This is a genomic window from Serratia sp. TMDUHS_CL, assembly GCF_037137105.1.
Lineage (GTDB): Bacteria > Pseudomonadota > Gammaproteobacteria > Enterobacterales > Enterobacteriaceae > Serratia > Serratia nevei.
Genome location: NZ_JBBBDV010000001.1, coordinates 56,857 through 114,093 on the forward strand (window position 1 = coordinate 56,857; position 57,237 = coordinate 114,093).

Annotated in this window: 51 protein-coding genes and 1 pseudogene (1 of these 52 only partly in view); 9 read left to right on the plus strand and 43 right to left on the minus strand. The window is 59.6% G+C overall.

Annotation, left to right across the window (positions count from 1 at the left end; genetic code table 11):
- On the minus strand, window positions 1-1,090 hold the 5' portion of the coding sequence (locus WCL58_RS00305) for a hypothetical protein (RefSeq protein WP_336850281.1). The gene continues 47 nt to the left of window position 1, outside the view; only the first 1,090 of its 1,137 coding nucleotides appear in the window; the start codon lies at window positions 1,088-1,090; the stop codon falls past the left edge of the window.
- Window positions 1,091-1,365: 275 nt separating this feature from the next.
- Entirely contained in the window at window positions 1,366-1,980 is a 615-nt protein-coding gene (locus WCL58_RS00310) for a hypothetical protein (RefSeq protein ID WP_336850282.1), read from the minus strand.
- A 646-nt stretch (window positions 1,981-2,626) separates the two neighbouring features.
- Between WCL58_RS00310 and WCL58_RS25345 the strand changes: the two genes are divergently transcribed.
- Window positions 2,627-2,713: a transposase domain-containing protein gene (locus tag WCL58_RS25345; RefSeq protein ID WP_443004956.1), complete on the plus strand. Its 87-nt coding sequence runs from the start codon at window positions 2,627-2,629 to the stop codon at window positions 2,711-2,713.
- Between the two features lie 627 nt (window positions 2,714-3,340).
- Window positions 3,341-4,450 (plus strand): annotated as a pseudogene (gene umuC, locus WCL58_RS00315) (translesion error-prone DNA polymerase V subunit UmuC); the annotation flags it as partial.
- Here umuC and WCL58_RS00320 read toward each other — a convergent pair.
- Both WCL58_RS00320 and WCL58_RS00325 read right to left on the minus strand, forming a co-directional pair.
- Entirely contained in the window at window positions 4,387-5,370 is a 984-nt protein-coding gene (locus WCL58_RS00320; RefSeq protein ID WP_060452567.1) for a GlxA family transcriptional regulator, read from the minus strand. The pseudogene umuC and the gene WCL58_RS00320 overlap by 64 nt on opposite strands.
- A 52-nt stretch (window positions 5,371-5,422) precedes the next feature.
- Window positions 5,423-6,136: a cysteine hydrolase family protein gene (locus WCL58_RS00325; RefSeq protein ID WP_060452568.1), complete on the minus strand. Its 714-nt coding sequence runs from the start codon at window positions 6,134-6,136 to the stop codon at window positions 5,423-5,425.
- 375 nt (window positions 6,137-6,511) lie between these two features.
- Between WCL58_RS00325 and WCL58_RS00330 the strand changes: the two genes are divergently transcribed.
- Entirely contained in the window at window positions 6,512-7,855 is a 1,344-nt protein-coding gene (locus tag WCL58_RS00330; protein WP_033653600.1) for a colicin-like pore-forming protein, read from the plus strand.
- A gap of 51 nt (window positions 7,856-7,906) precedes the next feature.
- On the opposite strand, the gene WCL58_RS00335 is transcribed toward WCL58_RS00330, so the two are convergent.
- The 5 genes from WCL58_RS00335 to WCL58_RS00355 form a co-directional block, all read right to left on the minus strand.
- Complete coding sequence (locus WCL58_RS00335) at window positions 7,907-8,323, minus strand: RbsD/FucU domain-containing protein (RefSeq protein WP_141959577.1); 417 nt, start codon at window positions 8,321-8,323, stop codon at window positions 7,907-7,909.
- Between the two features lie 49 nt (window positions 8,324-8,372).
- The gene (locus WCL58_RS00340; RefSeq protein ID WP_060420684.1) at window positions 8,373-9,134 is read right to left on the minus strand and encodes an SDR family NAD(P)-dependent oxidoreductase; all 762 of its coding nucleotides are present in this window, start codon (window positions 9,132-9,134) and stop codon (window positions 8,373-8,375) included.
- A gap of 20 nt (window positions 9,135-9,154) precedes the next feature.
- Complete coding sequence (locus tag WCL58_RS00345) at window positions 9,155-10,390, minus strand: MFS transporter (protein WP_170310536.1); 1,236 nt, start codon at window positions 10,388-10,390, stop codon at window positions 9,155-9,157.
- A gap of 270 nt (window positions 10,391-10,660) precedes the next feature.
- The gene (locus WCL58_RS00350) at window positions 10,661-11,698 is read right to left on the minus strand and encodes a LacI family DNA-binding transcriptional regulator (RefSeq protein ID WP_084827623.1); all 1,038 of its coding nucleotides are present in this window, start codon (window positions 11,696-11,698) and stop codon (window positions 10,661-10,663) included.
- Window positions 11,699-11,857: 159 nt separating this feature from the next.
- Window positions 11,858-12,733 carry a cupin domain-containing protein gene (locus WCL58_RS00355; RefSeq protein WP_060439696.1) on the minus strand — a complete coding sequence of 292 codons (876 nt, stop codon included), beginning with the start codon at window positions 12,731-12,733 and terminating at the stop codon, window positions 11,858-11,860.
- Window positions 12,734-12,870: 137 nt separating this feature from the next.
- Here WCL58_RS00355 and rclC point away from each other — a divergent pair, with 137 nt between their 5' ends.
- The 5 genes from rclC (at window position 12,871) to sbmC (ending at window position 16,751) form a co-directional block, all read left to right on the plus strand.
- Window positions 12,871-13,443: a reactive chlorine resistance membrane protein RclC gene (rclC, locus tag WCL58_RS00360; protein WP_089186115.1), complete on the plus strand. Its 573-nt coding sequence runs from the start codon at window positions 12,871-12,873 to the stop codon at window positions 13,441-13,443.
- Between the two features lie 68 nt (window positions 13,444-13,511).
- A complete protein-coding gene (locus WCL58_RS00365; protein ID WP_443004957.1) occupies window positions 13,512-13,895 on the plus strand; it encodes a DUF302 domain-containing protein in 384 nt (127 codons plus the stop codon).
- 37 nt (window positions 13,896-13,932) lie between these two features.
- Window positions 13,933-15,270, plus strand: a complete 1,338-nt coding sequence (rclA, locus tag WCL58_RS00370; protein WP_102984473.1) for a reactive chlorine resistance oxidoreductase RclA — start codon at window positions 13,933-13,935, stop codon at window positions 15,268-15,270.
- Window positions 15,271-15,417: 147 nt separating this feature from the next.
- Entirely contained in the window at window positions 15,418-16,260 is an 843-nt protein-coding gene (gene kynA, locus WCL58_RS00375; RefSeq protein ID WP_025303311.1) for a tryptophan 2,3-dioxygenase, read from the plus strand.
- A gap of 23 nt (window positions 16,261-16,283) precedes the next feature.
- Window positions 16,284-16,751, plus strand: a complete 468-nt coding sequence (gene sbmC, locus WCL58_RS00380) for a DNA gyrase inhibitor SbmC (protein WP_041035676.1) — start codon at window positions 16,284-16,286, stop codon at window positions 16,749-16,751.
- A gap of 197 nt (window positions 16,752-16,948) precedes the next feature.
- On the opposite strand, the gene WCL58_RS00385 is transcribed toward sbmC, so the two are convergent.
- The 32 genes from WCL58_RS00385 to WCL58_RS00540 all read right to left on the minus strand — a co-directional run bounded on the left by WCL58_RS00385 (window position 16,949) and on the right by WCL58_RS00540 (window position 54,792).
- The gene (locus tag WCL58_RS00385) at window positions 16,949-18,877 is read right to left on the minus strand and encodes a type VI secretion system Vgr family protein (RefSeq protein ID WP_060439699.1); all 1,929 of its coding nucleotides are present in this window, start codon (window positions 18,875-18,877) and stop codon (window positions 16,949-16,951) included.
- A gap of 143 nt (window positions 18,878-19,020) precedes the next feature.
- The gene (locus tag WCL58_RS00390; protein ID WP_336850285.1) at window positions 19,021-20,466 is read right to left on the minus strand and encodes a serine/threonine protein kinase; all 1,446 of its coding nucleotides are present in this window, start codon (window positions 20,464-20,466) and stop codon (window positions 19,021-19,023) included.
- A gap of 49 nt (window positions 20,467-20,515) precedes the next feature.
- Window positions 20,516-23,170, minus strand: coding sequence for a type VI secretion system ATPase TssH (tssH, locus tag WCL58_RS00395; protein ID WP_336850287.1), 2,655 nt, complete (start codon window positions 23,168-23,170; stop codon window positions 20,516-20,518).
- Window positions 23,171-23,226: 56 nt separating this feature from the next.
- Window positions 23,227-24,297, minus strand: a complete 1,071-nt coding sequence (tssG, locus tag WCL58_RS00400; RefSeq protein ID WP_048234377.1) for a type VI secretion system baseplate subunit TssG — start codon at window positions 24,295-24,297, stop codon at window positions 23,227-23,229.
- Window positions 24,294-26,180, minus strand: coding sequence for a type VI secretion system baseplate subunit TssF (gene tssF / locus WCL58_RS00405; protein ID WP_038876747.1), 1,887 nt, complete (start codon window positions 26,178-26,180; stop codon window positions 24,294-24,296). Before tssF ends, tssG begins: the two co-directional genes overlap by 4 nt.
- Before the next feature lie 4 nt (window positions 26,181-26,184).
- A complete protein-coding gene (locus WCL58_RS00410; protein WP_038876749.1) occupies window positions 26,185-26,760 on the minus strand; it encodes a type VI secretion system baseplate subunit TssE in 576 nt (191 codons plus the stop codon).
- A 2-nt stretch (window positions 26,761-26,762) separates the two neighbouring features.
- Window positions 26,763-27,584, minus strand: coding sequence for a type VI secretion system accessory protein TagJ (locus tag WCL58_RS00415; RefSeq protein WP_336850289.1), 822 nt, complete (start codon window positions 27,582-27,584; stop codon window positions 26,763-26,765).
- Between the two features lie 15 nt (window positions 27,585-27,599).
- Window positions 27,600-28,586, minus strand: a complete 987-nt coding sequence (locus WCL58_RS00420; RefSeq protein ID WP_070914628.1) for a type VI secretion system-associated protein — start codon at window positions 28,584-28,586, stop codon at window positions 27,600-27,602.
- 28 nt (window positions 28,587-28,614) lie between these two features.
- A complete protein-coding gene (locus WCL58_RS00425; RefSeq protein ID WP_015378289.1) occupies window positions 28,615-29,388 on the minus strand; it encodes a PP2C family protein-serine/threonine phosphatase in 774 nt (257 codons plus the stop codon).
- Entirely contained in the window at window positions 29,388-31,091 is a 1,704-nt protein-coding gene (tagH, locus tag WCL58_RS00430; protein ID WP_336850290.1) for a type VI secretion system-associated FHA domain protein TagH, read from the minus strand. The genes WCL58_RS00425 and tagH overlap by 1 nt, the downstream gene beginning before the upstream one ends.
- A gap of 243 nt (window positions 31,092-31,334) precedes the next feature.
- Window positions 31,335-31,673, minus strand: a complete 339-nt coding sequence (locus WCL58_RS00435; RefSeq protein WP_260439759.1) for a type VI secretion system amidase immunity protein Tai4 — start codon at window positions 31,671-31,673, stop codon at window positions 31,335-31,337.
- A 20-nt stretch (window positions 31,674-31,693) separates the two neighbouring features.
- Complete coding sequence (locus WCL58_RS00440; RefSeq protein WP_141959549.1) at window positions 31,694-32,173, minus strand: type VI secretion system amidase effector protein Tae4; 480 nt, start codon at window positions 32,171-32,173, stop codon at window positions 31,694-31,696.
- 51 nt (window positions 32,174-32,224) lie between these two features.
- Window positions 32,225-32,707: an Hcp family type VI secretion system effector gene (locus WCL58_RS00445; protein WP_038876771.1), complete on the minus strand. Its 483-nt coding sequence runs from the start codon at window positions 32,705-32,707 to the stop codon at window positions 32,225-32,227.
- A 195-nt stretch (window positions 32,708-32,902) separates the two neighbouring features.
- Window positions 32,903-33,331 carry a T6SS amidase immunity protein Tai4 family protein gene (locus tag WCL58_RS00450; RefSeq protein ID WP_443004958.1) on the minus strand — a complete coding sequence of 143 codons (429 nt, stop codon included), beginning with the start codon at window positions 33,329-33,331 and terminating at the stop codon, window positions 32,903-32,905.
- 26 nt (window positions 33,332-33,357) lie between these two features.
- Window positions 33,358-33,849 carry a T6SS effector amidase Tae4 family protein gene (locus WCL58_RS00455; protein WP_060420731.1) on the minus strand — a complete coding sequence of 164 codons (492 nt, stop codon included), beginning with the start codon at window positions 33,847-33,849 and terminating at the stop codon, window positions 33,358-33,360.
- The gene (locus tag WCL58_RS00460) at window positions 33,846-34,229 is read right to left on the minus strand and encodes a Rap1a/Tai family immunity protein (RefSeq protein ID WP_025303292.1); all 384 of its coding nucleotides are present in this window, start codon (window positions 34,227-34,229) and stop codon (window positions 33,846-33,848) included. Before WCL58_RS00460 ends, WCL58_RS00455 begins: the two co-directional genes overlap by 4 nt.
- Window positions 34,230-34,296: 67 nt before the next feature.
- Window positions 34,297-35,802 carry a type VI secretion system contractile sheath large subunit gene (gene tssC, locus WCL58_RS00465; RefSeq protein ID WP_019452990.1) on the minus strand — a complete coding sequence of 502 codons (1,506 nt, stop codon included), beginning with the start codon at window positions 35,800-35,802 and terminating at the stop codon, window positions 34,297-34,299.
- Between the two features lie 3 nt (window positions 35,803-35,805).
- The gene (gene tssB / locus WCL58_RS00470; protein WP_047730442.1) at window positions 35,806-36,342 is read right to left on the minus strand and encodes a type VI secretion system contractile sheath small subunit; all 537 of its coding nucleotides are present in this window, start codon (window positions 36,340-36,342) and stop codon (window positions 35,806-35,808) included.
- Between the two features lie 121 nt (window positions 36,343-36,463).
- On the minus strand, window positions 36,464-37,495 hold the full coding sequence (gene tssA, locus WCL58_RS00475; RefSeq protein WP_060420740.1) for a type VI secretion system protein TssA: 1,032 nt from the start codon (window positions 37,493-37,495) through the stop codon (window positions 36,464-36,466).
- A gap of 23 nt (window positions 37,496-37,518) precedes the next feature.
- On the minus strand, window positions 37,519-38,238 hold the full coding sequence (gene tagF, locus WCL58_RS00480) for a type VI secretion system-associated protein TagF (protein ID WP_060420743.1): 720 nt from the start codon (window positions 38,236-38,238) through the stop codon (window positions 37,519-37,521).
- 18 nt (window positions 38,239-38,256) lie between these two features.
- Entirely contained in the window at window positions 38,257-41,892 is a 3,636-nt protein-coding gene (gene tssM / locus WCL58_RS00485; RefSeq protein WP_336850293.1) for a type VI secretion system membrane subunit TssM, read from the minus strand.
- Window positions 41,892-43,094, minus strand: coding sequence for a DotU family type VI secretion system protein (locus WCL58_RS00490; protein WP_080480317.1), 1,203 nt, complete (start codon window positions 43,092-43,094; stop codon window positions 41,892-41,894). Before WCL58_RS00490 ends, tssM begins: the two co-directional genes overlap by 1 nt.
- Window positions 43,095-43,115: 21 nt before the next feature.
- The gene (tssK, locus tag WCL58_RS00495) at window positions 43,116-44,462 is read right to left on the minus strand and encodes a type VI secretion system baseplate subunit TssK (protein WP_033638522.1); all 1,347 of its coding nucleotides are present in this window, start codon (window positions 44,460-44,462) and stop codon (window positions 43,116-43,118) included.
- A gap of 40 nt (window positions 44,463-44,502) precedes the next feature.
- Window positions 44,503-45,033: a type VI secretion system lipoprotein TssJ gene (gene tssJ / locus WCL58_RS00500; RefSeq protein ID WP_087763084.1), complete on the minus strand. Its 531-nt coding sequence runs from the start codon at window positions 45,031-45,033 to the stop codon at window positions 44,503-44,505.
- 29 nt (window positions 45,034-45,062) lie between these two features.
- The gene (tagV, locus tag WCL58_RS00505) at window positions 45,063-45,563 is read right to left on the minus strand and encodes a type VI secretion system accessory protein TagV (protein ID WP_019452982.1); all 501 of its coding nucleotides are present in this window, start codon (window positions 45,561-45,563) and stop codon (window positions 45,063-45,065) included.
- 47 nt (window positions 45,564-45,610) lie between these two features.
- On the minus strand, window positions 45,611-46,003 hold the full coding sequence (locus WCL58_RS00510) for a DUF4150 domain-containing protein (protein ID WP_004934933.1): 393 nt from the start codon (window positions 46,001-46,003) through the stop codon (window positions 45,611-45,613).
- Between the two features lie 16 nt (window positions 46,004-46,019).
- Complete coding sequence (locus WCL58_RS00515; protein ID WP_336850295.1) at window positions 46,020-46,655, minus strand: DUF3540 domain-containing protein; 636 nt, start codon at window positions 46,653-46,655, stop codon at window positions 46,020-46,022.
- A 30-nt stretch (window positions 46,656-46,685) separates the two neighbouring features.
- Complete coding sequence (locus WCL58_RS00520; RefSeq protein ID WP_336850297.1) at window positions 46,686-47,753, minus strand: pentapeptide repeat-containing protein; 1,068 nt, start codon at window positions 47,751-47,753, stop codon at window positions 46,686-46,688.
- Complete coding sequence (locus tag WCL58_RS00525; RefSeq protein WP_336850298.1) at window positions 47,750-50,278, minus strand: DUF2169 domain-containing protein; 2,529 nt, start codon at window positions 50,276-50,278, stop codon at window positions 47,750-47,752. Before WCL58_RS00525 ends, WCL58_RS00520 begins: the two co-directional genes overlap by 4 nt.
- A 198-nt stretch (window positions 50,279-50,476) precedes the next feature.
- Window positions 50,477-50,962 (minus strand): hypothetical protein, encoded by a 486-nt coding sequence (locus tag WCL58_RS00530; RefSeq protein ID WP_060439708.1) that lies wholly within the window; start codon window positions 50,960-50,962, stop codon window positions 50,477-50,479.
- Window positions 50,963-50,974: 12 nt separating this feature from the next.
- Window positions 50,975-53,347 carry a type VI secretion system Vgr family protein gene (locus tag WCL58_RS00535; RefSeq protein WP_225528658.1) on the minus strand — a complete coding sequence of 791 codons (2,373 nt, stop codon included), beginning with the start codon at window positions 53,345-53,347 and terminating at the stop codon, window positions 50,975-50,977.
- A 512-nt stretch (window positions 53,348-53,859) separates the two neighbouring features.
- The gene (locus WCL58_RS00540) at window positions 53,860-54,792 is read right to left on the minus strand and encodes a LysR family transcriptional regulator (RefSeq protein ID WP_336850300.1); all 933 of its coding nucleotides are present in this window, start codon (window positions 54,790-54,792) and stop codon (window positions 53,860-53,862) included.
- A gap of 97 nt (window positions 54,793-54,889) precedes the next feature.
- Here WCL58_RS00540 and pcp point away from each other — a divergent pair, with 97 nt between their 5' ends.
- The gene (gene pcp / locus WCL58_RS00545; RefSeq protein WP_060420769.1) at window positions 54,890-55,537 is read left to right on the plus strand and encodes a pyroglutamyl-peptidase I; all 648 of its coding nucleotides are present in this window, start codon (window positions 54,890-54,892) and stop codon (window positions 55,535-55,537) included.
- Between the two features lie 34 nt (window positions 55,538-55,571).
- Here pcp and WCL58_RS00550 read toward each other — a convergent pair whose 3' ends face one another.
- Both WCL58_RS00550 and uspC read right to left on the minus strand, forming a co-directional pair.
- Complete coding sequence (locus WCL58_RS00550; RefSeq protein ID WP_070914635.1) at window positions 55,572-56,603, minus strand: NADP-dependent oxidoreductase; 1,032 nt, start codon at window positions 56,601-56,603, stop codon at window positions 55,572-55,574.
- Window positions 56,604-56,688: 85 nt separating this feature from the next.
- Window positions 56,689-57,108 (minus strand): universal stress protein UspC, encoded by a 420-nt coding sequence (gene uspC, locus WCL58_RS00555; protein WP_060420775.1) that lies wholly within the window; start codon window positions 57,106-57,108, stop codon window positions 56,689-56,691.
- Between the last annotated feature and the right edge of the window lie 129 nt (window positions 57,109-57,237).

Here is a 57,237-nt window from a genome sequence, read left to right on the forward strand (position 1 = left end):
TCAAGCCTGTTGAAGGTGAGAATCCCCCTCCATTAATTGAAGAGAAGTTAGCTCCTTTTTTTCCGTATGAAACCAATCGTTCGCCTTCATCTTTTTCAGTAAACAGCGTATAAGAATAACCATGCATTTTTTTATATAAATCCGCATGTTTTCTCATCGATTTATATAAAGCCAATAAACTACCATCATCTAAATCAAGAGTGTCACTTTGATTGACGCCCCATCTAGACAAGCAAACTTCAGCAAAATGACGAACTATCATTCCAGGCTCCGATAAATGTTTACCGCCACCACTACCTCCATTAAGAGATGCATTACCAACAAGCGTCGCATGTCTACCCGACATGGGGTAGATATGTACAGCTGTTGATTTTTCAGTTTCCGGAATCACGCATGAAAAACCTTTTGAACGTTCATCTCTAGCATAAAAAGCAACGTACTCTTTTACATTTTTACCTAATGAGACCTTATTTGACTGGAAGTTCAGTGGCCCTGGCACAGGGTCTATTGCAAAAATATTCACTGGTATGTATTTTAGAACCGGATCGGAAAGCATTGCATTAGCAAGCATATGACAACTGATACCACCACGGCTCCAGCCTATGAGGTTGACTTGTGTTGGTAGCACATCATCTTTGCGGAATATTTTTATAATTTGTTGCTGTAATTTTTGTTGCGTAACCTCTCGATTTCCGTAGTCATAATGGCGCCAAAAAAAAGACCCAGTTTTTTCAACATCCTGAATAGGAATTCCGTGCTTCTTAAGAAGGTGATATTGCTCTTTAGTTAACTTTTCACGTTGCCAGTCAAAATCCCCCTTCATAATATGAAGGGCATGCTTTACATTCTCTTCCCAACCGTAACCAAGAGAGATTCCAGTCAATTTATAATGCTCACCACTTTTAACCCACAACTCGTCATCCTGAAGGTTACCACTCCCAGGACCATCAATCTGGATCCATTCTGCAAATTCACGACCCAAATTGTTAGATGCAATGGTTGAAACAAGTTCGCCATTCCAGTAATCATCGTTTGTGTCATCGAATTTATTCGAACCTGTTCCACAAAAATATACAGTGAAAGTTGTCATAATAACCTCTACTTGTAATATTAGATAAAGGCGAAGCTCTATAAATATTGGTGCCAGATTAAATTACCGCTAGGCTAGTATTCATTACTTGACGACATAAACTTCAAACTTAGGACTAAATTTCACCTCACATAATTTTATAGCTATTGCATGTCAAATTAATTACTTAAATTTACGAATTTAATCTTTACATGCGTTATTTATAAATCCATCACCAAAAAAGAGTGATGGATTTAATATTAACTCACTCGATATAAGTCAATCGCTAACTTAACCTAAAACCAGAGAGAAACCCAAGTCTTGATGCCATTAAAGGTAGTAGTAATGCTATCCCAAGCATTCTTGATCCATTTAACTACATCTTGGACAATACCTACGATAAAGTCTACGATTTTATCGACCAACTCGTGGAATAAGTTGCCAACCTTTTCCACTATAAAAAGAATAGTGTTTTGTGCTTCGGGGTGTGCTTCACCGATTTCTGATGCAGCATTGAAGATTTTATCGATGTTGTTAAGTGCTTTTTTCTGGGCATCTTCCTTTAGCTTAGCTAATTTGGCTGAAAAATCGCTTTTTGCAGCAGTTGAAAGATTCGCATCTGTTAGCTTTTTCGTGGATTGTTCTAATCCATCTTCGATATGTGAAGCTTCTTCCTTGGCCAAAACCTTAGCATGCGTTTCAATATCCTGTAATCTATCCTGAATGTCTGTACTCAATGATGCACTGTTATCACTTACGAAAAAAGAAATCCCATCAGTTTCCGAATCAACAAGTTCAGAACTAAAGCTTACGCCATTGACTTTCGGAGAGTAACGTATAGCCTTACCAGTTTTAATATTGTTTTTAAAATGATCTCGCATATCATTCAAAACTGCAGCGAACTCACTCATGTGCATCTCCTATAACGTAGTTAAAAGTATTGTGATATATAAAAATATGCATGTCAGTCATTTTTCCACTAGAGACAACATGTTTTTAAGATCACATAAAGAATGTAGTTGTGGTAATGGTTATCTTCAAGTTTGCATTTGTGATATTGATTGTAAATTTAAGAATTGCATGTTCATTACGCGCATAATTAGTTTAAAAAACATTTCAAGTAAAATAATACTATGTGCAAATAAATTGCAATCATGCTATTGTTAATTCCATAAACCATTGCCAGTGAAATAATATTCACGATCATATTTATTATTGGTTATTAGCATATAAGTAATAAAACCATTAATAAATAACAGGTTACATGTAAAGCATGTATTCCTCTGAATTACTTGCTTATATTAAAATGGAGAAATGATATGTATGGATTCTACCATATAACTCCAGACGCATCGCCTAATGCCAAGCGTTTAAGGATCAATTGACCGATCCGGTCGTTGCTGTACAAAGGGGCCATGGTATTGTCATGGCCCCTTTAACATGGAACTTTCCCAGGCTCTTGGCATCATTAATTTCACCATGCTCGAACGGCCTCGCTCTCTTTCCGTCCGTATACCCGCTGAATTTATTCATTAAATTCTGACGGTTACCGACACAATCACTCTTCGTAAGCGAAAACTCCCTCTTGAATCGATGATTTGGCTCGTTGTGAGCATGCCGGTTTTCTGCAACAGTGCCGGATAACCCAGCAAACGCTGTACCGTCATATTTATCCGGATGGTCAACTGCGAGCCGACGGGATAAAGCTGCTCAACCGGGGATAATTTTTACGGACGGAAAAATCTGGGGTTCCGGCGTAGAACCCCAATAGCATTGTTTTTTATGTGGGTGATGTATGTTTATGATATTATTTCTTTTTTATGAACTTTAAAAGTTGAACCTGTGACTAAAACTAACAAAATATAACAGGAAAATGATAAGGAGCGTTGGCACATCGGGGACTGAATCGATATAATCAACGCCAACCCATTCTGAAGTGTGTTAGCGATGCTGCATAAGCGCAAAGCTTAAAAATAGCCACGATACTCCTTAGCGTGGCTACTATATAAAACCAGGCTGAAGTAGCACGGGAGCCATTCTATCTGAATTATCCCTGTGAGCAGCCTCACTATTCTTATCTTATCATGAGATTTTACGTACCACCTTACAGATACATTTGTTCGGGGATGAAAGAGGCAGCCCCATTAGCGTAGCCAATTCAGCAAAAATCACGCTGTCGCTTTACGCGCCAGAATCGCTCAGACAGCCCCATAATCTTTCATGCTTTCGTCTAGAACCATGGCATCACTTCCAAATATTGGACCTGATACACGCACAGGGGCAGTTTTTCTGAGTAATTCTATTGATTTTGCATTCCACATAAACGCCGACATGTCCCGCCGGGTGATGGACACGCTGGAAGAGATGGCGCCGGCGGTGGAGATCTACTCGCTGGACGAAGCCTTTCTGCGGCTGGACGGCGTGGCGCATTGCGAAGCGCTGGAGCCGTTCGGCCAGCGGGTGCGCGATCGCATCCGGCGCGAGCTGCATTTGACGGTTGGGGTCGGCATTGCGCCGAGCAAAACGCTGGCCAAACTGGCCAACTTCGCCGCCAAGAAATGGCGCGGCACCGGCGGCGTGGTGGATTTATCCGATCCGGCGCGCCAGCGCAGGCTGCTGGCGTTGATCCCGGTGGAAGAGGTGTGGGGCGTGGGCCGCCGCCTGACTCGCCAGCTGCAGGCGATGGGCATTCATACCGCGCTGCAGCTGGCGGACTGCGATACCCGGCTGGCGCGTAAAACCTTCAGCGTGGTGCTGGAGCGCACGATACGCGAGCTGCGCGGCGAATCGTGCCTGCGGTGGGAAGATGAGGCGGCCGCCAAAGAGCAGATCATCTGCTCCCGTTCGTTCGGCCAGCGGCTGACGCACTACCCGCACATGCGCGAGGCGATCTGCAGCTATGCCGAACGCGCCGCCGAAAAGCTGCGGCAGGAAAAGCGCTACTGCCGCAACGTGTCGGTGTTTATCAAAACCAGCCCGCATTCGGCGGGCGAGGGGTATTACAGCAATATGGGCACCGCCCGGCTGCAAACGCCGAGCAACGACAGCCGCGACATCATCGCCATGGCGGTGCGTGCGCTGGAAAGCATCTGGCAGGAAGGACGGCGTTACCTGAAGGGCGGCGTGGTGCTGGGGGATTTCAGCGCCGCCGCCATGGCGCAGATCGATCTGTTCGACGACTGCCCGCCGCGCCGCAACAGCGAGCGGCTGATGGCGACCCTCGATCGCCTGAATCAGGAAGGACGCGGGCGCGTGTGGTTCGCCGGGCAGGGGATCGTCAAGCCGTGGCAAATGAAGCGCGAAATGCTGTCGCCGGCCTACACCACCCGGCTGGCGGATATTCCGGTGGTGCGGCTGTCGCCGCGAAACTCGCGCCGGTAGCGCGAGGGCGAGGTGTTCAGTTGCTTAAGAAAGTGGCGCCGCAATGAGGTGGTAGAGGGAAAGCCGACCTTTTCCGCGATGGTTTCCACCGAGCAGTCGCTCTTTTCCAGCAAACGCTGTGCGGCGATGAGGCGCTGATTCAGCAGCCAAAGCGAAAAGCGGGTGCCGGTGGTTTGCTGAAACCGGCGGGTAAAGCTGCGGCGGCTCATGCAGGCTTTCTGCGCAAGGCTATCCAACGACAGCGTCTGATGCAGGTTTTCCATCGCCCAGGCCAGCGCCAAGGAAAAGTTGTCCCCCTGGCGGGTATTTTGCACCGGTAGCGCGACATACTGCGATTGTCCACCTTGCCGGTGAGGGGGCACCACCAGGTGGCGCGCCGCCTGCGCCGCCATGTCAGCCCCCCAGCGTTTTCTCACCAGGTGCAGGCAGCAATCGATGCCGGCGGCGGTGCCGGCCGACGTCACGACATCCCCTTCATCGAGATACAGCACGTCATTTTCGACGAGCACCGCCGGATAACGTTGCTGAAAGTCCGGCAGCCAGCGCCAGTGGGTAGTGGCCCGGCGATGATTCAGCAGGCCCGCCGCCGCCAGCACGAATGCGCCCATGCAAAGGCCGACGACGGTGGCGCCGGCAGCATGGGCATGGCACAGCGCATCCAGCAGTGCGGGTTCCGGCTGGCGGGCCGGATTGTCCCAACTGGGCACGATCACCATGTCCATGCCGCTCAGCGCGCCGAGCCCAAGGTTGACCACAATGGAAAAACCGGCATTGGTTTTCAGCTCGCCAGGCTCGGCGGCGCACAGGGTCAGTTCGCACAGTGGTGCGCCTGAAGGCGCCAGCACTTTTTCAAACACCGCAAAAGGCACCGAAAGGTGAAAGGGAATGATGCCGTCGAAAACCACAATGCCTATTTTCATCCGCGATAACGCCTCTTGCAGTGCGCGCCGCCGGGGAGCGGCGCGCTGAACCTTATTTGGTCACCGGCAGCGCCAGGATGCCCTCGGTAGTTTTGATTTCCGCAAACACGTCCGCCACCGCGGCCAGCGCCGCCCGCTGCAACACGCGGTGATCGACCACGCCACCCGTGCCGTCGTCCAGATCGCGCGTCGCCGTCGCGTCTTGCGGGATCAACACATCATAGCCGAGCGGCACCGCGTCGCGTGCGGTAGAAGAGATGCACATGTGCGTCATCAAACCGGCCACAATCAGCGTTTTGATGCCCTGCTTCTTCAGCTGCGCATCCAGATCGGTGCCGACGAACGCGCTCGGCGTCGCTTTGGTGATCACCGCATCCCCTTTAGCGGGTTGCAGCGCCTGATTGAATTCGGCGTAGACCGAGCCTTCGGCAAACAGCGGGCCGTTGGCCGGCCCCAGATGCCGCACGAAATAGACCGGCATGCCGTTTTTGCGGGCGAACTCAACCAGCTTTTTACTGTTATCCAACACTTTCTGGCCATCCGGGATCACCATTTTGCCGCGAAAGCCGCTGCCTGCGTAATATTCATTCTGGATATCCACCACGATTAGCGCCGTTTTGGCGGCGGCCAGGGCAGTGGTGGTGGGGGCGCCCGACATGGCTCTGATGGTTTTGGTATTCACGTTTACGGTCTCCTGAGCCAATGCATTGAAGGAAGCGGCGCCCATCATGGCGGCCAGCAAGGTGGCATGAACCAAAGCTTTCATTTGCACTCTCCTGTTAACGATAAGTTCGGGAGCCATTATTTGCCATCCGCTCATCGTGCAAGAGTAGGGCAGGTGACCACATTCGGTACTTTTGGGCCAACTTCGTGTGCGGCTGTTATCTGAATCGGGATCGGAAGCCGCAGCATATCCCCCCCTCCTGTAAGCGCCTTCTATTTATGACTATCAAGTTTTTCGGTCGTCATATTTCTGCCGTTAACGCCGTTTCTCTTTGTTTAATCTGCCACACAGCCACCATGCATTGTTCTTGTTGCTGTGAATTTCTATAACGGACGGGCAGTTAAAAATTGGTTTGCCGAGAATTACGTCGTGCGTATTTCTCGGCATGTTGATAATAAAGAAATAAGGATTAAGCATATGCCTGGATTTAATTATGGCGGTAAAGGGGATGGAACTAACTGGAGTTCTGAACGTGGTACGGGCCCAGAACCTGGGGGCGGTGATAAGGGCCATTCCGGCGATCGCGGTGGCGCCAGTGTTGGCAACAGCCCGGAACAGCAACAGATAGCGGCGATCCAAAACGATCCAGCGTTGCGCATGAAGCTGGCGGCGGTGATCAAGGCGGCGCGCAGAATCAACCCGGATGCACAATTGCGTATTGAAAGCGTCAGCCCGTCCGGCACGCTGAGCCTTTCTGCCACCGGTCTGACGGCCGATCAGGCTAAGCACATTGGCCTGGGTGGACTGGTGATGGGAGTCAACGCCAAGGGAGGAATGGTGGCGATCGGGGATATCGAAACCGGCCATGCGCGCAAGACCTCAACCCCCGGTAAAGGTGGTAATAATGGCCTGAACGCCGGGCAGATCGGCGCCTCCTCGTTAGGCAGTTTCGTGACAGACTCACACCGCGATCGGCCCGTCAACGGCTGGCATGGTAACGGCAAAAGCGGTGAGTTCTCGACGACCCGCACGACCGGGAGTTATTTCGGCTTTCATCATTTGAAGGTGGAAAAGCAAGCCGGAATGGCGACCTACAGTCTCTACTATAAGGCCAATAAGAACCGGCCCGCGTTTATCGCCGTGGTGAGAGGGGATAACCTGAATGGCATGGAGGTGAAATATGCCAACGGTAAGCCGGTGAAATCTCCAGGCTCGGTAAAAAATATCGTTAAGGAATTCGTCGAATATCAAAATGCGGAATTAAAAGCGATCAAGGATGGCGTCAGCCTGGCCGCCGGCATCAATAAAGATATCGCGGAAAAGCTCGGCGCGAAATACGCCAAGCTCGCCAAGGATTTGGAGGCAGGAATTCAAGGCAGATATATCCGCAATGTGCAGGATGCGGAAAAAACCTACGAGCAATTGACGAAGGGCTTAAACAAAAAGCTCAAGGCGCAGGATAAAGCGGCGATTGTCGCCTGGTTGAAAAAGATCGATGCGGAACAGTATGCCCGCAATGCGCGGGTATTGGGCAAGGCGTTTACCGGCGTGGATTGGGCGATTAAAGGGGCGGACCTGACAAACGCCGCGATCGAGGGTTTCTCTACCGGCAGTTGGAAAGCGTTCCGTAATCAGCTTGAGGCACTCGGGTTGTCCATCGGGGCAGGCTACACGCTCTCCGCTATCGCCGCGTTTTTCGCGCCGACGCTGGTGTCGTCGACGGTGGGCATTTTTGCATTCGCTTATCTGTTTGGCTGGGCTACCAGCTATATCGATGCGGCTCTTGCAGGAGAACTGGAAAAACTGATTGTGGATCTGTAACCGCAAGAGGGGGGGAGCCCCCTCTTTTTATCCTATCGACAAGTCCCTTTTTCACCCCCCCGGCGCCACCGTCAGCAGCAGGTTGGCGAAGCGGCGCTGCTCGCCGGAGGCGATCACCAGCAGCGTCCGATCCGATTTGACCGCGGCGTAGAACGCCTCGCGCGGCAGGTGTTCGACCGGGCACTGCGCCGGCAGCAGCTGTCGGTATTCGGCTTCGATGGTGTTGGTGAAGTCCGGCGGGCAGGCCATCAGCGTGGCGCTTTCCACGTTGATGCAGGCCAGCAGTTTTTCCAGGATTGGCGGGGCGGCGAGTGTGCCGGGCGCCAGGTTCAGATAGACCACGGTGGCGTCTTTCGGCGCGTGGGTCACGCAGGCGTAGTTGCCGTCGGCGATCAGCACCTGAGTTTTATGCCCGCATTGCGCCAGCGCGGCGAGCAGCGGCGGGTGGGTGATGGCGGATTTGATCATAAAGCGATTCCTGAATGAGAGGGCGGCAGCCGTGCCGCCCGCGGTTGAACTACATGCGGTAGATGCCGCCGTTGATGTCGAGGGTGGCGCCGGAGATGAAGCCGTCGTATTCCGCCGCTAGGAAGGCGATGGCACGCGCCACGTCGTCCGGCGTGCCTGCGCGGCCCAGCGGAATGGCGCGAACGGTTTCCTCCGCCGATGCTTGGGTGGTGTGGCGATTATGGAAGCGGGTGCCGAGGATCAGGCCGGGCGCCACCGCGTTCACCCGGATGCCGTATTCACCCAGCTCCGCTGCCAACGAGCGCGTCCAGGTGAGCACCGCACCCTTGGTGGCGGAATAGACCAGCGAGCCGGAGTGCCCGCCGGCGCGGCCGGCCTGCGAGGCCAGGTTGACGATACTGGCGCCGTTTGCCGCCTTCAGGAACGGCAGCGCGCTCTGGGTCACGTTCAGCATGGTGGTCATGTTCACGTCGATTACGGTTTGCCAAAAGGCGCGCTCGATCTCGCCCAACCATTTGCGCCCGACGATGCCGCCGACGTTATTGACCAGAATGTCGATGCCGCCGAGAAACTCGGCGCCGGCCGAGACGCAGCGCAGCGTTTCGTCGGTATCGATGAGATCGGCGTAGCCGTAAGCGGCCTTTTGCCCCAATGAATGGGCCAGCGCCACCAGCGCTTTGGGGCCGCTTTCGTCGCTGTGATAGTGAAAATAGATGTCGCAACCGGCCTTGATCAGCCGCTCTGCGGTGGCGCGGCCGATGCCCTGTTCCGCCCCGGTGATAAAGACCTTTTTGCCCGCAAGATCGCCCATGATTGACTCCTTATTGTTCGTTAAGCATTGATGACGCCTTCACGCTGTTTCGCGCAGTAGAAAATGCAGATCAACCCGGTGGCCAGCAGGCACGAGGCCAGGAAAAACAGCCCCGGCGCGCTACTGCCGGTCAGATCGTTCAATACGCCCACCGCATAAGGCGCGACGAAGCCGCCGATATTGCCGATGCAGCTGACCACCGCCAGCCCGGCGGCCGCGGCCGCGCCGGTGGAAATGTTGGCGGGCATGGATAAAAACGGTGGTACGGCGGTGTAGATGCCGATGGCGGCGATGCACAGGAACGACAGCGCGACGAGCGGATCGTATTTAAAAAATGTCACCGCCCCCATCAGGCCGATAGCGGCGACCACCATGCTGAGGCCGGCGAACACGCCAAGCTTTTTGGTTTTGCTGGCCCACAGGCTCCACGGGTACACCAGCAGCGCGGCCAGGCCGTAGGGAATGAGCGCCAGCAGGCTGACGCGGAAGATATCGCTGCCGGAAAGGGCGGTAATGATCGACGGCAGCCAGGTGCCGAAGCCATAAATGCCGCACACCATGCCGAAGTTGAGCAGCGCGTAGAGCAGGTATTTCTTGTTTTTAATCCCTTTCAGGAAGTCGCCCAGCGTGATTTTAGAGCCGGATTTGGAGCGGCCGGCGTTGCTCATCAGCCAGGCCTTTTCCTCCACGTTCAGATAGCCGACGTCCTTGGGCGAGTTCTTGATCAGGAACGGGATCAGCAGGCCGATGACGATCGGCGGCAGCCCTTCGAGGATAAACAGCAGCTGCCAGGGAGCGAACCCGAACCAATCATGCTGAATATTGAGAATAAAGCCGGAAATCGGCGAGCCGACGGCGTTGGACAGCGGCTGGACGATGATGAACATGCCGAGAATTTTGGTACGGTATTTTTCCGGGAAGAACACCGTGAAGTAATACACCACCGAGGGAAAGAATCCGGCTTCGCACACGCCCAGCATAAAACGGCAGATATACAGCTCCAGCGGCGTGCGTACGAAGCCGAGCAGGGTCGCGAAGATGCCCCAGGAAATTAATATTCTGGCGAACCAGATGCGCGGGCCGAATTTAATGGTGCCGGCGTTGCTGGGTATTTCAAACAGAAAATACCCGATAAAGAAAATCCCGGAGGCGAAGCCGAAGGCCGAGGCGGTCAGGCCCAGGTTATCTTCCAGCGCTTTGGCGGCGTAGGCCATGTTATTGCGATCGAGAAAGGCCAGGAAATACAATAAAATCATGAGGGGGACAATATGTAGCGTCAATTTCCTGATAGCGCTGCGTTCAATATCCTGCGGCTTGCTTATTTTCATTTTGATATTTCCAATGTGGTTAATCGGAATAATAGAGGCCCGGCCCATAACCCTGAGCTGAACGTTAAATAACGGCACGACGCTGATTCATTGAGGCGCGGGCATCCCTTAAGCGCGACGGCCTTTTCCTTTGTTTTTGGCTGACACCGATCCGGACGATGCCGCTACGCATCGCCTGGGAAGACGCTGTTATTTCAGTTAGCCGGCGGCTTTGACCGAGCGCCGGCTGATGACCGTCGGCGGGAAGAGAAACTCGCCGGGCGGTTGCGCATCATTGTTGATGCGGCCGATCAGGCGCTCGACCATCAGCTGCGCCATCTCCGCCAGCGGCGGCCTGACGGACGTCAGCCCCGGTTCGGCCAGGCCGGCCAGCGCGATATTATCGATGCCGATCACCGAGATGTCTGCGGGTACCTGGACGCCGGCGGCGCGCACCCCCACCATCAGCCCGATGCCCAGCGCATCGTTAATCGCCACGATACCGTCCGGGCGCGGCGTCAGCGCGAGCACGCGCGGCGCCAGCGTCAGCCCCAATTCAAACATTTCCGTGTCGCCGTAGGCGCTGTTGGCTTTGCCTTCGATCACCCGTTGGCGTTCGCTCAGGCTGTGCCCCAGCGCACTTAGAAAACCGTCGATTTTGTGGCTGCGCCCGACGGTGAGCGTCGCTTCGGTGGCGAACACGATGTGTCGGCAACCGCGTTCGAGCAGGTGCTGCGCGGCCAGGCGCCCGGCGGCGACATTGTCCATCGATACGCTGTCGAACAGCGGGGTATCGATGGCTGCCCGTTCGGGAAACGGATTGTCGTAGCTGACGATCTTCATGCCCCGCTCGGCGGCCCGAACAAAATGGGTCTGGCGAATGTCGCTCGCCGCCACGATGATGCCGTGCACGCCATGCAGGAACATATCGTCGATAAACGCGGCCTCTTCCTGTTCCTGGCGGTACGCGTTGCCGAGCAAGACGCGGTAGCGGTGAGCCCGCGCCGCGCCGTCGATCGCATGCGCCAGCGCCGAAAAGCTCGGGTTGACGATCGACGGCAGCAGCAGGCCGATGATCTTGGCCTGCGGTGCGGGCACCGCCGCCGCCCGGGCCGGCCGGTATCCCAGGGTCGCCATCGCTTGTTCGATGCGCTCACGGGTCTGCGCGCTCATCTGGTGGCTGCGGTTATTCAGCAGGTTCGACACGCTGCTGATGGACACGCCGGCCAACCGTGCGACATCACGAATATTTGCCATTTGCCGATACCTTGCTGCCTGCCGTTAGCCTGCAATCTATAAGGGAAGCCGGCCGCAGGCAAGCCACAACCGGGGCACCGCGCGCATGGGATCGCGCATTTGTGAGAATCGTCAGGCGGCGGCCACGTTGTTTACTAAACAGTAAGGCGGGGCGGGAGGTTATGCCGAGATGGGGCACATGTCCGGCGGTGTCTCGGCGGCCTGCTGGCGGAATTTTCCCGGCGTCAGGCCGAAGTGGCGGGTGAAGGCTTTATGCAGCGCCACCTCCGACGAGTAGCCGGCCTGTTCGGCGATACGGCTCAGCGGCAACGCCTGGCGCGCCAGCAGCCGGGCCGCCAGCTGCATGCGGATGGCGGTGAGGGCCTGCAGCGGCGTTTGCTGCGTGACCTGACGAAAGACGCGGGCGAAGTTGGCGCGCGACATATGGGCCCGTTCGCTCAGTTCCACCAGCGTCCAGGGGTGTTGCGGGCGGCGCAGCATCTGTTCAACCACGTTGCCCAACTGCGGATGCAGCAACGCGGCGACCAGATTGCCGCTCTGATTCGGCTGGGCCAGCCAGGCGCGGATCGCCAGCGCGAACAGCAGCGCCATGGTCTGGCTGACAATGGCGTTGTGCCCCTGGCCCTGTTGGCTGAACTCATCGCTCAGCAGCTGGCCGGTCGCCTGCAGCAGCGCCAGCTGCCCCTGTTGGCGGCTGTTGAACAGCAAACATTCCGGCAGGCTCGCCAGCAGCGGCGATGCGCTGTGCGGCAAGATTTGCACGCCGCACAGCAGGTGCGTGGCGCTGTCGGCCCCCTCCGGCAGCAGGCGATGGGCGGAGTTGTGCGGCAAGAACAGCAGGCTGCCTTGCTCCAGCGGTACCGGGCGGCCGCCGGGGATCTCCAGCCGACAGCTGCCCGCCAGCACCATGTGCCAGCGGATCTGACTCCACTCCCCGGCGGCATGCGGCGAGCGCCACTCGCCGCTGAAATGGCAATCACGCGCCACGTAACCGCGCATGTCGTTAAGCATCAACAGTTGGCTGAGCGGATCCATTTTGAGACTCCTGGCTAAGAAGCTGATTGTTTCGGCAATGGGCCGGCGTAATGCGAAGCACTAAGATCGGTTCGATAGTGCAGCGATGCGGAGGGCGCCGCTGCGATGCATGAGTTATCAATGACATGGAGCCGGTAATGAAAATACTATTCTTTCTGAGCAAGGGCGACAAGCTGGGATTAACGCTGATTCGCCTCAGCATCGCCATCGTCTTCTTATGGATTGGCCTGCTCAAATTCATCCCTTACGAAGCGGACAGCATCACGCCGTTCGTCGCCAACAGCCCGCTGATGTCGTTTTTCTATGACATGCCGCAGGACTATCAGGCGCACCTGACGCACGAAGGCGAACTGAACCTCGCCGCCCGCGCCTGGCAGCAGGCCAACAATACCTATGGCTTCTCCAACGGCCTGGGCGTGGTGGAGGTGGCGATCGCGCTGCTGGTGCTCGCCAACCCGTTCTCCAAATGGTTGGGGCTGTTGGGCGGCATGCTCTCCTTTTGCACGCCGCTGGTGACGCTGACCTTTTTGATCACCACCCCGGAGGCCTGGGTGCCCGCGCTGGGCGATGCGCATCACGGCTTCCCTTATCTCTCCGGCGCCGGGCGCCTGGTGCTGAAGGACACGCTGATGCTGGCGGGTGCGGTGATGATCATGGCGGATTCGGCGCGCAGTGTGCTCGAGAAACAGTGGCGGGGGAAGGTAGCATGAGCGTCATGAACCGGGCCGTGGCCGGCAGCCTGATGCTGCTGGCCTGTTCTGCAGTGGCGGAGGGGACAATGGGGCAAGAAACCCGAACGGTAGAGAGCGCCTACGCTTATCAGGAAACGCGTCAGCGCATTATCAGCACGGCCGAGCAGAAGGGCGTGACGCTGTTTGCCGAGTTCGATCACGCGAGAGCGGCGCGTGGGCATCATCTGACGATGCCGCCCACCACGGTGCTGGTGCTGGGCAACCCGCTGGCGGGCACGCCGCTGATGCTGGCGCGGCCGGCGTTGGCGCTGGATCTGCCGTTCAGGGTGCTGATTGCGCAAGACGAGCGGGGCAAAACGCAGGTCAGCTACCACCCGGCGGAAAGTCTGAAACGGAGCGCCGGGGCCGACGAACGACAGATCGCGGCGCTGAGGCCGCTGGAGCGGTTAGTTGAGGGCGCAATACGCTGATAGAACGGCGATAAACATCACGAGACGAGGCGACACAATGTACGATTATCAGGCGATTATCATCGGTTTTGGCAAGGCCGGCAAAACGCTGGCGGCCTTTCTGGCCGGGCAGGGATGGTGCGTGGCGATGGTGGAGGCGTCGGCGCAGATGTATGGCGGCACCTGCATCAACATCGGCTGCATCCCGACCAAAACGCTGGTGCACGATGCCGAGCTTCACGGGCCGGGCGAACAGGCGTTCAGCCAGGCGATGGCGCGCAAGCGGCAGGTGACCGGTCTGCTGCGGGAGAAAAACTACCAAAACCTGGCGGGGCTTGAACCGGTCACGGTGATCGACGGACGGGCGGAGTTTATCGATCCGCACCGCATCAGCGTGCAGGGTGCGGCGGGAACGCAGGTGCTGAGCGGCGAGCGCATCTTCATCAACACCGGGGCCGTCAGCCGCTGGCCGGCGATCGACGGGTTGGATCGTTCGCAGCGGAGTTACGACAGCACCGGCCTGCTGCAGTTGACGCAGCGGCCCGCGCGGTTGGGCATTATCGGCGGCGGCTATATCGGGCTGGAGTTCGCTTCGATGTTCGCGCAGTTCGGCAGCGCCGTAACGGTATTCGAAGAGGCGGGCGCGTTGCTCGGCCGGGAAGACCGCGATATGGCGCAGGCGATACAGCAAATCCTGAGCGACGCCGGGGTGAGCTTCACGTTTAACGCCGGCGTGAAGCAGGTGCGCGATGTGGAAGGGGGCGTTGAGGTGGTGCATCAGGGCGGCGTGCAGTCGTTCGATGCGCTGCTGGTGGCGGCCGGGCGCGTGCCGAACACCGCCGGTTTGCAGCTGGCGCGCGCCGGAGTTGAGACGGATGAGCGTGGGGCCGTGCGGGTGGATGCGCAGCTGCGCAGCAGCGTGCCGCATATCTGGGCGCTGGGGGACGTCAACGGCGGGCCGCAGTTTACCTATATCTCGCTGGACGATTTCCGCATTGTGCGCGACAGCCTGTTCGGCGCGGGTAAACGCAGCACGGCCGATCGCGGCGCAGTGCCTTACTCGGTGTTCATCACACCCAGCTTCTCGCGCATCGGCCTCAGCGAAGATCAGGCCCGGCAGCAGGGGCGCGACATTAAGGTCGCCACGCTGCCGGCGGCGGCGATCCCGCGCGCCCGCGTGTTGGGCGACACGCGCGGCCTGCTGAAGGCGGTGGTCGATGCGCAGACCGGCCAGATCCTCGGCGTGGCGCTGCTGTGCCGCGATGCCCACGAGATGATCAACATCGTCAAAACGGCGATGGACGCCGGGCTGCCCTATACCCGGCTGCGCGATCAGCTGTTTACCCATCCGACCATGAGCGAGTCGCTCAACGATCTGTTTGGGTTGATAGGGTAAAGCGGGGCGAGAGGGGCGGCGCAGATGAGTGAGATCTGCGAAGCACCTCTCGTTTATCGCCCTTCGGGGCGGCGGGTTCTGTACTATTGTTTTCTCTTTGCGGCACGTTCCAGGCCGATGGGGCGCTGGGCGCAACGGAGATCACAGATGAACAAACGGGAATTAGAAAGCGCGATTGTCACCGATTTTTCCAAACGCATGAGCTACGGCGACTACCTGTGCCTGGACTCGCTGCTGGACTGCCAGCACCCGCTCTCCAACCCGCCGCATCATGACGAAATGCTGTTCGTGATACAGCACCAAACCTCCGAACTGTGGATGAAGCTGATGCTGCACGAGCTGCAAGCGGCGGTGCGGCTGGTGCAGCAGGACAAACTCAGCCACTGTTTCAAAATCCTTGCGCGCGTCAAACAGATCCAACGGCTGCTGTTCGAACAGTGGGCGGTGCTGGAAACGCTGACGCCGTCGGAATACGTCGAGTTTCGCGACGTGCTGGGCAGCTCGTCGGGCTTCCAGTCGCATCAATACCGCTCGATCGAGTTCCTGCTCGGCAACAAGAATGCGGCGATGCTGGCGGTGTTCAGCAGCGATGCGGAAAAACACGCGGCGCTGAAGGCGATCCTCGAAGCGCCGAGCCTGTACGACGAATACTTGCTGTACCTGGCGCGCCACGGCCTGCCGATCCCGCAGGAGTGCCTCGAGCGCGACTGGACGCAGCCCTACCAGCGCAACCCGGATCTGCTGCCGGCGTTCAAAGTGATCTACGACAACCCGCAAACCTACTGGGAAGCCTATGAAATGGCGGAGAAGCTGGTGGATATCGAAGAGAGCTTCCACCTGTGGCGCTTCCGCCATATGAAAACGGTGGAGCGGATCATCGGCTTTAAGTCGGGCACCGGCGGTTCCAGCGGCGTCAGCTTCCTGAAAAAGGCGTTGGACCTGACCTTTTTCCCCGAGTTGCTGGACGTGCGCACCGAAATTGGCGCCTGAAATAACGTGGGAGGATAAGGGCGATGAGCGTGAGGATTATCGATAAGGCGGCGGAGAAGGTGGTGGGGGTCAGAGTCGTGGGGCCGTATCCACAGACGATCCCGCAGGGCTCGCAGCAACTGCTGGCATGGCGGCAGCGCCACGGCGTGCCGTTCGGCAAATGGCTGGTGCTGTATTGGGACGATCCGGCGGAAGTGGCGCCGGAAAAGCTGCGCGCCGACGTGGTGATGAGCGTCGCGGACGATTTTGCGCTGCCGGCGGGCAGCGAGGGCGTTACCGTGCAGACGCTGCCCGCCGGGCAGTATGCGGTTTACCACGTGCGCATCAGCGATGGCGACTTCGAGCGGGTGTGGGGCGAGTTCTATCAGAAGCTGCTGCCGGCCAGCGGCTACCAGCCGGTTGAGGGGGTGAGCTACGAACACTATCTCAACGACTGCGAAGCCGACGGCTATTTCGACCTCGATATTTACCAGACGGTGAAGAAGTGGTGAGGGTGGGTTAATGCGAAGGAAGGCTGAATCGATGAACGGTACAGATTCAGCCCGTTGTTTTGACTCAACGTCGGTGACTTTGCCGCCAGCTCATTCACCTCGTTGCCAAAAGGGGTTACAGCGGCAGCCGGTTTAGCCGGCGCCGCTGCCGCCGCCCGAGAGGCTGCGTTAACCGGCTTTCCCGGCGTACCACTTGGCTACTCTTTAGGGAACAGCTGATCGACGGCGCTCTGGATCGCCGCCTGATGGCCGCCGCCCGGTGCGGCGGTGCGCGCGGCGCCGCCGGGCTGGTTGAGATCCAGCTGGCCGCCGGTATTGATCTCTCCGTCCTCTTTCACCGTGATATTGAAGCTGGTGCCGGTGATGTTGATTTGGCCGTTCGCCAGCAGCTCGATCACGCTTTCGCCACACTCCAGCCGCAGCGATTCGCCGGAGCCGAGGGTAAAGGCGTTAACCACGGCGTCGCTGCGGGTTTTGCCGGTCAGCGCGGAGGCATCGCCTTTGACACCGGTGGCCTGATTGAGCACCACCCGTTTGATCTGGTTGCCGCCCACCAGGTGGGTGTGGTCGTTATCGATGGTGTGGCTCTCATCGTTTTTGACCTGGGTGTCCATGTTGCGTTCCGCCTGGATCCACACCTGTTCGGCGCCGGCCTTGTCTTCGAAGCGCAGGGCGTTGGCGTTGTCGGCGGTGCCGTCCTTGGTGCGGCTCATAAAGCCCATCTGGGTGGCGGCGGCCGGCAGCGCCCACGGCGGCATGCTGGCTTCGTTATAAACGCGCCCGGTGACGATCGGCCGATCGGGATCGCCGTTGATAAAGTCCACCACCACTTCGTCGTTGACGCGCGGGATCTGCACGCCGCCGTAGCCCTGGCCGGCCCAGGCGCTGGAGACGCGCACCCAGCAAGAGCTGCCGTCGTCCTTCGGCCCGAAGCGGTCCCAGTGGAATTTCACCTTGATGCGGCCGTATTTGTCGGTCCAAATCGATTCGCCGGCCGGGCCGACCACCCGGGCGGTCTGCGGCCCGTGGGTTTTCGGCCAGGTGGCCTGCTGCGGCGGGTGCCAGGGCACGTCCGCCGGCAGCACGACGAAGTCGATACGGTGTTCGCTGCTTTGATCGTCGCCGCTGGCATAGCGGTTCTCTTTCAGATGGTAGTTGGCCTGCAGCGTCAGGTACTCGCGGTTGTCGTCGGCGTGCGGGGCGTTATACAGCGTAAAGGTGCTGCCGGGAGCGATGCCCAGCGCGGTGGCGGTGCCCCGGATCTGCTGATGTTCGGCCTGCCAGGCTTCCTGGCGCACGCGGGCGTAGAACTCCCCTTGCTGATGCTCGGTGTAGCGGCCCGGCCAGTCGTAGACGTCAATCTGCCCCGGCGTCGGCGAGACCGGGTTTTGCCGCGCCTGGAACAGCCAGGCGTTCGGCTTGCGGAAATCGTAGTCGTCCAGGCTGTAGATGCCCGGCGTGACGCGATCGGACAACGTCCACTGGCTGATGCCTTCCTCGCTGGTGCTGCCGCCGGACGGCGTCAGGTGATAGGGGATCATCTCGTAGCCGGGATAGGGCTGGTGGTGGTGGGGCGCATCCCCGAGCACCAGCGTGTGTTTGCCCATCTCGTGTTTGAAATAGTAATAGATGCCCTCCAGCTCCATCAGGCGGCTGATGAAGTTGAAGCTGCTTTCGTTGTACTGCACGCAGTAGCCCCACAGGCGATAGTCGCCGGTCAGCTGATCTTCCAGCTGCACGTTGTGCTCCGCCAACAGGGTCTTGACGATCTGCGGCACCGTCTGTTCCTGGAAGATGCGGAAGTTGCGATCCTTGGTCATCGGCCACAGATCCGGCTGCACGTGCAGGCTATACACCGCGTAGCGGGTGCCGCCGATCTCTTCGCTGCTGACGGCGATGGCGGTGATCTTGCCGTTCAGGTAGCGCGGGGCGCTGAGAAAGCCCTGAGTCGGGATCTCCAGCGTCAGCGGTTGGCCGAGCAGCGCTTTGCGATCGAGCCGCGCGTCGGTGCTCAGCAGTTCAATAGAGAAGTCGAAAGGGGTGGAAAGCGCTTCGATGCCGTCCAGTGAGCGGAACAGCAGCTGCTCCTGGCCCAGCGGCGTGTGCGCAATAATGCGATCCAACATGAGAACGTCCTCTGTGATTGACGTCGTGTTCTGCTTACCCCAGCGTTGCAGCGGCCTTGCCGCGCGGCCAATGAGGGTGGGCAGCGGTGCGTCAGTCTCATGAAATAGGGGAAAACCCGCCGCGGCGGGGCTTCAGAACGGAATTAACCGGCGGTGGCTGGATTGACCAGCCAGGTGCCGGCGGTGTCGATGCTGAGTTGCTGCCGGCGGAGCCGATCGTTGTGGCGGATCTCCAGCTGATAACGGCCCGGCGCCAGATTCAGGCTGGCGAAGCCGTTGTCACCCGGCGTTACCTGCTGCGGCTTGCCGTCGAGGCTGACCTGTTCGCCCGGCTGCAGTTTGAAGTACACCAGCGCCACCGGCTGCGGTGGTGGCGCCGCCTTTTCTGGTTCCACCGGCGCAGATGGCGCGGTTTGCGGCGCGCTCGGCTGCTCCGTCAGGGTTTTCTGCGCCGGTGACGCCGCGGTGTTTTGCGCCACGGCCTGGGCATCGTCTTTGCCGCCGCTCAGCCAGGCGACGGCGCCGATCACCAGCAGTGCCGCGACGCCGGCGCCGGCCATCATCGGCCGCGAGAATCGGGTGCTGCGCGCGGTAACGGCGCCGGCGGCTGCGGCTGCAGCGGCCGGGTTGGCGGCCACCAGCAGGTTCTCCGGCGCGGCGGCCGGCGTGCTGATGATTTCGTTTTCATCGGCGATCGGCAGATGCAACAGCTCGGCCATTTCATCGATGGTCTGCGGGCGGTCTTCCGGCTTCAGCGCCAGCGCGCGGTCGACGGTGCGCAACAGCTCCGGCGAGTAACCGGCGGGGCGACGCTCGGCCAGCGGCTGATAGCTGTCTTCGATGCTGCGCACCACGCTGACCGGCGGCGGCGAACCGACGATCAGCGTGTGCAGCACGGCGCCCAGCGCGTAGATATCGGTCCAGGGTCCCTGTTCGCCGTCGCTGTTCTCGGTGTACTGCTCGATCGGTGCGAAGCCCGGCTTCAGCATGATCTCCGTTTCGTCCGACAGGTTGCCGATCTCTTTGCGCGCCGACCCGAAGTCCAGCAGCACCGGCAGCTGGCTCTCCTGAATTTGGATGTTATCCAGCGAGATGTCGCGGTGCAGGTAACCTTCCTGATGGATGGTGTTGATGGCGCTGAACAGCGGCGGCAGCAGCCGACGGATCCACGCCTCGTCGATTTTCTCCGGCTGCTGCGCCTGCAGGTTCTTCAGCGTGGTGCCGCTGTAGAACTGGGTGCCCATGTAGGCGGTGCCGTTCTCTTCCCAGAAGCGCAGCACGTGCAGCAGGCCGGGGTGCGAGAAGCGGGCCAGCAGGCGCGCCTCCTGAATAAAGCTGTTCAGCCCGGCCTGGAAGGTTTTGCCGAAGCGCTCGCCGCGCAGCCCGATGCTGAGATCGTCGTTGCGTTTCGCCAGCGAGGTCGGCATGTATTCTTTGATGGCGATGGTGCGTTCCAGTTGGTGATCGTAGGCGCGGTAGACGATGCCGAAGCCGCCTTCGCCGATCGCTTCCTGGATCTCGAATTCGTTGAACCGATAGCCGCTCGGCAGGCTGTTCGAATTCGGTTTGGTTATCCCGGTTCCCGACATAGTGATGACTCTCTGTGTTCAAAGGGCCGCCGTCTCGGCGGCCGCGGCGTTATGCCTGAAATTGACAAATGAATTCGTGGTTCTGCAGCGCGATATGCAGCTGGCGATAGCGCTGGTCGTTGGCGCTGCCGGTCAGCAGGGTGTGGCTGATCTGCGGCAGCAGGGTGTTGGTCAGGATGGCGTCGACCATGCGGCCGCCGGACTCCACCTCGGTGCAGCGGCTGACGATCTGCTCGATGACCGCGTCGTCGAAGGTGCAGACGATGTCGTGATTCTCCGCCAGGCGACGCTGGATGCGCCCCAGCTGCAGGCGCACGATGTTGCCCAGCGTGGCGTCGGTCAGCGGGTAATACGGCACCACCAGCAGGCGGCCGAGCAAGGCGGCCGGGAACACCGACAGCAGCGGCTGGCGCAGCGCGCCGCTCAGCGCTTCCGGCTCCGGCAGCAGCACCGGATCGCTGCACAGCCCGGCGATCAGCTCGGTGCCGACGTTGGAGGTCAGGATGATGATGGTGTTGCGGAAATCGATATGGCGGCCTTCGCCGTCCTCCATCCAGCCCTTGTCGAACACCTGGAAGAAGATTTCATGCACGTCCGGGTGCGCCTTCTCGATTTCGTCCAACAGCACCACGCTGTATGGGCGGCGGCGCACCGCCTCGGTCAGCACGCCGCCTTCGCCGTAGCCGACATAGCCGGGAGGCGCGCCTTTCAGCGTCGAAACGGTGTGCGACTCCTGGAATTCGCTCATGTTGATGGTGATGACGTTCTGCTCGCCGCCGTACAGGGTTTCCGCCAGCGCCAGCGCGGTTTCGGTCTTGCCGACGCCGGACGGCCCGGCCAGCAGGAACACCCCGACCGGCTTGTTCGGATCGTCCAGCCGCGCCCGCGAAGTGCGTACCCGGCGGGCGATCAGATCCAGCGCATGGCGTTGGCCGATCACGCGTTGGTTCAGGGTGTCGGAGAGTTGCAGCACCGCCTCAATCTCGTTTTTCACCATGCGGCCCAGCGGGATGCCGGTCCAGTCGGCCACGACCGCCGCCACGATGTTGGCGTCGACGGCGGCGAAGATCAGCGGCGCTTCACCCTGCAGCGCGCTCAGCTGCTGCTGCAGTTCGCCCAGCTGGGCGCGCAGCGCGTCGGCGTCAGGGCGCGCCTGCGTCTCTTCTTCAGTAGACTCTTCTTCCTGCCGGTGCAGCTGGGCGCGCAGTGTGATGATCTCTTGGATCAGCGCCAGCTCCTGTTGCCAGCGGTCGGTCAGCTGTTCCAGCTCCTGGCGTAGCGCGGTCAGCTGGGTTTCAATCTCCTGCGGGCGCAGGGGATCGCCGATGCCCACCTTGGCCTCGCGACGGGCGATATCCAACTCTATCTGCAGCGCATCGATGCGGTGGCGGCAGTCTTCGACCTGGGCAGGCTCGGCATGTTGGCTGACCGCCACGCGCGCGCAGGCGGTATCCAACAGCGCCACCGCTTTGTCCGGCAGCTGGCGGGCAGGAATATAGCGATGCGACAGCCGCACTGCAGCGTCCACCGCTTCATCCAGCAGCAGCACGCGGTGGTGTTGTTCCAGCGGGCTGACGGTGCTGCGCAGCATCAGCAGCGCTTTGTCTTCGCTCGGCTCCTGTACCTGGACCACCTGGAAACGTCGGGTGAGCGCCGGGTCTTTCTCGATGTATTTCTTGTATTCCGACCAGGTGGTGGCGCCGATAGTGCGCAGCTGGCCGCGCGCCAGCGCCGGTTTCAGCAGGTTGGCGGCGTCGCCGGTGCCCTGGGCGCCGCCGGCGCCGATCAGGGTATGAATTTCGTCGATAAACAGAATGATCGGCGTCGGGCTGGACTGCACTTCGTCGATCACCGCCTGCAGCCGTTTTTCAAACTCGCCTTTGACGCCGGCGCCGGCCTGCAGCATGCCGATGTCCAGCAGGCATAGTTTCACGTCGCGCAGCTGCGGCGGCACGTCACCGGCCACGATGCGCAGCGCCAGGCCTTCCACCACCGCGGTTTTCCCGACGCCGGCCTCGCCGGTCAGCAGCGGGTTGTTCTGGCGGCGGCGCATCAGGATATCGATGATTTGCCGGATTTCCTCATCGCGGCCGGCTACCGGGTCGATCTCGCCGTTGCGAGCTCTGGCGGTCAGATCCTGGGCATACTGCGCCAGCACGCTTTCACCGCCGCGCGGTGCGCCGGATACGTTATCGGCGGCGCTTTCCGCCGGCGCATCCAGGGTATTTTCCGCCGAGTGGGCAGTGATGGCGGCGAACTGCTCCATCAACAGATCGGCGTTGATGCGCTCGAACTGTGGGGAAATGGCCTTCAGCAGATGGCGCAGGCTGTAGGTTTTCAGGATGCCGAGCAGCAGGTGGCCGCCGCGGATGCGCGCCGCGCCGAATTTCAATGAGCCATAGACCCAGGCGCGTTCTACCGCGCTGTCGATGTGCTCGGACAGATCGGAGATGGCGCTGGCGCCGCGCGGCAAGCGATCGAGCGCCTCGACGATGTCGCGCGCCAACTGCGCCTCGTCCAGCGCGAAGTGGCGGACGATCTGCTGCAGATCGCCGTCCGGCGATTGCATCAGCTGATGCAGCCAGTGCGCCAGTTCGACGTAGGGGTTACCGCGCAGCTTGCAAAAAGCCGTCGCACTTTCCAGAGAGGTGAATAACAGGCTATCCAGTTTGCCAAATAATACCGAGCGGCTGATTTCAGACATGGTTTTCCTCAGGTCTCAGAGTGGCCTGGCGCCGCAGGGCGCCGGCCGAAATAGGGTCAGAACGGATTTTCCAGCGGTTCAGGGCTGAAGATCAGATCGTCGAGATCGCGTTGCCGCCGATCGTCGGCCAGCCAGCTGCTCAGGCCCAATCGCTGCGCGCCGCCGAGCTGGAGGCCGTGCGCCTGTTCCTTCGCCAGGATCAGACGGACTTCCCAGACGAACTCGATGCCCAGGTATTGGCGCACCCAGTCGCGCAGCTGCCGGCACAGGTCGGCGCCGGGCAGGAAGCGGTCATAGTCCCGCTGCGGCATCGGCCCCAGCTCGATGCGGAATTTGTGCTGAATATCGCGCACCGCGATGCCGAGAAAGGCCGACTCGCCGAGCCGCGGCGCACCGCGCCCGGCCTTGAGCCGCGCCTGCTCGCGCGGTTCCACCCGCAGCCAGTGCGGCACGTTCTCGACGATGCGCACCGGCACCTTGAAATACTGCTGCAAAATCTTGCTCAGGCCTTCCGGATCGCGGCTGTGGCGAATCAGATGACCGGCCATAAAATGTTTGGCGTGGGCGTTGATGCTGTCGCGTTCCTGCTGCGCCGGCTGGCCGATGCCTATCAGGCTCGACAGGTATTCGTCGAAGCGCCGGTTGTCCGGGCGATCCAGCGACACCGTCGGCTGCGCGTCGGCCCAGGCGCGGTAAAACAGCAGCGTCAGCCGGTGATGGAACAGATTGGTGAACGCCAGCAGGGTGGTGTCCTGATGGTGGTACACCCGTTCGCGCACGTATTCGGTCAGGTGCAGCGGCAGCGGCCCGTTGGGGCCGAACAGGCCGAAGCTGAAGATCGAGACGTCGTGCAGCGGGCTGTTGGCGCGCGGCGCCACCTGCGCCAGCGTGGAGGGCGCGAACGACAGCGACGGCTCCTGGCCCAGGCGCAGCATCTCGTGACGCGGCAGCGGCGCGCGCCCCAGCAGGTAGGGTTGGCCGCCCTGGGCGTCGATACGGCGCAGCAGCTGAAACAGATCGTGCTTGTAAGGCGCGCTGCGCAGCCGCGGCCAGAAGTCGTCCGGCAGGCGATACAGCGCGTTGATCTGCGGCGGCGCCAGTTCGGTAGCAATCATCTCCGCGCTCATATCAGCGTCCTTTTGCCCATGCGCGCCTGCCAGTGGGCGATTTCGCCGCGCTGCTGGCTGGAGAGCGTCATCTCGGTGAAGGTGTTCATCGCCACCAGGCGCGAGAACAGGCGCTCCAGCACGCTGCCGAGCAGGTAAGGGCTGTTGCCGGAGAACGCCTGCTCATCGACCGTCAGATCGATGGCGATGCCGCGTGCGAACACGATGGGGCCCGGCTCCGGCACTCGCCGATAGACCGGCCGCAGGTTGCAGTGGCGCACGCCCTGGATCTGTTTGGCGATCGCCGGTTCGCTCAGGTTGCCGTACAGCCCCATCAGCTGGCGCAGGCTGGCGGCGCCCTGTTCCGGATCGCCGTCCATCATGCTGAGGTAGTTCAGCTGCAGCTGGCTGATCAGCCGCCAGGTGATCATGCCTTCGGCCAGCGCCGGGCGCGGCGGAGTGGGGCCTTTGCGCAGCGAGACCTGCTTGATCGGGATCGAGTCGGGCATCACGAAGTTGCCCTGATCCTGTTGCAGCAGCATCAACGGCAGGTCGCGGCTGGTGCACAGCACGTCGGCGGTGAGGTATTTCAGATCGCTGTGCCACGGCGATTGCCGCTCGTCCACCAGCGACACGAACACTTCCGAACCGGCATAGCCGGTGCGGGTGCCGTAGCGGCGGGCGTGCTCCGACAGCGTGCGCTGTTCGCGCCGCAGCGAGAAGTAGGCGCCATAGTTGCCGTCGTCCGCGCTCAGGGTGCTGTAAAACGGCCGAAACTCTTGCTCGTAGCGTTTTTCGCTGGCGCTGCCGCCGAGCCGCTGCACCGAGAATACTTCGTAATCCAGCGGCCGGATATTGTCGACCACCAGATGGTATTCGTGGTTTTTTTCGTTGATCGCGATGCGTTCGGCGACCTTCGGAAACAGGTTGATCACCGGCGTGCAGTGCAGCGCCAAATGGGCGGCGTCGACCACCCGTTCCAGCGCGGCGTCGTGCCGATCCAGCAGCACCACGATCTCGAACTGGCGCAGCGCCTTTTTCCCTTCGCGCACGCTTTGCAGCAGCGGGCGCAGGCCGTTGACGCTGAAGAACTGGAAGCGTGCCGGGAAGGCGAAATATTCCTGCAGCAGCCGGTAGCCTTCGAAGTTGCGCAGGTCGTTGGGCAGCAGCGCCTGTTCGGCGGCGAAGCCCTCCTGCCGCAGCCCGTCCAGCGCCAGCGCGCGCCGCTGTGGCTGCGCCTCCACCGTTTGGCAGACAAGCCCGACGCTGTGCTGCATCAGCAGTTCCAGCAGCTGCTGCGCCTGCATGTCCGGCCCGGCCAGGTAAAACATCAGCTGGTCCAGCTGCAGGTTGTTGAGCGTCACGCTTTCGTAGCACTCGAGACGAATGCGCAGCGCGCTGACGCAGCCGCTGTGCTGCAGCCCCAGCGAGGCCAGCGGGATATCGGCCGGAATGCCGCCCAGCTCGACGCCGGCGATGCGCACCGGCTGCAGCGTGACGTCATGGGCGGTGGTGTAGCTGCAGGTGATGCCGCTTTTCTTCAGCGTCTGGCTGTCCATCATGGTGCCGCGCGGCACCACGAAGCCGTTGCTGATGTCGCCTTTGCTGCTGTCCGGCTGCAGCTCGGCGATCGCCATCGACGGCGTCGGCGACAGGTAATTGGGGTAGATGATCTCCAGCAAGCGCTGAGAAAAGCGCGGGAACTCGGCGTCCATTTTCAGCTGCACGCGCGAGGTGAGGAAGGCGAAGCCCTCCATCAGGCGCTCGATATAGGGATCCGCCACGTCGATGCCGCGCATGCCGAGACGGCCCGCGACCTTCGGGTACTGTTCGGCGAACTCGGCGCCCATCTCACGCAGATAGGCCAGCTCGCGGTTGTAATAGTCTAAAAGTTTACTGTCCATCGCCTTACCCTATGTCTTTCAGATCGAAGTGGCCGTTTTCCAGATCCACGTCGGTACGGAACAGAAACTCCAGCGGATAGGGCACGCACCACAGGCGGCCCTTGATTTCGATCGACAGCACGTTGTGCAGCTCCAGCGAGCCGGTGTCCGAGATGCAGCGCACCTGCAGCCCCTCGGGCAAAATGCGCGGTTCGAAATGGAGAATGGATTCGGTCAGCGCGCGCTGAATGTCGAGCCATTCGATATCCGACATGCGCTTGCCCGCCAGCGAGGCGATGCCGTAATTCAGGGTGGAGCGCCGCACCTGCGGAAAGTCGCCGAGATCCAGATTGGACTCGCTGTTGACGCAGTTGAACAGCCACTGCAGATCGCGCAGCACCCGGCGGCGCAGCTCGCTGTGCGACACCAGGTTGCGCACCTGTGCTTCCTGCTTTTTCTGCGGTTCGTCGTCGGTCAGCATGTCGAGCAGCACCGGCTGCATTTTGTCGCGCGACGTCAGGCGCTCGCTGTCCTGACGATAGCGATAGCCCTGGCGGCGCAGATCGCCGCCGTCGTAGTGGGGTGGGCGCTTATCGTTCATGTTCAGGCGCTCGCGTCGAAGCTCAGCTGCCGCAGGCTGTGCAGCGGGAATTCGTCGCTTTCGCTGAGCCAGGTCTTCAGGCCCTGCCCCGCATAGTGGGTGCCGTCGCCCAGCGGTTGCCATTCGGTGCGTTTGCCCAGCAGCAGCGCGTCGTCGCTGCCTTCGGCCAGCGGATAACGCGCGGGCAGTTGGCACACCTGTTCGCGGCCGTCGGTGAGGCGCACCAGCGCGTGGCTCCACACCAGATCGATGGCGCTCTGCGGCGCCTGGAACTGGATCGCGGCGATGTTGGCAAACGGCAGCCAGTAGTAAACGCCGTTCAGCGCCAGCTCGCACACCGGCCCGAGGCGGCCGTCACCGTCGGTCAGCCAGTCGAAACTCAGCTGCCGTTCTTGGTCGCCTTCGGCCAGCGTTAACCGCCCGGCGCCGGCCGGGGCGGCCTCCAGCGCTTCGTCACGCAGCGCCTGGGCCTGTTCGGCCGCGCCTTGCGTATCCTGATGCAGCGCCTGCACCATCAGTTTCAGCCAGGGCTGATCCTGCAGCAGCAGCGCCGGCGCGGCCGTACCGGCGAACACCGCCTGGCGTTGCAGTTCGGCGTTGACCGACTGCATCAGCAGCAGCGTGGTCGGTTGGGCGATCGGTTTCAGCGCCTGCCAGGATTTCAGCTGCGCGTTGGCGCGCGTCCAGTTGCCGCTCAGGCACAGCAGTTGCACCAGCGCGGCGCGCAGGTCGGCATCCGCCGGTTTTCCCTTGATCTCGTTTTCGACGGCGGTGATGGCCGCGCCGATCGACTGGCCTTGCAGCATGCTTGCTAATGATTTCACAGGCTTTCCTTATGATCAGTGAGTGGCGCCGTTAACCGACAGGTAGCTGCCGCTGGCGGGATCGACCCGGTCTGCGGCCAGCTTTTCCACCAGCTTGAAGGTCAGCGGAGCGGGGGCGCTCAGCAGCGGTTGCCAGGCGGTTTGCGCCTGCTGCAGGCGCTGTTTGACCTTGTTCTCGTCGGCGGCATCGACGCGCGGCATTTCAACGATCGCTTCGCCGTTGAACGCCCAGGCGTGCAGCTTCGGTTCGAAGCTCAGCAGCAGGAAGCTGCCCGGCGCCTGCGGGTTACCGCCCAGAACCAGCCGTTGGGCGTTGGCGCTGACGACGGTCAGGGCGCGATCGCCGCCGTTGAGCTGCGCCAGCGGATAGCCCTGAAGGAACCACAACGTCGGCGAGAGGGTTTGGCCGCCCTGTTGCAGCGTGACTGCGCCGCTGCCCTGCAGCCAGCCGTCCTCGCCGCAGCGCAGCGCGTCGCCGGCGGGAATGAACAGCGCGCCGCCGTTGGCGTCGTCATGCCAGAAGGTGCGGAAGTGGCAGCCCTGCGGCAGGTTGAAACGCTGAGGCGGCGCGGTGTCCGCCTGCGGAGAGGTCACGGCTACCGCCGCAGGGATCGCCGGCTGCGGCGGGGTTTCCGGCTGCTCGACGGCCTCCTGTTTGACCACCGGTTTCCAGCCGCGCGCTTTGGCGGCTTCGCCGCTGGCCAGCTTTTCACCGCGCTTGTCGGTCAGCGTCCAGGGCAGGTGGCCGGCTTTCGGGCACTGTTTTTCCAACAGATTGCCGACGCGCGGCAGAAAGTCGTTCAGCACCGCCGGATCTTGGCTTTGCGCCGAGACGATGCGCAGCGGGATGCTCTTGCCGCACCAGCTTTCGGGATTGCTGTTTTTGACGTCATCGATAAACACTTCCAGCTTCTGGCTGGGGGAGTAAACCAGGCGATAGTTCATCGCCTGCGCGGTCGGTACCGCCATCAGGGCGACGAGCCCCGGCATCCAATATTTCATAGTGAACCTTGCTGTGAATGTGCGCTGCTCAGTCGCGGCTCAGAAACCGTTCCGCATCCGCCAGCGAATGCAGCAGGGTGGTTTCCTGCGGTGAGCCAATCCAGACGGCGATAGCGCTGTAGTTATCGCTGTTATTGTTTTTCTTCCATGCCTGCTGCATCAGGGCGATCCACTCGCTGGGGGAGTTGACCATGTGCAGCGACTGTTCCAGTTCGGCCTGGCTGAAGCTGTGCCAGAAGCCGTCGGTGCACAGCAGGAAAACGTCGCCGTCTTCCAGCTGCAGCACGTCGCTGTAGGTGGCGTCGCGCTCTTCGTTCAGCCCCAGCGCGAAATACAGCAGGTTGCTGTTGATGCCGTTGGTCTGATAGCCGGCGTCCTGCATCTGCTGGATCAGGCTGTGGTCGGTGGTGACGGCATGCAGGTAGCCGCGGCGGAACAGGTACAGGCGGCTGTCGCCGGCGTGCGCCCAGTAGGCCAGCTGGTAATCGCGATCGATAAACAGGCTGACCAGCGTGGTGCCCATCTTGCTGTATTCGTCCGACTGTCGCTGTTGCTGGTGGATGGCGGCGTTGGCGCGCGTAATGTGCTGGCGAATGCTTTGGGCGTTCAGGTGCTTTTCGCCGTCGAAGTTTTGCAAAATGGTGTCGCGCGCCAGTTTGGCGGCGATATCGCCGCCCGGAAAGCCGGCGATGCCGTCGCACACCACGAAGCAGGCGGCGCGGTTGCCGAGCACCTCGCCGGTCTGATCCTGGTTGGAGGCGCGGCCGCCCTGGTTGGAGGTAGAGGCTATGGTGATATTCATTACGCGTCCGGTTTGGTCTGTGAGTCTTTGTATTGATTCACTTCAACGTCATAGGCGTGCAGGAAGGCTTCGCCGAACAGGGTGTGGAAATCGTCCTCGATCTCGCCGGAGGTTTGCTGATAGTTCTTCACGAAGTAGTCCCACAGCGCAGCCTTGCGGTTGGCGGGCAGCGACAGACGCGGCGCCACGCCTTCCTTGCGCGCTTCCTCTTCGAGGCGCTCCGGGTTGAACGACTGCAGCATGGCGGCGATGATGGCGCGGATGCCGGCGATCATCCCCAGCTGGTGCGCCTGCAGGTCGATCAGCGCATCGCGCACCGCCTGCTCCGGCGGCATAAAGCCCGGCATCTGGCTGCCGAACATCTGCATCAGCACCGTTTTGCCCGAAGGCAGCAGCTTGAACGGGTTGTTGGCCTCGTCGAGGATCATGGTCATCTCGGCCTTCACGCCGCGCTTGAGGATCGAGCGGGATGAAAGCAGGGCGACGGTGCCCTGCGAGAACAGGCTCAGCAGGCGGCCGGCCTGGCGGATCTGCCGTTCGTCGAAGTGCGGCTGCGGCTGCAGATCGTCGAGGCCGATGCCTTGCAACAGCGCCGTCAGCAGCGGCCCCTCTAAGGTGTCGCCATTCGGCGCGGCGGCGTGCTGCCGCTGAGCGGACTGGTAGGCGACCGGATCGATGCCCAGGCGGTTGCCCTGGCGCGGGCGCGGCGGCTGCGCAGGCGGTTCCTGCTGGTTGAACTGCGGCACGGGTTGGGGCTGTGGCTCAGGCGTCTGCACGGGTGGTGGCGTCGGCTCTGGGCGTGGCGCTTGCGGTTGTGCGGCGATCGGAGGCGGAGACGGCGGCGCGGGCGGCTGTACCGGCTCATCCGGCTGAGCCAGCGGCACGGCGCCGCCCATCAGCAGCCCCAGCGGATCGTTGCTGTTTAGCGTCTCGGGCGACGCGGGAGCGGATGAACCGCCGAACAGCGCCAGCGGATCCAGCTCTTGCTCCGGTTGCTGCGCATTCTGAGCCGGGGTTGCCGGCCGCGCTGGCGCAGCCTGTTCCGCCAGCAGCGCGCTGGGGGTGGTATCGGCCAGGATGTGTTCGCGCTCAAAGGTGGTGTCGGTGTTGAACAGCGCCGCCGGATCGGTTTGCTGCTGCTGCAGCTGGCGCAGATCGACATCGCCCGCCAGCTGTGCCAGCGGATCGGCCGGGTTCAGCTCGCGAGCGGGGGTATCCAGCAGCGGGTGGTTGCCAGGATTGGCGACCGGCGGCGGCGTGACGGCGGCCGGCGCATTCGGGGTAAATTCTTCCACCAGGCTGTCCCAGATTTCGTTGGGGATGGGCGCGGCGGATTTTTCTTTGGCGGCGGCCTTGACCACCGGTTGAGCCTGTGGCGCGGCGTGCTGGTGCAGCGCGCTGACTTCAATCTGGTAATCGTCGATGCCGAGCATGTCGCCGTCCTGCAGTTCAACCTGGCGGCCACGTTCCAGCGGAATGTCGTTCAGCAGCACGCGGGTAACGTTGCCGCGGTTGGTGATGCGGCATTCGCCGTCAGCGGAAATATGCACGATCGCCTGCAGGCGGGAAATGGCGCGCTCTTCGTCCGGCAGCACCAGGTTGTTGTCCACGCTGCGGCCGATGGTGCCGCCCGGCGGCAGAAAATCGCAACTGCTCTGCGGCGGAACCTGGCCGCTTTTATTTTTTACAATGGAAAATCGCATAAGGCATTCCTGCTGATTAGGAGGTAGTGCAATAATTAATGATTCGATCTTTGGCTTGCCAAAATTGGCGGATATTTTGGCAAGCCGTTAAGTTGTTTCTTAACTCGTTCACTAAGGCTTGTTGTAGTCTTAATTTTACGAAATGCTTTTGTTATTAATTGAAAGAATTATGGAATAAGAAGGTGAAATAAAATTCCGTTGAACATCTCAAGGGTAACGGCTCTCTCATAACTAATTCTGATATCAGTTGTCGTCTTTCCCTTGGTACTTCTTGATGATGGCTTGCAACGCTTGGCTATGTACAAGATCGATGCACTTTGCCATCGTCATCGGCTCCCCAGACATGCTGTCATAGTGCTTTGCCAGAAATTCTTTTGCCAGCGCCCTGACAGCGGTATGCGCTTCCAGAGAATAATCGCCGAACTCCATGTAACCCCTGGCGGTGGCGGCGGCATCGTTTTTGACTTCTTTTGCTGAGTACCCCTCGGCGATACAAACGCTAAGCGCGTAGTTTTTGAGGTACTCGGCAGGGGAATAACTTTCTTTGGCTTGAGCTGCTTGAGTACATCCCAAAAATATCATGCTTGCAACACACAGGGATTTTATTTTAGTAGCCATATAGATGCCTCGCTGGACTTTGGAAAGTAACAATGATCTGAGCAGGTTGTACCGTTCCATAATGTTGCGTGCCCGCTGGCATCATTCCATCCTGGAACAGTGAAAACCAATATCCCTTTGTCTTTTGAAAAGTCACTGGGGGTAGGGTTTTTTATCGTTTTATCAGGTTTGCCGAATTTATAGCTCAAGAAGTTAATAATATCTCTGACACGATAAATGTACCAATTTTTATCTTTGCCTGAAACGGTCTTCCATGCTCCTCGTTCAACTTTAAAACCAGAGTAATTGAGCGTGTAACTCATGCGTATTGCGCAGGCATTGGTGAATCCTTGCAATGGATCATTGACGCCAAGCTCAATGTTAAGACCTATATTTCCACCGATCTTTTTGCCAACATCAGTAATATCTACGTTTATTTCGCTAAATCGTTGCCACGCTTGCTGGAATGAAGGGCGACTCATTATAACGTCCTCTGTTGATAGATGCCCCTAATCAGGGGCATCTTTGCGGGAGGATTAAGCTTCGCGGTTTTCCTTGATGTTCCAACCTGCGCTGCTTTCGGCGCCTTTGCCGCCTTTGTCGCTCTGCTCCCAGTATTGCTGTTTCACTTTCGCCGCCTGGAAGGAGTAGGTGACGCCCACGGTATCTTCGCCGCCTGCACCGGTGTACTGTACGGCGGTGACCAGCACGTCTTCCAGGGTGATTTTTGCGTATTCAACCTGGCTACCACCCGCCTTACAAACCGACAGCTCAATCTTGGTCAGGTGTTTGCCGCTTGAGCAGTGTTTCAGCAAGGCCGGGGTTGACTTGTCGATCAGCGCGTTGACGTGCAGATCGTTGAAGCACACTTTGCCGGCGCCACCGCCGCCGCCAACGCCCATATTGCCCGGTTGAGAAGCGCCCCAGGAGAAAGAAGTAATGTCGGTCCAGCCTTTGTGATTCGAATCTTTGGATTCGCCGCTGGCACCTTCAACTTTCAGGAACATATCAATAGCCATAGTTTCTTCACTCTTTATTAAGGGTTAACAGTAGTATTAACGTTACGTTGAAAAACTCAGGTAATAGCAGCAGGAATTGCAAGTGTGGTAATGCATTACCAATTTATATCCTTGTGCCATGCACCTTCTTAAATACCGAAAACTATCGGTACGGGTTACCGAGCCACTATTAAGTGCTAATGGCTCAATGCTTAATTATTTCGCGTTATCTTGATTCCACGCGCGATCTGGATTGCCTGCAATGAGCTGTCGGGAAAGCTTGTCCAATTCAGAACTATGGTACAACCGCAGACAGTTCAAGGTGACGCCTTGACTCCTGTCTTTAGTTTCACTGTGAAACTCATTGATTCTGGATTTATATTTTCCGATGAGAACATTGATTTTCTCATCACCTGATTCGATGTCGAATGGCATCCATTCTCTCATCGCATTCGCCGTTCTGGCTGCATCAAGAGAGAATGCCTTATCCGAATCGGAGACCTGTGCCAGGCAGCGAGACAATGCCAGTTCTTTTACGACCTGGTGATAAGGCAGCTGTTTGATAAATGCCACAGGATCCTGATTTGGCGCTGCTTGCAACCTTAATGAGGCGATAAGCAAGCATGCAGTTAAACCAAATCTCATGCTTTTACTGGTCAGCCGATGGAACACTAGCTTAATTCCCAAAACCAGACTTCTTTGCAGTTAAAATAGCAATGGGAATGGCAGGTCAATAGCGAGTTTTCTGGTTCGATAAGATCAATGTGTCCGCCATCATAGTTGGTTATTTTATTGAAGAACACGACGCCTTTTTTATTGCCGATACCCTTCTCTGCATCTGGAGCATTAAAGAAAATGTTGGCTTTGCCAAAACTACTGGAGCGATGCAACTGATCGGCCAGCAGTTTGGCTCCAGGCTCAATCGTTTTACCCTTATAGGTGCCTTTTTTGATTGGCAGACGGCCTTTGAAGCTGATGCCGGCTTTCAACAGCGCCAGGCTCATGCGGACGGCACAGGTATTGGCATAACCAGGGTTTTGCTTTAGAAGCGTATCAAGCTCATAACCAATCTCGGCGTAAACGGCTTCTGCTGCCAAATATCCCGGGCTAGAGTAATCAGAGGAGTAATGGCTGCTTTTTAGCTGACGATATAAAGGTTTCATGCTTTGCCTCCTTTGCAGGGGAAGCGAGTCGCCAGAGCCTCTTCAATCAGGGGGGCAGCCCTTTCGTGCAGGCGCGCAGCGGGAAGTTTATTAAAGAATTCGAACACAAACTCCTGCAGAGTGACGGTTTGTAGCTGGCTGTATTGGCACCAGCTTTTTCCTTCCGTCGCGTCCAGCACGCCCAGCAAATAAATCCGCGCTTTCTCTTTTTCCTGTTTATCTGCACTGCGATAGAAACGGAAAAAGTCGCTGCCTGGCAGATTGACATCATCGGACGTCAAGTGCGCTATCGATGTCTGCTCTGCGAAAGCTGGCGGCGCGGCGGAGAGCGAGCAGACGACAGCCAACAGCGATGCCAGATAAAACCGTTTTGTCTTCATCTTTCTTTCCCTGTGATGAGGTTGATGTATCAGCCAGGCCGCACTCTCGCGGCCTGACTTCAGTCCATCAGGACGCGTCGTTTTGCTTCAGCGAAGGCAGCTTCGACACCAGGCGCAGGGAGACGGTCAGGCCTTCCAGCTGGTAGTGCGGGCGCAGGAAGAACTTGGCGCTGTAATAGCCCGGGTTGTCTTCGATCTCTTCCACCTGCACTTCCGCCGCAGCCAGCGGTTTGCGCGACTTGGTTTCCTGCGAGGAGTTGGCCGGATCGCCGTCCACGTAGTTCATGATCCAGTCGTTCAGCCAGCGTTCCATGTCGTCGCGCTCGCGGAAGGAGCCAATTTTGTCGCGCACGATGCACTTCAGGTAGTGCGCGAAGCGGCAGCAGGCGAACAGGTACGGCAGGCGCGCGGAAAGCTGGGCGTTGGCGGAGGCGTCGGCATCGTAGTATTCCGCCGGCTTCTGCAGCGACTGCGCGCCGATAAAGGCGGCGAAGTCGGAGTTTTTGCGGTGCACCAGCGGCATAAAGCCGTTTTTGGCCAGCTCGGCTTCGCGGCGATCGCTGATGGCGATCTCGGTCGGGCACTTCATGTCCACGCCGCCGTCGTCGCTCGGGAAGGTGTGGCACGGCAGGTTTTCCACCGCGCCGCCGGATTCCACCCCGCGAATGGCGGTGCACCAGCCGAACTCTTTGAACGAACGGTTGATGTTGGCGGCCATGGCGTAGGCGGCGTTGGTCCAGGTGTAATTGCCGTGGGTCGCGCCGTCGGTTTCTTCTTCAAAGTCAAACTCGTCCACCGGGTTGGTGCGGATGCCGTAGGGCAGGCGCGCCAGGAAACGCGGCATCACCAGGCCCAGGTAGCGCGCGTCTTCCGACTCGCGCAGGCTGCGCCAGGCGGCGTACTCGGTGTTCTGGAAAATCTTGGTCAGATCGCGCGGGTTGGACAGCTCCTGCCAGGACTCCATCTGCATCACGCTCGGCGCGGTGCCGGCGATGAACGGGCAATGCGAGGCGGCACCGATCTTGGCCATTTCGCCCAGCAGCTCCACGTCCTGCGGGCTGTGATCGAAGTAGTAGTCGCCCACCAGGCAGCCGAACGGCTCGCCGCCGAACTGGCCATACTCTTCTTCGTAGACTTTCTTGAAGATCGGGCTCTGGTCCCAGCCCACGCCTTTATAGCGCTTCAGCGTGCGGCCCAGCTCCTGTTTGGAAATGCTCATAAAGCGGATCTTCAGCATCTCGTCGGTTTCGGAGTTGTTGACCAGATAATGCAGGCCGTGCCAGGCGCCTTCCAGCTTCTGGAAGTCGTCGTGGTGAATGATCTGGTTGATCTGCTGCGACAGCTTTTCGTCGATTTCCGCGATCAGCGCCTGGATGGTGCGGTAGGCGTCGGAAGAAACGGTGACGGTGTTTTCCAGCGCCTGTTGCGCCAGGGTTTTCACCGCGTTCTCGACCGCTTCTTTGGCCTGATCGGTCTTCGGCCGGAACTCTTTGTTCAGCAGCGCGCTGAATTCATCGCTGGAAAAAGTCTCGGTGGTCTGCAACGCATTTTGTTGCTGAGGCGAGTTGCTCATCGATTAATCCTCACGCTCGTTGTTGTCGTCGTTAACCGCCGGCTTCGGCGCGTCGGTCAGGGATTGCAGCAGCGCCGGGTTTTGCAGGATCTTGGAGATCAGCTCTTCGGCGCCGTTCTTACCGTCCATATAAGACAGCAGGTTGGAAAGCTGGGTGCGGGCGTCCAGCAGATTGCCCAGCGAGTCGACCTTGCGGGCGATAGCGGCAGGGGAGAAGTCTTCCATGCTTTCGAAGGTCAGATCGATGTTCAGCTTGCCTTCGCCGGTCAGGGTGTTATCGACCTGATAAGCGACGCGCGGCTTCAGCGATTTCATGCGCTCGTCGAAGTTGTCGACGTCGATCTCCATGAACTTGCGTTCTTCCACGCTGGCTTGCGGATCGACCGCTTTCCCCACCAGATCCGCCATCACGCCCATCACGAACGGCAGCTGGATTTTGCGCTCTGCGCCATAAATTTCGACATCGTATTCAATCTGTACGCGCGGCGCGCGGTTGCGGGCGATAAATTTCTGCCCGCTGCGGGATTTCGAGTTTGACATGATTTACTCCATCTAATGGCGATTGGGAACGCGCCTCGTCCGGCTGGGAGAGTCAGGTTCTGATTCGGGTCTGCGCCGGGGCAGACGGTATCGGATGCGTCAAGAGAACAAAGGTCGGCGGCTAGCTGTTCTCCTCGTGGTCGGGGCGACCGAGAATGGTCTCCAGTTGGTTAAGCCCATCGGGCGCCAAATCGCGGACGATTTGCATAAAGTCCAACGTAATCAGCCGCTGGACCCGATCGATCATCAGCGGCGCCGGGTGGCTCGGCTCATGAAGACGAAAATAGTTTTTCACCTTGTCCAGCATCAGCTGGGCGTCGTCGCGCGACTGGATCTGCGCGCTGCGCCAGTTCAGCGGTGCCGTGGCGTTTTGCATCGCAGCCGGTTGTTGCTGGGCGGCGGTTTCCGGCGGGGCGTCGGGTTCGGCGGCGGCCGGGGCATCGCTCTGGCCGGCGAGCGCCACCAGAGAAAATACCTTGGTCAGCGCGCCCATTTCCGGCAGGGCGCTTTCCCCCAGATGGCGGGTCACTTCACTGCGAATGGCGCCCAGGGTGTGGGCGATGTGCGTCACCAGTGCGCCTTCGGGGCGGCCCTGCTGCGCCAGCTCATCCTGCAACCGTGCGCGGCCGCCGGGAAAGTTGGGGCACTCTTGCTTGCTGCCGTCGAGCAGGGCGCCGGCATCGCGCAGCGAGATTTCACCGGCGGCGCTTTTCAGCAGCGGCGCGGTGCGCACGCTGGCGGCCAGCGCGGCTTTGTCGCCGAGGTCGGCCAGCGCATTGATGCGAAACAGCGGGTCGGCTTCGCCGTCGAACTCCAATGCCGGTTGCAGAGCATCCCAGTAACGGAGTATCGACTGGTGGATCAGCGTCAGCCCGTCGGCGTAGCCCGGCAACCCGCGCAGCTGGGTCCAGGCGCGGGTGAGATACAGCATGACGCGCAGGTCTTTGGTGCGCGCCAGCAGCGAGGTCGCGAGGCGTTCGACCTGCACCCAATCCGGCGCTTCTTCCGGAATGATGGTGCTGCCGAACTGCTGTTCGGCCTTGCCGGTGGCGGCGCGCGCCATTGCCAGAAAGTCGGCGTCGTATTCCAGGTTGTCGCCGCAGGGATTGTCCGCGTCAACCGGGGCCAGCAGGGTATCGGTGTCGATAGCCATAGAATTTCCTTCAACGAACGATGTTAATCAAACATTTGCGGGTACTGGCCGCCGCGGCCGGGGCGTGCCCAGCCGTTGGGCTCGAACAGCAGTGAAAACAGCTGCACGGTGAGGTTGCCGCTGTGCACGTGAGTGTAGAGCGGGTGTCCGTCGGCCTGATTGGTCCACCAGAAGCTGGTGTACTGCGCCGGATCGAAACAGTCGGCGGCCTGTTGCCAGCCGAGACCCGGCACGTCCGGATGCTGAAAACCGATAATCGACAATATCTCGGAATCCGTTTCCGCCGGTGGGCTGGGCAGCGCCGGGATTGCCTGCAGCGTGCGGTCGATCTGTTCGGCGGAGAAGCCGTTGCGCACGCCGTTCAGCAGGGTATGGCCGAGCTGCTGGTACCAGCTCGCCGCCATGTTCAGCTGTTGCGGGCGCCATTCTTGCAGGCTGAACAGGCGTAGCGCGCAGATCGGGTAGCGCCGCCCGACGCGATCGCGCGCCGGCAACAGGCAGCCCATCTGCACGTACGGGCTGCCGAGCGTGGCGGGGATCACGAAGTTCCACACCGGTGCGTTGCTGAACGGGTGGCCGTTTGGCCCCTGCGCATCGCGCTGCAAATTCACCAGCCCGTTATGGAACCAGTGGGCCCAGTTGTTGACCACCGGATCGGGCAGGCGGCGCTGCAGAAAATCGCCGGCGGAAGGAAGTTTTCCGTACCAGCCGAGGCTCGTCGGGGCGCTTGAATCAGTGCTCATGATCATGTCCTTTCGGGGCTACGGGCACGAGAAGGCCGGCAGTTGGAACGGATTACGGATGCTGTTGGGCGTGAACTCCAGCGTGACGCGATGGCCGTCGAGATTGAACGTCGCCTGGCGGCCGAGGCCGCCGGTGCCCGAGGATTGCGCCATGTCCACCAGGCGGTTCAGCGCCCATGGCCCGCTGGTCACCAGGCTGGCGGTGGTGCCGTTGGCCAGCGCCAGCTGCAAATGCACCTGGTTGGTATTGCGGGTGCCCGGCCAGCTGACCACCAGCGGTACCTGAGGGCCATGGCTGTATTTGAACAGTTGGCCGTCGATATCCAGCGTCAGGTTGAGGATGTCGTTATCCATCCGCACTGGCCGCACGGTCACGCGGTACGAGGGCGTCGCGGTACCGTTGGCGAAGAAGGCGTCGCGGATGCGCTGCGCCTGCTGGAACGAACGCAGGATGCCTTCGCCGCCGGGCAGCGTCTTGCCGTCCACGCCGGGAGTAAAGCGCCAGTTGGCGCGGGTGGTGTCGACCTTGCCCTGCAGATTGTCGCGGAAGAAACTGTCCATCAGCCCGCTGTTCGGCGCGAACATGCGCGCCAGATCGTCCGGCGTCACGTCCTGGCGCGCCCGGGCCACCAGCGGATAACGGCCGGCGATCGCCTGGCGGCAGAAGCTGCCGACCTCGAAGCTGATGCGCTTTTTCACGTTCTCCATCTCTTTACGCTGGGTGTCGCTGCTGGCACCGATCGCCAGCGACAGCAGCATCTGTTTGAACGGCACCGGCAAGCGGCCGGATTCGGCCTGCAGACGAGGGATGATGTCGCTCGGCGGTGCCGACATGCCGCTGTTGGCCGCGCCCTGTACCGCCGTCAGATAGCTGTACAGCTCATCGACCTGCTTCAGCACGCTGTCGAAAGGGATCGCCTTATTGCCTTCGCCCTGGCTTTGCGCCAGCTCCAGCAGCGGCGCGAAGTGCGCCATCACCAGCTGTTCCGGCTGGGCCGACACGTCGCCGTCGGCGTTGGCCGGTCGGTTGGTGAACAGCGCTTCCAGCGTGCGGTTGGCGTTCTGATTCAGTCTGTCTTCGGTTTTGGCCAGCAGCGAACGGGAATCGGCGTCGCTTTTCTCGTCGCGCAGGGTGACGTTTTTGCTGACGTTGACCAGCAGGTTACGCATCGGCGACGGGTTGCCGGAGAGTAGTCGCGCGCTGCTGATGCGCTGGGTCAGGTTGCCGATGTTGGCCAGCTGGATATCTCCCAGCAGCGCATCCCAGGCGCTGATGAAGTCCTGCATGTACAGCTGGCGGATGGTCTTGGTCAAATCGGCGCTCTTCTGCTCCGGCGCCTGGCTGTTCAACACCCAGACGTCTTCCTTGCGCAGCGTGTCGGTCACCGGGTCGATGTTGTCGCTGAACGCTTTCCAGTACCCTTGTGAGGTGAACAGGCCCGGTACGCCGTCGGTCACCGGTTTGCCGCTTTTGCGGCTGAACGCCAGCTCGGTTTGCGGGCCGGCCAAATCGACCAGGCTGACCGGCTTGATGTCGGTCTGTTTCAGCAGCAGACGTTTGAGGCGGCCATAGACGCGCTGCGACAGCGGCGCCCGATTGATGGCGGCCTGCGCCTGCGCCACCAGCGGTTCGTCTTTGGCGTAAGGCGAGGCCTGGATCTGCGTATCCAGCAGTTGGCTCAGGTGCCATTCGATCTGCTGCAGCTGTTTTTGGGTGCTGCCCTGCGGCAGGTTGCGCTGCAGGTTAAGCATCACCCAGGCGCGCAGGAATTTGCCGTCGTACTGCTTTGGCAGATACAGCATCTGATAGGCCTTCAGCGCTTCGTAGCTGAAGTCCGCATCGCCGTGGTTGTCGTTGCGCAGCGTGGTGGCGATCTGTTGCGCCACCTGCGGCAGCAGCAGCTCTTTCAGCGCTTTTTGGTACAGCGCATTGCCGGCGTCGCCCACCTGATCGCCGCGGAACAGCCCCATGCGGTAGGTGAACGGCGGATCGTCCAGCGAAAAGTTCTGGCTGTCCGGCAGGTGCAGCAGGCTATTGAGGAACGGCAGCAGCGAGAACATGTCGCCGTTACCCAACTGCGTCAGGTTTTGCCCCTGGCGCTCGACGCCGGGCACCTTGGCGGCCACTTCCGCCAGATAGGCCTTGTTGTTGCCGTAGCTGGTGAACCAGAGCATCGCCAGCACCGCCAGGATCACCGCCAGCGCGATGTAACCCGCCCAGTGCAGGGCGCGATTGCGGTATTCCCACCAGCGGTTGCTGCCCGCCAGCCCGGATTCCTGGAAGACCACCGATTCCAGCGTCTCTTTCAGGAAGAAGCTTTGGCCTTTGGCTGCCGGGATCGGCGTTTCCTGGCCCACGCTGTCCCAGGCAGCGTTGGCCTGCGCCCCTGAGTTTGCCGTCGGCAGCTGCAGATAGCGGTTCAGCTCGCCCATCACCCGGTCGAACGGCAGGCCTTCCTGCGTGCCGCTGGTGAAATAGATGCCGCGCGGGGTAAAGCGGGTTTCAAAACTGGAGGTGGCGAACACCTGTTCCAGGTATTGACTGAGCAGCGGGCGCAGGGCAGCGAACTCCTGCGGGAACAGATAACTTTCAGCGCGCTGGCGCGCGTCGTGCTCCATCAGCAGCGTATCCGGCAGCGCCGCGTCCAGCCGCTGTTGCAGCAGGGCGTATTGCTGTTCGAAAGCGGCGTTCAGATTGAAGTCCGGCTGCCGCGAGCGCTCGTAAGGGAAGGTGAACCCCCAGATCTGGTCGCGCTGTGCTTTGTCGAAGCTGCCAAAGTAGGCCATAAAGCCGTTGAGCAGGTCGGTTTTGGTCACCAGCACATAGACCGGGAAGTGAATGCCCAACTGCTCGTGCAGTTCGATCAGGCGTTTGCGCAGCGCGCTGGCCTGGGCGGCACGCGCTTCGGCGCTGTCGCTCAGCAGATCGGCCACGCTGATGGTCACCATCACGCCGTTGATCGGCTGGCGGGTGCGGTATTTTTTCAGCAGCGCGACGAAGCTTTGCCACTCGCCGGCATCTTCTTCGCGCTGGCTTTCCTGCGTGGTGTAGCGGCCGGCGGTGTCGAGCAGCACGGCGTCGTTGGTAAACCACCAGTCGCAGTTGCGGGTGCCGCCCACGCCGCGCAGCGCGGCTTTGCCGAAGCGATCCGCCAGCGGGAAGTGCAGGCCGGAGTTGACCAGCGCGGTGGTTTTACCGGCGCCGGGCGCGCCGATGATCACATACCACGGCAACTGGTACAGATATTGGCGGCTGAAGCGGGTCATCCAGCGATGTTTGCCGCCCTCCTGGCCCGGTGCGAAGCGCGCCTTTTTCAGCAGCTGCGCCGCTTCGTCGAAGCGCTGAGCCAGCTGATCGTCTTGTTTGATCTCGGGCTTGCCGTCTTCCGCCGGCACCGCTTCGGCGGCGCGCAGGTTGCTCAGCAGGCGACTGTTGAACCAGGCGCTGTAGAGGCGCGGGATCAGGCGGCACAGGAACCAGATCAGGTAGATAACGCCGATGGCGATCTGGCGGTTGAGTTCCGGCTCCAGCGGGCGATAGTCGCCGATGGCCACCAGCGGGCCGATCATCCAGATGATGAACGCCAGCGCGGTGATGCCGACAAAGCCCCACAGCAGGCGGCTGGTGATGATGGAGAATAACGTACTGAGCATTACTTTCCGGTTCCTTGCGGCAAGCCGTTGATTTCCGCCTGGGTATTTTCCGGGGCGACCAACAGCGTAATTTCTACCCGGCGGTTCAACGCGCGGTTCACTTTGTTATCGTTCGGCGCGACGGGGTTGCTTTCGCCGCGGCCCTCGGCCTTGACCCGCTGCGGGTTGGCAAGGTGCTTTTGCAAGCGGGCGCTGACCGCTTCGGCGCGCGCCAGCGACAGCTCCCAGTTGGAGGCGAAACGGGCGCTGCGGATCGGCACGTTGTCGCTGTAGCCGGTGACCAGGATCTTGCCGCTGACGCCGTTCATGGCGGCGGCGATGCGGTCGATGACCGGAATATAGTTGGCGCGCACCGTGGTGGCGGCGGAGTCGAACAGCCCGTCGCCTTTGAGGATCACCACGCTTTGCTGCGCTTCGTCGCGCACCACCACCAGCCCTTCGGCGATCTCTTTGCGCAGGAAGCTTTTCAGGCTCAGCGTCGGCGGCGCGGCCGGCGCCGGGTTACCGATCGCCACTTGCGGCAGATTGGTTTGGTAAATCGCCGCCAGCACCGGGCTGGTGTTGTCGCCCAGCCGCCAGTTGAGGGCGATGAACAGCAGCGAAGCCAGGAAGCCGGTCAACGCCACGCAGGCCCACAGCGGCACCAGCGGGCGCCACAGCTTCTGCTGCACCGGCAGATCCAGCGCATGAGGCGACAGCGGCGGGGCATAACCGCCGCGCACCGACCGGATCAGCTGCAGCAGGCGCTGCTTCATGGTTTCCAACTGCGAGCGGCCGTTTTCCATCACCCGGTAGCGGCCTTCAAAGCCCAGCAACAGGCAATAATTGATCAGCTCCAGCAGGTTGATGTGCTCGCGCGGGCTTTGCGACAGCTTGGCCAGCAGCTGGAAAAACTTCTCGCCGCCCCAGGTTTCGTTATGGAAGGTCACCAGCAGCCCGCTGCCGGACCACACGCTGTTGCTGCCCCACGGGGTCAGCGCCGCCGCTTCATCCAGCGCGGTGCACAGGCAATAACGCGCGCCGATGATCACTTCGTACGGCAGGTTGGCGCGTTGGCCGCGGATCTCGAAGCGGCGCATTTCATCGATCAGCTGTTGGCGCAGCTGCGCCGGGTTGGCGTGCGTGGCCGACTGGCGGATCTGCGAAATGGCGTTCAGCAGTGGGTTGGCGGCGTCCACCAGCGGATTGGCCGCCGGCGACATGCTATTTTCCTGAGTCATAGGTTACCGGTCCGTATGGCTGCGAATCGCCCAAAATTCCATGTCCAGCCCCGGGAATTCGCCGGCCAGGTGCAGGGCGAAGGCGCTGGATTTTTCCATCTGTTTCCACAGGTCGCCGCCTTTTTCCAGCTCGAAGTAGGTGTAGCCGGCGTGATAGGGGATCTGGCGCGGCGCGGCGGGCATGGTGCGCAAACCGATGCCCGGCAGCTGCAGCTGGACCAAATCGCGGATGCGCGTGACCGGTGCGATCTTCATCTGCGCCGGGAAATGGGTCAGCAACACCTCGGCGGCCACGTCGGCGCGCACCGCCAGCACGAAGCCGAAATCGCGCATCATTTTGGCGTCCTGCACGGTGGCGACGTTCAACCCGTGGGAGCGTTCGACCAGCGTCAGCTGAATGGCGTTGTCTTCCAGCACCACCGACAGCCCCTGACGCAGCAACAACATTAGCTTGCCGAAGCACAACGCCAGGTTGTCGTGGTCATACACCGGCAGGCGGCCTTCCGGGGTGCGCTGCGCCGAGAAGCTGGCGAGTTCGGTGGCGAACTGCAGCCAATCAGCGAACAGGCGCTCCGGGTGCAGATGGTCGAGGTGGTAGGCGTGGCTCACCTGGCCAAGATGGCGGTTGATCAGCTGCAGCAGCATGAAATCGACCATTTCGGAACTGCCGCCGCGGCCCGGCTGCAGCAGGCGCTGGCTCATCTGCTGGCTGCGCTGTTGCAGCAGGCCCTGCAGATCGTTGATGAAGGTTTTCAGTACCGGGTTGCCCTGGCAGTTCAGCATCGGCGGGATCTGCGCGGTATCGAGGCGCAGGCTGTTGTCGCCGCGTTTTTCCAGCACGCGGGTCACGCCGAGCGCGGTCCATTCGGCGTTGAGTTCGCTCTCCAGCATCAGCCGCAGGCGCAGGCGGCCGAACTGCAGCGCCGCGCTGCCCACCGAGACGGCGTTGAGATCGTCGACTTCGTTCTCGTAAGCCAGATAGCGCGCCAGCGCCTCCGGGCTTTCCTGAAAGATCACGTCTTCACGCCCCGCGCGATAGGTCGGCAGGGCCAGCACCACGTTTTCACCGGTCTTGTTTTCGGCGATGGTCAGCGGCGCGGGTGCCTGCTGGGCGCCGGCGAAGCGAAACGGCGTGCCGTCCGGCATGATGCCGCTGGCGGCGTTGAGCGCAATCTTGCCCTGGCGCAGCAGCGTTTGGTCCAGATCCAGGGTCAGGAACCCCCAGAAACAGCCGCTGTGGGCCTGGCCCCAGTTGCGCATATAGCCTTCGAGATAGTTTTCCGCCTGCTGGAAATGGTGAGGGCGCAAAAACATTCCCTCAGTCCAGACAACCTTATGAGCATCTTTCATCATCACACCTATAGTTACTTCGCTTCAGCACAGCGGTAGGTCAGTCGACCTTTTTTACGGGGTGCAGGCCATTCACGCCCGCGACGATATGCGCTTCCAGCTCATCCGGCGAGAATTGCCATACCTTGTAGAAATTGGTTTCGGTGGGTTCCGGCAGCGGCAGTGAAATGCGCCAGGTCTTGCCGTCCAGATTTTGATACTCGGCGATTACGCCGATGTAGCGCGCATCCAACGCGCTTTGCCCGCCGAGCTTCTTGCCGGTCTGGCCCGGCGTCAGGAAGAACTGATCGCTGTCCAGCAGGCTGTTGCCGAGCACGCTTTTGGCGTCGTTTTGCAGACTGAAGAAGTCGGCATCCATAAATTCCGCATCCGAACGCAGCAGCAGCACGCGGATTTTGATCGGCGCCGGTTGCGCGCCGGCGGCGGCGTTGACCTGGCGATCGGCATCGAACACCAGGCTGTAACGCGACGGCACGCTTTTGGCGGAAGACATGCAGCCGCCGAGCGCCAACGCGCCCAGCAGCAGAAACAGCATCCCGCACCAGCGGGAAGCGATAGGAGTCGTCATCATGGGAATCTCGTCGCCCGCAGGCGTGCTGACTACTGGAGGATCCAGGTAGCTGAACCGGCGTTTTTACACGCCTTGCTGTCGCCGCCGACTTTGACGCAGTCCTGTTTGGCGGCGCGTGCGCGGCGCGGCAGATCTTTGCGCAGCGTCGATTTGTAGCGCGCTTCCGGTACGCCGGCGTTGGCCTGGATATATCCCACCAGATCGCCACCGCGGATGGCGGAGATCGCCAGCCAGTTGTTTTCCACTTCGCCCAGCGCGTAGAACGCGGCGGCGTTGTCCAGGCTGCCGACGGCGGTGCCGGTATAATTCGGGCTGCTCATGATGCTGGCGGCGTACAGGCTGCGGTACTCCTCACCGATCGGTTTGAACTGCTTCGGCGCGCTCACCGCGGCGCGGTGCTGCAGCGTGACGCCGTTGACTTCACTGCTGACGATAGCGTCGTTATTGAGCGCCGGCGGCGGTGGCGGCGGGGTGGAACAACCGGCAAGCGTCAGGGCGGTCAACAGCGTCAGGGTAATCCGTGTTTTCACAATGTCCTCTTTTCTTGATTGAATGGCTGTGTAATAAGGCGCCGTCATCAGGGCGCAAGCAGCAACACTTTTAATTGGCTCGGCACGATGCGCATGCCGAGCGCGTTGGTGGAATTCTGCAGGCTGAGGCTGGTCAGCCGGGTGGCCGGGGTGCCTTTGAGCAATACGGTAAAGGCGCCGGTCAGGTGGCGGGACGGCCCCATCACCGTCCCGGAAGCGACGCCGGTGGCCACGCCGGGGTTGTCGCCGTTGGTCAGCGGCGTCACCGTCGCCATGTTGTGCGCCGGGGTGCCGACGAACAGAATGTTGAACGCATTCGGGATGGCGGTCGGCGCCAGGGCGATATCCGGGTAGGGCACGGGCACCGGCGCCGGGCTTGGCGTCAGACAGACGTCGGGAAACGCCAGGTCCACGCCGATCATTTGGCTGTTGGCAAACATAAAAGGCCTCCGCAGGTTATCCGACGTGGATTTGTTCCGAATCCAGCTTGGTGATGTCTTTTGAGGTAATGAGCGTGTTGCGGGCATGAATGCGGGCGTAGTCTTCCGCCTGATAATCCAGCTGCCCGGCGCGCACGTGCTCGGTTTGGCGCACTTTACGGAACAGCGAATGGCTGATCTGGCTGACCGAATGCCACAGCGACTCGCAGCGCTTGCCGACCAGGCGGCTGATACTGACGAAGGCCGACAGTTCCTCGCCGCTGTATTTCATCTTGTCGACGTGGCAGTCGCCGCTGTTGGCCTGCAGCGTCATGGCGTCGCCGCTCAGCTTTAGCGCCTGCGCGCTGTGCAGCGACAGTGAACCGCTCAGCGTTTCAATTTGCAGATCGCCTGTGACGCAGAGCCGCGCTGCGCTTTGCGGCTCCGCACGTTCGAGAACGGCGATCGCCCACAGCTGGTGGCCGCAGCCGGCGACCAGCACGTTATCGCCGAGGGCCGGCGTCAGCAGGCAGCTCGCCGCCCGGCGGCAATGCCAGCCGCGGCCTTCGCACTCCACCACCAGGCTGCCGTCCGGCAACAGGTTGACGACCTGGCCGGCGGCCTGCTGGGGCGGTGCGATGTTGACGGCGCGAGTTGTGTTGGCAACGCTCATGGTGATCCCCTCGTGAAGTGGTCAATGCATTCAGATTCGGCTCTGGCGCTGTGCGCTCCAGGTTTCGGCGGCGTACAGTTCTTCGTCGCGCTCGAGAATTCCGCTGCGATCGCCCCAGCGCGTTTGCTGCTGGTGGGCGCGGTGCATGCGGGTGCGCATAAAGCGCGCGCGCCGAAAATCGGCGGCGCCGATGTCGGCATAACAGAAATCGGCGTAGGTCAGGTCGCTGTCGCTGAAATCACAGCGTGCCGCACGGCTGCGCTGGAACACGCATTGATACAGGCGCGCCTGGCTGAAGTTGGCGGCATCCAGCGTCGCTTCGCTGAAGAGCGCCTGATCGAACTGCCCGCTGCGGCACTGCGCCTGAGTCAAATTGGCCTCCAGCCACAGCGACTGCTGCGCTTGCACGCCCGTCAGGTTGGCACGCCGCAGCGAAGCGCCCTTGAAATTGCTCTGGCGCAGCGTCGCCTGGCTGAAATCGACGTCGTCCAGTTGGTTATCGGTAAACTGGCAGGCGATGAGGCGCTGCCCGGCGTAACTTTTGCCGCGATGGTCACATTCGAAAAACGTGACGCGGTCGAAAAAACAGTTTTTTAATTCAGTCTTACGTAGGTCAAGGCGAAAAAAAGTGACAAGCGTCAACTGACTTTGAGCCAGATTAACCTGCAACAATGCCGTTTCGTAGAAAGTCACGCGATCCTGAATAGACGCGCAAAAGTCACTGCGTTCGAGCGGGCAGCGCATAAACTGCGTTTGGTCGAGCACGGTCTGTTTGAAACTGGCGTCGTTCAACCGGCATTCATTGAAAATGCTTTGCTCCAGTCGGCATTCCGTGAAGTTGGCACCCGCCAGGGCGCACTGATTGAAGGTGGTCTGGTGCAAGGTTTGCCGGGCGAAACAGCACTGATCCAGACAGCATTCGCTGAAGGTGGCCTCCTGCAGATTGCATCCGCTGAAATCTATGCCTTGCAGGTTTACTCGTGAAAAAATCATGCCGGACAAATCCCAGCCGCGCAGATCCAAATGGCTGATATCACATTCCTGCAGAGGTTCACCGCGCTCTATTTGCTGCCGAACGCTTTCTGCTTCAAGCGTCATACTTTCTCCTGAGCGGTGCGAGGCAGCGTTTTCGTTTGCCGGGTATAAGCACCTTCAATTTTTGTTGAACCGTCGATCCGCGACTGCGACAGGTCGGCCCGGAACAAATTCGCGCCGCGCAAGTCGGCACCGCTGAACAGGCTTTTTTGCATCACTGCGCTGACAAAACTGGCATTCGACAGATCGGCGTTGCTGAAGTCGCAGCGGATGAACAAGCTGCCATTGCCGTTCGCTTTCTGCAGGTTGGCGGCGGTGAGCTGGGCCTCGGAAAAGTCGCTGTTATCAATCCGTGCAAGACGGAAACAGGCCTGATGTAGCGGTAACTGACGCAAATTGCATTGCTTGAGCGTCGCTTCGCTGAAGTTTGCTCCTGGCATCGCGCTTTGTGCGACAAAAGAGCATGTTTGCAGCCTGGCACCCTGAAAAGAGCAGCCTTCCGCACGGGTTTCGACCAACGAACAGGTATCGAGCCGAGCATGGCTGAAGTCGAATCCTTCGAGTTGGCAGCGAATGAACGTCACCTTCTCCAGCTTGGCTCGGTGAAATTTCAGCTGGCTCAGTGTTAAAGCCATCATCGTGATCACAGAGAGTGTGGCCTGAGAGAAATCACACTGCGTCATAAAGGTGCGGTATCCTGCCAACTGCTCCAGTCTGCTTCCCGTGAAATTGCAGTTTTTGAACAGCGTTTCCTGAATATTGGTTTCCACCAGGGTTGCGTGAGAAAAGTCAGCGTTCACACAGTGGGCCAATGCCAGCGAGGCGTGATTGAGGTTAACCCCTTGCAAGCGGGCGTCGGTGAAGTCTGCACGTGCCAACATCGCCTGTTCAAAATTGGCATGATCGAGGCGGCAACCGCTGAAATTGGCGTTTTCCAGCAAACAACGGCTGAAGTCTGCGCCGGTGAGATCCAATCCGGAAAGATCGGCGCCGGTCAGATCGATACCGCTGAAGTTTTTATCGCCGCGTTGGGTGGCCATCGCGCGGTTACGTATTATCGTTGCTAAGTCGCCGCTCAGGCGTGGCGCTGGACCTTGCGATTGTGCGGTCATCAGGTAGGCCTGGTACAGCGCCTGTTCCTGTTCTTCCAGACGGCGGCGATCGGCAGGATCGCTGTGTTGGTAAAGCAGATCCCGCATCTGCTGGAAGTTTTCATGCCCACTGCTTAACGGCGGCTCGGCGACGCTTTGCGGATCAACCCCTTGGGCTCGTAGTTCGTCATACAGGGCCTGCTGTCTTTGCTCGGCTTCTTGTTCAAGACGTTCGACATAGTCGGGCAATTCATCCAATGCGGGGCGTTCCGTAGGGGGAAGCGCTTCATCGATGTCCTGGCCTTCCGAGAGTCGGCGATCGCGATAGTGTTGCTGCAGGTGTCGCTGATAGCGAGTGAGGTTGCGTACCGCCGGGCTTTCTTCCGTCGATTGCTCCGTATCCAGCCAGGGGCCGATAGCTGATTCAGGTACCAGTTCTTTCTCGCGAAAAGCGAATAAACCGCCTTTCTCGGTATCGCTGCGTTGGCGCAACACTTTGCGATAATGATTGGTAGAACGAGTGGCCCCAGACAGCTCTAACGCCGGCATAAGGTGCAGAACGTCAGCGGCGTCGTCTTCGTCAATGCGTGCGCTGCCGTGATAAATCAACAGCATCTGTTGGCGATGTGGAAAGAACCAGACCGTCGTGTGCCGCATGGCGATCTCTTCGAGCTCAGGCTCACCGTGCCGCAGACGATTGATAAAACAACGGGCTACCCATGCGGGTAGCTGTCCGTGTTGACAGGGGATTTGCGGGTGCATGTTCCAAATGCGATAGGTGGCACCGCTCGGAAGTGCGTCGCGCTGTGGCCACTGTTGATCGTTATCCGCCATATTAAACAGGCGCCAGTCAGTATCGCTGGCCAACCCTGGGAATTCATGTTGCAGCCAGTTGGCGTCATATTTTTTGCCTATGCGACTGAAGCGGCGCGGCCAATTGATGTCCAGCGCGTCAAAGCTGACGGGGAGCGGCGTCTGGCGCGGCGAGCTCAGTCGATTGTGCAGGGGTTCGATATTGGGGAGAGGGCAGCGAGAACCCCGTGGACATGTTTCTGGGTTAGCGCCAAGGCCGTGCGGGTTTTCAACCCATTGTGGGCCGCCGAAAGCGCGGCTCCAATCCAGACGCATTTCATCAAAGGGGAGTGGGGATGAGGGGCGGTCATTGATCCAGTGACGATCGCCGAAGACCACCAGCGTTTTCTCCAGCGTATCCAGTTGGATTTTAACCGCACAAGCCGTTTTATCAGCTTGATGATGGGTATAGGCGTAGCCGGTGGCAAGAAATTCTGCGCAGGCTTTGGGGAAGGCGAGATCGAGCACGCCCCCGCTCAGTGCCAGCTCTTCGCTGGCGAGCTGCCATAGTTCAGGCTCGGGACGCAGACGTGGGGATGCCCCCATATCGGCTAATGCCAAAACGGAGACGCCAAGGTAATTTTCCCCCTGCCAACGGTAGGGGCGATGAAGCGTGCTCAGACGCAAAGGTTTTACGACTTTCATTGTGTGTGCAAGGCTTCCGGTAGATACCTGCGGGGCAACATGTTGCGCCGCACAAAAACAATCCCGTTTTTCGCTTTATTGGATATCAGGCAAAGTCACATCAGATGAAAATATTCACCCAAAGTTTGGTTCAGGGGACGCTAACGTTCCCCCAATCGAAACGACGGATAAGATATAAATGCTATTAATTATAAATAGTTATATGGAAAGACCCCTGCGTACCAACAGGACTGTTGCGACGGATAGTGCGGCAGCGATTGCCTTGGCTGTAAATTGAACACCGCTTTCCAGGTGATAGGGCGCAAAGAAACCGACCACGGCGGATGCCAGCACCAGCAGTGCGGCGAGCAGAGCGAAGCATCCCAGTTCTCCCATCTGCGACAGCCCGCCGCCGGGAGAGGTTACGCCCAAGTAAACCATCAGGAAACCGGGCAGGATAAGGAAACCGATCAGCTCTGCGGGGTAATTCACCGCCGACATCACGTACTGGTTGTATTTCAGAAGTGCCAACATCAGCACGACAAAGATGAGCAGACGTACAGGGAAAGACAGTGGTTTATTTGTCGGCAAAATATTTTTGCAAATTGCGGCGATGAGTACGCCGCCAACCAAAATGCCGAACAGGGTAAAGACGACTTTTCCCCAGAGACTATCCTGTGTCGCAAAGTCAATAAACGAACCCATCGTGACGCTTCCTTATGAAATGGATGTCAGGATCGCAATCGCGAGCCTAATGGAACAATAAGTCATTTTCAGATCGTTGAAATCGGCTTCCGGACCTTTTTTATACAAGATGAACTGGGGTTCGAACTTCACTACCGCGGCGGTTTTAACATCGACGGTCAGGCCGCCGGTAATGGAGAATGCCGCGCCAGTCTTGATACCGACATCCAGCCACTTAGTCCAGGTCATGTTCTTGGGGCGGATGATAATGTGCTCACTGTCGCTTTTTACCGTCACCTTGTTGCCGTGGATGTAAATATCCGAACCGCTGGGGCCTTCGCCATCGACGGTGGCGATCTTAATCTTCGACGCTTTCTGCACGTAGTCTGTGGCGGTGGTGACGGTTAATTTATTCTGAGAGCGCGTTTCTTCGCCGCTGACGGTAGAGGTCAGGTTGCCGGTGATATCGAGGCTCTTGTCGCCGGCCGCCAATTTGGTGCTCTGGTTCCCGCTGGTTATCTCCAGCTTCTTGTCGCCGGTTTCGATTTTCGTGGACTGGCCATACTGCTCAATGGTGGTGTCCTGGCCTTGCTTAATCAGTTGGGTCTGCTTGTTTTCAATCGTATGGTGGCGATTGCCCTTCAGCAGAATAGTCTGATCGCCAGTAATGTTGACGTTATCGCCGCCGTCGTGAATGGTGAACTGACGCCCGGCTTTAATACCTACCTGTTGTCCGCTGTTGAACGTGGCGGTTTCAGGTCCGGTAACGGTGGTATTACGCATTGAGCCGAACAGGAAAGTGGCATTGCCGATAACCTGGTGGTCCTGCGTTTTGCCGATGCGGGTGAAACGATTGCCGTCAATATTGACGTTCTTGTCGTTTTCCACCGTCATATTCATGTTGCGTTCGGCGTGCATGTCGAAAGATTCGTTGCCGGGCGCGTCTTCCAGGAACAGGAAGCTGGCGTTGTCGGTGCCGCCGCCTTTGCTGCGGCTCATAAAGCCCATTTTGGTGGCGTCGCCGGGCAGATCCCACGGTGGCATGCTGTCTTCGTTGTAAACGCGGCCGGTGATGATCGGGCGATCCGGATCGCCGTTGATAAAGTCGACCACCACTTCCTCACCCACGCGCGGGATCTGGATCCCGCCGTATTTCCAGCCGGCCCAGGCGCTGGAGACGCGTACCCAGCAGGAGCTGGTTTCATTGCCGTTGCCGTGGCGATCCCAACGGAACTTGAGTTTCACCCGGCCATATTTATCGGTCCAGATGCTTTCGCCTTCCGGGCCAACCACTTCGGCGGTTTGCGGGCCATGGGTTTTCGGCCAGGGCGTGGTGCGCGCGGGGCGCCAGTTGATGCCCGCCGGGACGACCTGAAATTCGGTACGTTGCTCGCCGGCGTCGTTATCATTGCTGGCGTAGCTGTTTTCCTGCATGAAGTAATGTGCGCTGACGACCAAGTAGGCCTGGTTGTCTTCCGTGCGCGGCGCCTGGGTCAGTTGGAAACGGTAGCCGGGGGCAATGCCCTGCGAACTGCCTTCGCCGCTCATCTGTTCATGCTGCGCTTCGAACTCCTGCTGGCGAACCTTGACGTAAAACTGGCCGTGGGCGTGATCGGTATAACGCCCGGGCCAGTCGAACACCTCGGCTTTGTCCTGCGCGAACGAGGCGGGATTCTGCCGGGCCTCCAGCAACCGCGCGCGCGGTTTGCGAAAATCGTAGTCGTCCAGGCTATACAGGCTGGGCGTAATGGCGTCCGAGACGCTCCAGCTGTTGATGCTGTCTTTATTTTCCACCAGGCCGCCTTCCGCGAGCTGATAGGGAATGCTGGCGTAGCCGGTGAGTTCCTGATGTGCCGACGGCGCATCAGCCAGCACCAGCGTATGGCCGTCTTGCTGGTGCGTGAAATAGTAATAGATGCCTTCGTGTTCCATCAGGCGGCTGATGAAGTCGAAATCGCTCTCCTGGTACTGCACGCAGTATCCCCAGATGCGGTAGTCGTAGCTCAGGCGATTATCGATTTTCACCTGATACTGCCCCAGCACCTGAGTCAGGATGTCGGGAACGGTCTTTTCCTGGTAGATGCGAAAGTCGCGGTTTTGCGTCAGATACCACAGCGTGGGGCGCAGCACGGCGCGGTAGATATAGTAACGGTTGCCGCCGGCTTCTCTTCCGGAGAGCGTCATGCGCGTGATATTGCCGTTGAGATAACGCGGCGCCAACGGATTGCCCCGCAGCTCCAGCGTGATTTTTTGTCCCAGCAGTGCTTTCAGATCGAGCCGATTGTCGGGGCTGAGCAGCTCGACGTCGAATTCGAACAGCCCGGCCAGTTTTTCCTCACCGGAAAGGCTTCGGAACAACAGCTGATGGGCGGGCAAAGGCGTGTGCGCAATGATAAGGCGATCCATACTATTCCCCGGTTTAGGCATAGCTACCGCACGAGAGTTGACGCGCGATCCCGATGGCGTATCTGTCACGAATTGAGACAGGAACTGACGAAAGATTTAACAAAGTTTACACAAAGGCACGATTTGTGCAGTCTACAATAGAGCTCTGCATTTGCAAAATAGCCTTGTGGATCAATGCTCAATTCGTTAACTTGCTCACGATCTTGCTTTTTATTATCTAAAACATATAGATGCGAGCAGATCATTTTTTATCTCAAATTATTGGGAAATTGGTAATACCAAAAAGTAAATCTGTAACACTTAAACCAACGTGTTTATAAAACAACTCTTTTTTTTCGTAAAAAAAGTCACTGACTGTTTTTTATCCTTACCATTTGCCAGTTAAAGATGATCAAATATATAAATTTGTCGAATGTGAATTCGGATGATTCCTATTTGGTGGGCGAAAAAAGGCCCAGCGACAGGGCCTGAGGTGCGGGTTTGAACGGTTGAAAATGCAGCGAGTGCCGGCGTTAAGCCGGGCAGAAATCGAAGGGAATTTGGCCGATCAGTTCGCAGAGCCAGATTAAGGCCGGGTCGCGTTGCGCCTGCCGGCCGGCGATCAGTTCAATGGGAAAGGGGGCGATGGCCAACTCGTCGGGCAGCGGGAGAAAACGTACGCGTTGCGGATCGGAAAAGCGTCGAGCCACGCTGGCGGCCAGGGTGGCGATCAGATCGCTGCCGGCGACCACGGCCGGCAGAGCGACAATATGCGAAAAGGTTACGGCGACGCGCCGCTGGCCGCCGATTTCCGCCAGGCGACGGTCGACCAATCCTCTGGCAGAGCCGTCGTCGGCCGGTGCGTACAGCCCGTGCGGCAGGCTGAGATAGCGCGCCAGATCCCAGCTGCCATCCGCCAGCTGTGGGTGCGAACGGCTGGCGATGCACACTAGATGCTCTTCAAACAACGTGCGCACATAGTGGCTTTCCGTACCGGAAAGATGCCCTCCCAGCGCGATGTCCACCTCACCACGATCCAGCTGCCGGTAAATATTGTGACGATCCAAGCGCGAAACGCGAATATCAATGCCGGGCGCTGTCTGACGCAATCGACTGATGATGGCGGGCAACAGTAAGATATCGGCATAGTCGCCGGCCGCCAGCGTAAAGCGCCGTTGCCCGGCGGTGGCCGGATCGAAACGGGCAGGGGGTGCCAATGCCAGGTGGATCTGTTCAAGCACCTGCCGTATCTGCGGCATAAGCTGATGGGCGCGCGGCGTGGGCGCCATGCCGCCGCCGCTGCGAACAAACAGCGGATCGTTCAGCAGCGTGCGCAGCCGCGCCAAGGCATTGCTGACGGAGGGCTGGGCGCGGTTGAGACGCCGGCCTGCGGCGGTCACGTTGCGCGTCTGATACAACGCCTCGAACACCACCAGCAAGTTGAGATCGACGTTGGCTAAATTCATTTTATGAATACTCTATATACAGATAATCCATTTCCAGAATCATACTGCGTTCTCTAGGCTGGTAGCACACGAATTTGGCCTTCAGTCAGGAGAAATGATGAACAAAGTCTTGGTTACCGGCATTGAGCCGTTCGATGGTGACGCGGTGAACCCTTCCTGGCAGGTCGCGCAGGCATTGGCCGGTGAGCAGATCGCCGGCGCGGAGATCGCGGTGCTCGAGCTGCCCTGCGTATTGGGCCAGGCCAACCTGCAGTTGATCGCTGCGATCGAGGCATTGCAGCCGCTGGCGGTGATTTGTCTGGGGCTGGCCGGGGGCCGTGCCGAGATATCGCTGGAACGGGTGGCCATCAATCTGATCGATGCCCGCATTCCCGACAATGCCGGTAAGCAGCCGATCGACGTACCGGTCGTCGCCGGCGGGCCAGTGGGCTATTTCAGTACGCTGCCCGTCAAGGCCGCGGTGCAGCAGCTGCGCCGGCAGGGGATCCCGGCGGGGGTGTCTTATACGGCAGGCACTTATAACTGCAACCATATCTTTTACGGTCTGCGGCACTATCTGGAGACGCAGCACGCGAAGGTCAGGGGGGGATTCGTGCATATTCCGTACAGCCACACGCTGGCGGCGGCGCATCCGGGCAAGCCGAGTATGGCGCTGGCGACGATGGTGGAAGCGGTGCGCACTATCGTGCAGGTGACGCTGACGGTAGAGGAGGATGCGCGATTCGGCGACGGTGCCGTGCATTAAAAGCAGGGCGTGGTGTACCACGCCCTGTTACCGGTTACTCGTCGGCGACGCGGATCACCAGTTTGCCGAAGTTCTTGCCCTGCAGCAGACCGATAAACGCCTGCGGCGCCTGTTCCAGCCCGTCGACGATGTCCTCGCGGAACTTGATTTTCCCCTGCTCGACCCAACTGCTCATCTGTTGCAGGAACTCATCAAAGCGAGAGCCGTAGTCGTCGAAGATGATAAAGCCTTGCATACGAATGCGTTTACGCAGGATCAGCCCCTCCAGCAGCGGCAAACGGTCCGGCCCGGCGGGTAATCCGGTGGCATTGTAATGGGCAATGATGCCGCAGACCGGAATGCGGGCTTTGGCGTTCAACAGCGGCAACACGGCGTCGAACACCGCACCGCCGACGTTTTCATAATAGATGTCGATGCCCTGCGGGCAGGCAGCGGCCAATTGCTCGGCAAAGTCGGGCGCGCGGTGATCGATGCAGGCGTCGAAACCCAATTCTTCCACCACATAGCGGCACTTTTCCGCTCCGCCGGCAACGCCGACAACGCGGCAGCCTTTCAGCTTCCCGATTTGGCCGACCACCGAACCGACTGCCCCGCTGGCGGCGGCCACCACCAGCGTTTCACCCGCCTGCGGTTGGCCGATATCGAGTAACCCCATGTAAGCGGTAAACCCTGGCATGCCCAGCACGCCCAGCAGGCGGGAAGGGTGCGGCAGGTGCGGGCCGAGGTTGCGCAGGCCGCTGCCGTCGGACAGGGCATAATCCTGCCAGCCGTCATAACCCAGCACCCAATCGCCGACGTTGAAGTCGGGATGCTGTGAGACCGCCACGCGCGAGACCGTGCCACCCACCATCACCTGACCGATCTCGACCGGCGGCGCATAAGAAGGGGCATCGCTCATGCGCCCGCGCATATAAGGATCCAGCGACAGATAAACGGTACGCAACAACAGCTGTCCCGCGCCGGGCTGCGGCACGGGGACGTTGTCGAGACGAAAGTTCGCCGCCGTCGGTTCGCCGTGGGGGCGCGAGGCCAGCAGGAAGCGGCGGTTCTGTTGAGAAGGGGACATCGAGAGCTCCTTTGCATTGCGACAAACAAGGTTCGTTAAGCCTAGTTCAGGGGCGGCAAGGCAACGTTACCGAATGTGCTTAGCCTTAGAGCGGGACGATCAGTACGTCAATATGGCTGATATTGATGAAGCGGGCGGCGGAACAGGAGACTTTGTTCATCATGCCGTCGCGGTGATTGCCGCACAGCAGCAGGTCGAACGGCCTGCTGCGGCTGGCGTATTCCAGGCTGTCACCCAGTTCGCCGTGCACGATCAGCATATCAGCAATCGGGTAACCGGCGCGTTGACGCAGCTCTTCCATAAACAGCCGGGTTTCCTCCTCCATCAGCGTGCGCAAATCGCCCAGCATCGGCCCGGCGAAATTGTTGTACATTTCCGGGTTGGCGAGGGTGCTTAACAGGGTGATGTTGCCGGCGTAGGGGCGGACGATAGAGACGGCCTTTTCCACCAGGCGGTGGCTGTCAGGCGCGACGGCGACGGTGACCAGAACGTTTTGATACCCCATATCCCACTCCTTGTTGTTTCCGCCGTGTTTCAGGCTGCCGCGTCGGTGGCCTTAGAGAACATGCTGCGCTCGGATAAAGGGTAGAACCTGATGGGCGTAATAAATGTGTTTCGCATCACGCGCGGCAAT

Bases quoted from the DNA above. Each gene is read 5' to 3' on its own strand.
- WCL58_RS00310 (WP_336850282.1), bottom strand. From the start codon at position 1,980: ATGAGTGAGTTCGCTGCAGTTTTGAATGATATGCGAGATCATTTTAAA.
- WCL58_RS00320 (WP_060452567.1), bottom strand. From the start codon at position 5,370: ATGAAAATAGGCATTGTGGTTTTCGACGGCATCATTCCCTTTCACCTT.
- WCL58_RS00325 (WP_060452568.1), bottom strand. From the start codon at position 6,136: ATGAAAGCTTTGGTTCATGCCACCTTGCTGGCCGCCATGATGGGCGCC.
- WCL58_RS00330 (WP_033653600.1), top strand. From the start codon at position 6,512: ATGCCTGGATTTAATTATGGCGGTAAAGGGGATGGAACTAACTGGAGT.
- WCL58_RS00335 (WP_141959577.1), bottom strand. From the start codon at position 8,323: ATGATCAAATCCGCCATCACCCACCCGCCGCTGCTCGCCGCGCTGGCG.
- WCL58_RS00340 (WP_060420684.1), bottom strand. From the start codon at position 9,134: ATGGGCGATCTTGCGGGCAAAAAGGTCTTTATCACCGGGGCGGAACAG.
- WCL58_RS00345 (WP_170310536.1), bottom strand. From the start codon at position 10,390: ATGATTTTATTGTATTTCCTGGCCTTTCTCGATCGCAATAACATGGCC.
- WCL58_RS00350 (WP_084827623.1), bottom strand. From the start codon at position 11,698: ATGGCAAATATTCGTGATGTCGCACGGTTGGCCGGCGTGTCCATCAGC.
- WCL58_RS00355 (WP_060439696.1), bottom strand. From the start codon at position 12,733: ATGGATCCGCTCAGCCAACTGTTGATGCTTAACGACATGCGCGGTTAC.
- rclC (WP_089186115.1), top strand. From the start codon at position 12,871: ATGAAAATACTATTCTTTCTGAGCAAGGGCGACAAGCTGGGATTAACG.
- WCL58_RS00365 (WP_443004957.1), top strand. From the start codon at position 13,512: ATGGGGCAAGAAACCCGAACGGTAGAGAGCGCCTACGCTTATCAGGAA.
- rclA (WP_102984473.1), top strand. From the start codon at position 13,933: ATGTACGATTATCAGGCGATTATCATCGGTTTTGGCAAGGCCGGCAAA.
- kynA (WP_025303311.1), top strand. From the start codon at position 15,418: ATGAACAAACGGGAATTAGAAAGCGCGATTGTCACCGATTTTTCCAAA.
- sbmC (WP_041035676.1), top strand. From the start codon at position 16,284: ATGAGCGTGAGGATTATCGATAAGGCGGCGGAGAAGGTGGTGGGGGTC.
- WCL58_RS00385 (WP_060439699.1), bottom strand. From the start codon at position 18,877: ATGTTGGATCGCATTATTGCGCACACGCCGCTGGGCCAGGAGCAGCTG.
- WCL58_RS00390 (WP_336850285.1), bottom strand. From the start codon at position 20,466: ATGTCGGGAACCGGGATAACCAAACCGAATTCGAACAGCCTGCCGAGC.
- tssH (WP_336850287.1), bottom strand. From the start codon at position 23,170: ATGTCTGAAATCAGCCGCTCGGTATTATTTGGCAAACTGGATAGCCTG.
- tssG (WP_048234377.1), bottom strand. From the start codon at position 24,297: ATGAGCGCGGAGATGATTGCTACCGAACTGGCGCCGCCGCAGATCAAC.
- tssF (WP_038876747.1), bottom strand. From the start codon at position 26,180: ATGGACAGTAAACTTTTAGACTATTACAACCGCGAGCTGGCCTATCTG.
- WCL58_RS00410 (WP_038876749.1), bottom strand. From the start codon at position 26,760: ATGAACGATAAGCGCCCACCCCACTACGACGGCGGCGATCTGCGCCGC.
- WCL58_RS00420 (WP_070914628.1), bottom strand. From the start codon at position 28,586: ATGAAATATTGGATGCCGGGGCTCGTCGCCCTGATGGCGGTACCGACC.
- WCL58_RS00425 (WP_015378289.1), bottom strand. From the start codon at position 29,388: ATGAATATCACCATAGCCTCTACCTCCAACCAGGGCGGCCGCGCCTCC.
- tagH (WP_336850290.1), bottom strand. From the start codon at position 31,091: ATGCGATTTTCCATTGTAAAAAATAAAAGCGGCCAGGTTCCGCCGCAG.
- WCL58_RS00435 (WP_260439759.1), bottom strand. From the start codon at position 31,673: ATGATATTTTTGGGATGTACTCAAGCAGCTCAAGCCAAAGAAAGTTAT.
- WCL58_RS00445 (WP_038876771.1), bottom strand. From the start codon at position 32,707: ATGGCTATTGATATGTTCCTGAAAGTTGAAGGTGCCAGCGGCGAATCC.
- WCL58_RS00450 (WP_443004958.1), bottom strand. From the start codon at position 33,331: ATGAGATTTGGTTTAACTGCATGCTTGCTTATCGCCTCATTAAGGTTG.
- WCL58_RS00455 (WP_060420731.1), bottom strand. From the start codon at position 33,849: ATGAAACCTTTATATCGTCAGCTAAAAAGCAGCCATTACTCCTCTGAT.
- WCL58_RS00460 (WP_025303292.1), bottom strand. From the start codon at position 34,229: ATGAAGACAAAACGGTTTTATCTGGCATCGCTGTTGGCTGTCGTCTGC.
- tssC (WP_019452990.1), bottom strand. From the start codon at position 35,802: ATGAGCAACTCGCCTCAGCAACAAAATGCGTTGCAGACCACCGAGACT.
- tssB (WP_047730442.1), bottom strand. From the start codon at position 36,342: ATGTCAAACTCGAAATCCCGCAGCGGGCAGAAATTTATCGCCCGCAAC.
- tssA (WP_060420740.1), bottom strand. From the start codon at position 37,495: ATGGCTATCGACACCGATACCCTGCTGGCCCCGGTTGACGCGGACAAT.
- tagF (WP_060420743.1), bottom strand. From the start codon at position 38,238: ATGAGCACTGATTCAAGCGCCCCGACGAGCCTCGGCTGGTACGGAAAA.
- tssM (WP_336850293.1), bottom strand. From the start codon at position 41,892: ATGCTCAGTACGTTATTCTCCATCATCACCAGCCGCCTGCTGTGGGGC.
- WCL58_RS00490 (WP_080480317.1), bottom strand. From the start codon at position 43,094: ATGTCGCCGGCGGCCAATCCGCTGGTGGACGCCGCCAACCCACTGCTG.
- tssK (WP_033638522.1), bottom strand. From the start codon at position 44,462: ATGAAAGATGCTCATAAGGTTGTCTGGACTGAGGGAATGTTTTTGCGC.
- tssJ (WP_087763084.1), bottom strand. From the start codon at position 45,033: ATGATGACGACTCCTATCGCTTCCCGCTGGTGCGGGATGCTGTTTCTG.
- WCL58_RS00510 (WP_004934933.1), bottom strand. From the start codon at position 46,003: ATGTTTGCCAACAGCCAAATGATCGGCGTGGACCTGGCGTTTCCCGAC.
- WCL58_RS00515 (WP_336850295.1), bottom strand. From the start codon at position 46,655: ATGAGCGTTGCCAACACAACTCGCGCCGTCAACATCGCACCGCCCCAG.
- WCL58_RS00520 (WP_336850297.1), bottom strand. From the start codon at position 47,753: ATGACGCTTGAAGCAGAAAGCGTTCGGCAGCAAATAGAGCGCGGTGAA.
- WCL58_RS00525 (WP_336850298.1), bottom strand. From the start codon at position 50,278: ATGAAAGTCGTAAAACCTTTGCGTCTGAGCACGCTTCATCGCCCCTAC.
- WCL58_RS00530 (WP_060439708.1), bottom strand. From the start codon at position 50,962: ATGGGTTCGTTTATTGACTTTGCGACACAGGATAGTCTCTGGGGAAAA.
- WCL58_RS00535 (WP_225528658.1), bottom strand. From the start codon at position 53,347: ATGGATCGCCTTATCATTGCGCACACGCCTTTGCCCGCCCATCAGCTG.
- WCL58_RS00540 (WP_336850300.1), bottom strand. From the start codon at position 54,792: ATGAATTTAGCCAACGTCGATCTCAACTTGCTGGTGGTGTTCGAGGCG.
- pcp (WP_060420769.1), top strand. From the start codon at position 54,890: ATGAACAAAGTCTTGGTTACCGGCATTGAGCCGTTCGATGGTGACGCG.
- WCL58_RS00550 (WP_070914635.1), bottom strand. From the start codon at position 56,603: ATGTCCCCTTCTCAACAGAACCGCCGCTTCCTGCTGGCCTCGCGCCCC.
- uspC (WP_060420775.1), bottom strand. From the start codon at position 57,108: ATGGGGTATCAAAACGTTCTGGTCACCGTCGCCGTCGCGCCTGACAGC.